The 53,241-nt window shown below is 64.0% G+C and carries 58 protein-coding genes and 1 pseudogene (1 of these 59 only partly in view); 33 read left to right on the forward strand and 26 right to left on the reverse strand.

The window, feature by feature from the left end:
• Positions 1 to 289: 289 nt before the first annotated feature.
• Positions 290 to 1,663 carry a tyrosine-type recombinase/integrase gene (locus tag SGRAN_RS00005; RefSeq protein WP_067179622.1) on the reverse strand — a complete coding sequence of 458 codons (1,374 nt, stop codon included), beginning with the start codon at positions 1,661 to 1,663 and terminating at the stop codon, positions 290 to 292.
• Between the two features lie 232 nt (positions 1,664 to 1,895).
• The gene (locus SGRAN_RS00010; protein WP_137893521.1) at positions 1,896 to 2,861 is read right to left on the reverse strand and encodes a tetratricopeptide repeat protein; all 966 of its coding nucleotides are present in this window, start codon (positions 2,859 to 2,861) and stop codon (positions 1,896 to 1,898) included.
• A 428-nt stretch (positions 2,862 to 3,289) separates the two neighbouring features.
• On the opposite strand from SGRAN_RS00010, the gene SGRAN_RS00015 reads away from it, so the two are divergent.
• The 4 genes from SGRAN_RS00015 to SGRAN_RS00025 all read left to right on the forward strand — a co-directional run bounded on the left by SGRAN_RS00015 (position 3,290) and on the right by SGRAN_RS00025 (position 7,079).
• Entirely contained in the window at positions 3,290 to 3,931 is a 642-nt protein-coding gene (locus tag SGRAN_RS00015; protein WP_148650759.1) for a hypothetical protein, read from the forward strand.
• Between the two features lie 568 nt (positions 3,932 to 4,499).
• Positions 4,500 to 4,643, forward strand: coding sequence for a benenodin family lasso peptide (locus tag SGRAN_RS22020; RefSeq protein ID WP_137893519.1), 144 nt, complete (start codon positions 4,500 to 4,502; stop codon positions 4,641 to 4,643).
• 64 nt (positions 4,644 to 4,707) lie between these two features.
• Entirely contained in the window at positions 4,708 to 5,349 is a 642-nt protein-coding gene (locus tag SGRAN_RS00020; protein WP_067179626.1) for a lasso peptide biosynthesis B2 protein, read from the forward strand.
• Positions 5,350 to 5,471: 122 nt separating this feature from the next.
• A complete protein-coding gene (locus SGRAN_RS00025) occupies positions 5,472 to 7,079 on the forward strand; it encodes an asparagine synthase-related protein (protein ID WP_067179629.1) in 1,608 nt (535 codons plus the stop codon).
• Here the strand turns inward: SGRAN_RS00025 and SGRAN_RS00030 are convergent.
• From SGRAN_RS00030 to SGRAN_RS00065, 9 genes and pseudogenes are all read right to left on the reverse strand, one after another.
• The gene (locus SGRAN_RS00030; RefSeq protein WP_082737018.1) at positions 7,069 to 9,255 is read right to left on the reverse strand and encodes a prolyl oligopeptidase family serine peptidase; all 2,187 of its coding nucleotides are present in this window, start codon (positions 9,253 to 9,255) and stop codon (positions 7,069 to 7,071) included. The genes SGRAN_RS00025 and SGRAN_RS00030 overlap by 11 nt on opposite strands.
• Positions 9,256 to 9,265: 10 nt before the next feature.
• The gene (locus SGRAN_RS00035) at positions 9,266 to 11,206 is read right to left on the reverse strand and encodes a TonB-dependent receptor plug domain-containing protein (protein WP_237233622.1); all 1,941 of its coding nucleotides are present in this window, start codon (positions 11,204 to 11,206) and stop codon (positions 9,266 to 9,268) included.
• A gap of 334 nt (positions 11,207 to 11,540) precedes the next feature.
• A pseudogene (locus SGRAN_RS22865) lies at positions 11,541 to 11,840 on the reverse strand (hypothetical protein); the annotation flags it as partial.
• Between the two features lie 53 nt (positions 11,841 to 11,893).
• Positions 11,894 to 12,907, reverse strand: a complete 1,014-nt coding sequence (locus tag SGRAN_RS00040; protein ID WP_067179635.1) for a FecR family protein — start codon at positions 12,905 to 12,907, stop codon at positions 11,894 to 11,896.
• Positions 12,904 to 13,698, reverse strand: a complete 795-nt coding sequence (locus SGRAN_RS23105; protein ID WP_082737020.1) for an RNA polymerase sigma factor — start codon at positions 13,696 to 13,698, stop codon at positions 12,904 to 12,906. Before SGRAN_RS23105 ends, SGRAN_RS00040 begins: the two co-directional genes overlap by 4 nt.
• Positions 13,699 to 13,763: 65 nt before the next feature.
• On the reverse strand, positions 13,764 to 14,360 hold the full coding sequence (locus SGRAN_RS00050) for a GntR family transcriptional regulator (RefSeq protein WP_053555755.1): 597 nt from the start codon (positions 14,358 to 14,360) through the stop codon (positions 13,764 to 13,766).
• Complete coding sequence (locus tag SGRAN_RS00055; protein ID WP_067179637.1) at positions 14,357 to 15,223, reverse strand: phytanoyl-CoA dioxygenase family protein; 867 nt, start codon at positions 15,221 to 15,223, stop codon at positions 14,357 to 14,359. Before SGRAN_RS00055 ends, SGRAN_RS00050 begins: the two co-directional genes overlap by 4 nt.
• A complete protein-coding gene (locus SGRAN_RS00060) occupies positions 15,220 to 15,846 on the reverse strand; it encodes an acyl-homoserine-lactone synthase (RefSeq protein ID WP_067186751.1) in 627 nt (208 codons plus the stop codon). Before SGRAN_RS00060 ends, SGRAN_RS00055 begins: the two co-directional genes overlap by 4 nt.
• 146 nt (positions 15,847 to 15,992) lie before the next feature.
• Entirely contained in the window at positions 15,993 to 16,409 is a 417-nt protein-coding gene (locus SGRAN_RS00065; protein ID WP_053555753.1) for a MerR family transcriptional regulator, read from the reverse strand.
• A 77-nt stretch (positions 16,410 to 16,486) separates the two neighbouring features.
• Between SGRAN_RS00065 and SGRAN_RS00070 the strand changes: the two genes are divergently transcribed.
• Positions 16,487 to 16,837 (forward strand): mercuric transporter MerT family protein, encoded by a 351-nt coding sequence (locus tag SGRAN_RS00070; protein WP_053555752.1) that lies wholly within the window; start codon positions 16,487 to 16,489, stop codon positions 16,835 to 16,837.
• Positions 16,830 to 17,054 carry a GDCCVxC domain-containing (seleno)protein gene (locus tag SGRAN_RS00075; RefSeq protein WP_053555751.1) on the forward strand — a complete coding sequence of 75 codons (225 nt, stop codon included), beginning with the start codon at positions 16,830 to 16,832 and terminating at the stop codon, positions 17,052 to 17,054. Before SGRAN_RS00070 ends, SGRAN_RS00075 begins: the two co-directional genes overlap by 8 nt.
• An 81-nt stretch (positions 17,055 to 17,135) precedes the next feature.
• On the opposite strand, the gene SGRAN_RS00080 is transcribed toward SGRAN_RS00075, so the two are convergent.
• Entirely contained in the window at positions 17,136 to 17,870 is a 735-nt protein-coding gene (locus SGRAN_RS00080) for a LuxR family transcriptional regulator (protein ID WP_053555750.1), read from the reverse strand.
• Positions 17,871 to 18,358: 488 nt separating this feature from the next.
• On the opposite strand from SGRAN_RS00080, the gene SGRAN_RS00085 reads away from it, so the two are divergent.
• The 6 genes from SGRAN_RS00085 (at position 18,359) to SGRAN_RS00105 (ending at position 25,012) form a co-directional block, all read left to right on the forward strand.
• A complete protein-coding gene (locus tag SGRAN_RS00085; RefSeq protein WP_067179640.1) occupies positions 18,359 to 18,781 on the forward strand; it encodes a DUF2958 domain-containing protein in 423 nt (140 codons plus the stop codon).
• Positions 18,782 to 18,882: 101 nt separating this feature from the next.
• Complete coding sequence (locus tag SGRAN_RS00090) at positions 18,883 to 20,937, forward strand: ParB/RepB/Spo0J family partition protein (protein WP_053555748.1); 2,055 nt, start codon at positions 18,883 to 18,885, stop codon at positions 20,935 to 20,937.
• Positions 20,938 to 21,152: 215 nt separating this feature from the next.
• Positions 21,153 to 22,751 carry a hypothetical protein gene (locus SGRAN_RS00095; RefSeq protein ID WP_053555747.1) on the forward strand — a complete coding sequence of 533 codons (1,599 nt, stop codon included), beginning with the start codon at positions 21,153 to 21,155 and terminating at the stop codon, positions 22,749 to 22,751.
• A 4-nt stretch (positions 22,752 to 22,755) separates the two neighbouring features.
• On the forward strand, positions 22,756 to 23,721 hold the full coding sequence (locus tag SGRAN_RS00100) for a M28 family peptidase (protein ID WP_053555746.1): 966 nt from the start codon (positions 22,756 to 22,758) through the stop codon (positions 23,719 to 23,721).
• Positions 23,721 to 23,963, forward strand: a complete 243-nt coding sequence (locus SGRAN_RS22030) for a hypothetical protein (protein ID WP_053555745.1) — start codon at positions 23,721 to 23,723, stop codon at positions 23,961 to 23,963. The genes SGRAN_RS00100 and SGRAN_RS22030 overlap by 1 nt, the downstream gene beginning before the upstream one ends.
• An 11-nt stretch (positions 23,964 to 23,974) precedes the next feature.
• Positions 23,975 to 25,012 carry a DUF7146 domain-containing protein gene (locus tag SGRAN_RS00105; RefSeq protein ID WP_067179643.1) on the forward strand — a complete coding sequence of 346 codons (1,038 nt, stop codon included), beginning with the start codon at positions 23,975 to 23,977 and terminating at the stop codon, positions 25,010 to 25,012.
• A gap of 49 nt (positions 25,013 to 25,061) precedes the next feature.
• On the opposite strand, the gene SGRAN_RS00110 is transcribed toward SGRAN_RS00105, so the two are convergent.
• A complete protein-coding gene (locus tag SGRAN_RS00110; protein WP_067179646.1) occupies positions 25,062 to 25,751 on the reverse strand; it encodes an RES family NAD+ phosphorylase in 690 nt (229 codons plus the stop codon).
• A 4-nt stretch (positions 25,752 to 25,755) separates the two neighbouring features.
• Positions 25,756 to 26,139 (reverse strand): antitoxin Xre-like helix-turn-helix domain-containing protein, encoded by a 384-nt coding sequence (locus SGRAN_RS00115; RefSeq protein WP_144423622.1) that lies wholly within the window; start codon positions 26,137 to 26,139, stop codon positions 25,756 to 25,758.
• A 392-nt stretch (positions 26,140 to 26,531) separates the two neighbouring features.
• Between SGRAN_RS00115 and SGRAN_RS00120 the strand changes: the two genes are divergently transcribed.
• Positions 26,532 to 27,473, forward strand: coding sequence for a DUF2493 domain-containing protein (locus tag SGRAN_RS00120; RefSeq protein WP_067179649.1), 942 nt, complete (start codon positions 26,532 to 26,534; stop codon positions 27,471 to 27,473).
• Positions 27,474 to 27,536: 63 nt separating this feature from the next.
• A complete protein-coding gene (locus SGRAN_RS00125) occupies positions 27,537 to 28,463 on the forward strand; it encodes a HEPN domain-containing protein (RefSeq protein WP_053555740.1) in 927 nt (308 codons plus the stop codon).
• Between the two features lie 9 nt (positions 28,464 to 28,472).
• On the opposite strand, the gene SGRAN_RS22450 is transcribed toward SGRAN_RS00125, so the two are convergent.
• Together SGRAN_RS22450 and SGRAN_RS00135 are read right to left on the reverse strand one after the other, a co-directional pair.
• Positions 28,473 to 28,640: a DUF6771 family protein gene (locus SGRAN_RS22450; protein ID WP_172709592.1), complete on the reverse strand. Its 168-nt coding sequence runs from the start codon at positions 28,638 to 28,640 to the stop codon at positions 28,473 to 28,475.
• Between the two features lie 416 nt (positions 28,641 to 29,056).
• On the reverse strand, positions 29,057 to 29,266 hold the full coding sequence (locus SGRAN_RS00135; RefSeq protein ID WP_067179656.1) for a heavy-metal-associated domain-containing protein: 210 nt from the start codon (positions 29,264 to 29,266) through the stop codon (positions 29,057 to 29,059).
• A 148-nt stretch (positions 29,267 to 29,414) separates the two neighbouring features.
• Here SGRAN_RS00135 and SGRAN_RS00140 point away from each other — a divergent pair, with 148 nt between their 5' ends.
• The 5 genes from SGRAN_RS00140 to SGRAN_RS00160 all read left to right on the forward strand — a co-directional run bounded on the left by SGRAN_RS00140 (position 29,415) and on the right by SGRAN_RS00160 (position 38,496).
• Positions 29,415 to 31,949 (forward strand): heavy metal translocating P-type ATPase, encoded by a 2,535-nt coding sequence (locus tag SGRAN_RS00140; RefSeq protein WP_067179659.1) that lies wholly within the window; start codon positions 29,415 to 29,417, stop codon positions 31,947 to 31,949.
• A complete protein-coding gene (cueR, locus tag SGRAN_RS00145; RefSeq protein WP_067179662.1) occupies positions 31,946 to 32,440 on the forward strand; it encodes a Cu(I)-responsive transcriptional regulator in 495 nt (164 codons plus the stop codon). Before SGRAN_RS00140 ends, cueR begins: the two co-directional genes overlap by 4 nt.
• Positions 32,441 to 32,711: 271 nt before the next feature.
• Positions 32,712 to 33,878: an efflux RND transporter periplasmic adaptor subunit gene (locus SGRAN_RS00150; RefSeq protein WP_053555735.1), complete on the forward strand. Its 1,167-nt coding sequence runs from the start codon at positions 32,712 to 32,714 to the stop codon at positions 33,876 to 33,878.
• Positions 33,875 to 37,054 carry an efflux RND transporter permease subunit gene (locus tag SGRAN_RS00155; protein WP_067179666.1) on the forward strand — a complete coding sequence of 1,060 codons (3,180 nt, stop codon included), beginning with the start codon at positions 33,875 to 33,877 and terminating at the stop codon, positions 37,052 to 37,054. Before SGRAN_RS00150 ends, SGRAN_RS00155 begins: the two co-directional genes overlap by 4 nt.
• Positions 37,051 to 38,496, forward strand: coding sequence for an efflux transporter outer membrane subunit (locus SGRAN_RS00160; RefSeq protein ID WP_053555734.1), 1,446 nt, complete (start codon positions 37,051 to 37,053; stop codon positions 38,494 to 38,496). Before SGRAN_RS00155 ends, SGRAN_RS00160 begins: the two co-directional genes overlap by 4 nt.
• A 134-nt stretch (positions 38,497 to 38,630) precedes the next feature.
• On the opposite strand, the gene SGRAN_RS00165 is transcribed toward SGRAN_RS00160, so the two are convergent.
• Genes SGRAN_RS00165 through SGRAN_RS00180 form a run of 4 tightly spaced genes read right to left on the reverse strand, consistent with a single transcriptional unit; the run spans position 38,631 to position 41,207 of the window.
• Entirely contained in the window at positions 38,631 to 39,017 is a 387-nt protein-coding gene (locus SGRAN_RS00165) for a DUF6527 family protein (protein ID WP_053555733.1), read from the reverse strand.
• Positions 39,014 to 40,390, reverse strand: coding sequence for a ThiF family adenylyltransferase (locus tag SGRAN_RS00170; protein ID WP_067179671.1), 1,377 nt, complete (start codon positions 40,388 to 40,390; stop codon positions 39,014 to 39,016). The genes SGRAN_RS00165 and SGRAN_RS00170 overlap by 4 nt, the downstream gene beginning before the upstream one ends.
• A gap of 14 nt (positions 40,391 to 40,404) precedes the next feature.
• Positions 40,405 to 40,788: an E2/UBC family protein gene (locus SGRAN_RS00175; protein WP_053555731.1), complete on the reverse strand. Its 384-nt coding sequence runs from the start codon at positions 40,786 to 40,788 to the stop codon at positions 40,405 to 40,407.
• Between the two features lie 5 nt (positions 40,789 to 40,793).
• Positions 40,794 to 41,207: a multiubiquitin domain-containing protein gene (locus tag SGRAN_RS00180; protein ID WP_053555730.1), complete on the reverse strand. Its 414-nt coding sequence runs from the start codon at positions 41,205 to 41,207 to the stop codon at positions 40,794 to 40,796.
• Between the two features lie 152 nt (positions 41,208 to 41,359).
• On the opposite strand from SGRAN_RS00180, the gene SGRAN_RS00185 reads away from it, so the two are divergent.
• The 6 genes from SGRAN_RS00185 to dcd are packed head-to-tail and all read left to right on the forward strand — an operon-like array spanning position 41,360 to position 45,341.
• Positions 41,360 to 41,722 (forward strand): helix-turn-helix domain-containing protein, encoded by a 363-nt coding sequence (locus SGRAN_RS00185; RefSeq protein WP_053555729.1) that lies wholly within the window; start codon positions 41,360 to 41,362, stop codon positions 41,720 to 41,722.
• Positions 41,722 to 42,645, forward strand: a complete 924-nt coding sequence (locus tag SGRAN_RS00190) for an ImmA/IrrE family metallo-endopeptidase (RefSeq protein ID WP_067179674.1) — start codon at positions 41,722 to 41,724, stop codon at positions 42,643 to 42,645. The genes SGRAN_RS00185 and SGRAN_RS00190 overlap by 1 nt, the downstream gene beginning before the upstream one ends.
• A 3-nt stretch (positions 42,646 to 42,648) precedes the next feature.
• Positions 42,649 to 42,999, forward strand: coding sequence for a hypothetical protein (locus SGRAN_RS00195; protein WP_053555727.1), 351 nt, complete (start codon positions 42,649 to 42,651; stop codon positions 42,997 to 42,999).
• Between the two features lie 42 nt (positions 43,000 to 43,041).
• Entirely contained in the window at positions 43,042 to 43,539 is a 498-nt protein-coding gene (locus tag SGRAN_RS00200; RefSeq protein WP_148650761.1) for a hypothetical protein, read from the forward strand.
• 31 nt (positions 43,540 to 43,570) lie between these two features.
• Positions 43,571 to 44,722 (forward strand): hypothetical protein, encoded by a 1,152-nt coding sequence (locus tag SGRAN_RS00205; protein ID WP_144423620.1) that lies wholly within the window; start codon positions 43,571 to 43,573, stop codon positions 44,720 to 44,722.
• On the forward strand, positions 44,715 to 45,341 hold the full coding sequence (gene dcd / locus SGRAN_RS00210) for a dCTP deaminase (RefSeq protein WP_053555724.1): 627 nt from the start codon (positions 44,715 to 44,717) through the stop codon (positions 45,339 to 45,341). The genes SGRAN_RS00205 and dcd overlap by 8 nt, the downstream gene beginning before the upstream one ends.
• Before the next feature lie 77 nt (positions 45,342 to 45,418).
• On the opposite strand, the gene SGRAN_RS00215 is transcribed toward dcd, so the two are convergent.
• A complete protein-coding gene (locus SGRAN_RS00215; RefSeq protein WP_067179677.1) occupies positions 45,419 to 45,733 on the reverse strand; it encodes a hypothetical protein in 315 nt (104 codons plus the stop codon).
• A gap of 109 nt (positions 45,734 to 45,842) precedes the next feature.
• Between SGRAN_RS00215 and SGRAN_RS00220 the strand changes: the two genes are divergently transcribed.
• On the forward strand, positions 45,843 to 46,487 hold the full coding sequence (locus SGRAN_RS00220; RefSeq protein ID WP_237234040.1) for an alpha/beta hydrolase: 645 nt from the start codon (positions 45,843 to 45,845) through the stop codon (positions 46,485 to 46,487).
• Between the two features lie 279 nt (positions 46,488 to 46,766).
• Complete coding sequence (locus SGRAN_RS00225) at positions 46,767 to 46,997, forward strand: hypothetical protein (RefSeq protein WP_210434185.1); 231 nt, start codon at positions 46,767 to 46,769, stop codon at positions 46,995 to 46,997.
• Between the two features lie 125 nt (positions 46,998 to 47,122).
• Here the strand turns inward: SGRAN_RS00225 and dmeF are convergent, their stop codons facing one another.
• From dmeF to SGRAN_RS00240, 3 genes are all read right to left on the reverse strand, one after another.
• Entirely contained in the window at positions 47,123 to 48,094 is a 972-nt protein-coding gene (gene dmeF, locus SGRAN_RS00230) for a CDF family Co(II)/Ni(II) efflux transporter DmeF (protein ID WP_067179682.1), read from the reverse strand.
• A 10-nt stretch (positions 48,095 to 48,104) separates the two neighbouring features.
• Complete coding sequence (locus SGRAN_RS21390; protein ID WP_082737021.1) at positions 48,105 to 48,377, reverse strand: metal/formaldehyde-sensitive transcriptional repressor; 273 nt, start codon at positions 48,375 to 48,377, stop codon at positions 48,105 to 48,107.
• A 119-nt stretch (positions 48,378 to 48,496) separates the two neighbouring features.
• On the reverse strand, positions 48,497 to 48,748 hold the full coding sequence (locus SGRAN_RS00240; protein ID WP_067179688.1) for a DUF7662 domain-containing protein: 252 nt from the start codon (positions 48,746 to 48,748) through the stop codon (positions 48,497 to 48,499).
• A gap of 347 nt (positions 48,749 to 49,095) precedes the next feature.
• Here SGRAN_RS00240 and SGRAN_RS00245 point away from each other — a divergent pair, with 347 nt between their 5' ends.
• The gene (locus tag SGRAN_RS00245; protein ID WP_067179691.1) at positions 49,096 to 49,416 is read left to right on the forward strand and encodes a DUF736 domain-containing protein; all 321 of its coding nucleotides are present in this window, start codon (positions 49,096 to 49,098) and stop codon (positions 49,414 to 49,416) included.
• 75 nt (positions 49,417 to 49,491) lie between these two features.
• On the opposite strand, the gene SGRAN_RS00250 is transcribed toward SGRAN_RS00245, so the two are convergent.
• A complete protein-coding gene (locus SGRAN_RS00250) occupies positions 49,492 to 50,766 on the reverse strand; it encodes a type II toxin-antitoxin system HipA family toxin (RefSeq protein ID WP_067179693.1) in 1,275 nt (424 codons plus the stop codon).
• Positions 50,756 to 51,106, reverse strand: a complete 351-nt coding sequence (locus SGRAN_RS00255; protein WP_058818151.1) for a helix-turn-helix domain-containing protein — start codon at positions 51,104 to 51,106, stop codon at positions 50,756 to 50,758. The genes SGRAN_RS00250 and SGRAN_RS00255 overlap by 11 nt, the downstream gene beginning before the upstream one ends.
• A 339-nt stretch (positions 51,107 to 51,445) precedes the next feature.
• Between SGRAN_RS00255 and SGRAN_RS22455 the strand changes: the two genes are divergently transcribed.
• The 5 genes from SGRAN_RS22455 to SGRAN_RS00275 form a co-directional block, all read left to right on the forward strand.
• Entirely contained in the window at positions 51,446 to 51,610 is a 165-nt protein-coding gene (locus SGRAN_RS22455) for a hypothetical protein (protein ID WP_172709593.1), read from the forward strand.
• Positions 51,611 to 51,733: 123 nt separating this feature from the next.
• On the forward strand, positions 51,734 to 52,174 hold the full coding sequence (locus tag SGRAN_RS00260) for a hypothetical protein (protein ID WP_148650762.1): 441 nt from the start codon (positions 51,734 to 51,736) through the stop codon (positions 52,172 to 52,174).
• Positions 52,175 to 52,495: 321 nt separating this feature from the next.
• The gene (locus SGRAN_RS00265) at positions 52,496 to 52,810 is read left to right on the forward strand and encodes a DUF736 domain-containing protein (RefSeq protein WP_058818212.1); all 315 of its coding nucleotides are present in this window, start codon (positions 52,496 to 52,498) and stop codon (positions 52,808 to 52,810) included.
• A gap of 113 nt (positions 52,811 to 52,923) precedes the next feature.
• Positions 52,924 to 53,229 (forward strand): transcriptional regulator domain-containing protein, encoded by a 306-nt coding sequence (locus SGRAN_RS22755; RefSeq protein WP_058818149.1) that lies wholly within the window; start codon positions 52,924 to 52,926, stop codon positions 53,227 to 53,229.
• A protein-coding gene (locus SGRAN_RS00275; protein ID WP_231728227.1) for a DUF2285 domain-containing protein crosses the window boundary here: on the forward strand, positions 53,201 to 53,241 show its start. 493 nt of this gene lie beyond the right edge of the window; the window shows 41 of its 534 coding nt (coding positions 1–41); its start codon is at positions 53,201 to 53,203; the stop codon falls past the right edge of the window. The genes SGRAN_RS22755 and SGRAN_RS00275 overlap by 29 nt, the downstream gene beginning before the upstream one ends.

Consider the following 53,241-nt stretch of genomic DNA (forward strand, 5'->3'; position numbering starts at 1 on the left):
TTTTAGTGTCCTGCCAGCGTGGTATTGACGGTGGCGTCACTACCCCTATATAAGGTCCATCGGCTTTGAGAACGCGGGCTCACGCCCCCCCTCATCGTCTAAGGATATTTAAGGCCCGCTGTAAGGCGGGCCTTTTCTTTTGTCGACAGAATGGGCGAGCCCCCTCCTGAACGACAATCCAAACCTAAGTTCGGATAAACGGGCTGTCCATCTCATCCAGATCCCGCCGCAGCGGTCCCCCAGCCACCATTAGGAGCCGAGAGAACCGGAAATTGCAGAATGGCCGGAATCATGCCGCCAGGCGTTCTTCGTTGGGTGCTACCGTTGGAGCACTATCAGGCCGGGGCGCAAGGAATCTTGCCAGCGCCGCCTTTCTGGAACTGCGATCAAGGGCGTAATGCGTGAACGACAGTTCCGCCCCTTCTATCAGCGCCTGAATGTATCCCGACACGGTATCCGCCGCCATGATCAGCGCGGAGTCGAGCGTATGGACATAGCGGCTGGTGATCGATCCTGACGCATGGCCGAGCAGCGCTGCGATCGTGATCTCCGTGAAGCCGAGATCGTTGGCCATGCTGGCGAAGCTGTGGCGAAGGACATGGGCCGTGACGTCCTCAAGTTCCGTACCCTTGAAGATCTTCTCCCAATGGCGGGGAAAGCTGCCAAACGCCTTGTCGTCGTTCCTCCCCGGAAACGCGTAGGGGCTTATGTCCTCGGCGCCGTCCGAGCGCCGTTCATCAAAATACTCCAGTACCGGAAGGCCGATTGGCCGGACAGACTGTCCTTCCTTGGTGTCGTCGAGGCGGAACGCGCTGCCGGCGCTGTCAATTTCGGACCATCGAATTTCGATGACCTCGCTGCGCCGACAACCCGTCAATGCGAGCATTCGGATGAGTTCGGTGGTCCGCGTATAACGATCGTCTAGGGCGGCGTTTTCCAGAATGCGGCCCAGCGCCCGATATTCATCCTCATTCAACCGGCGGGTCCGCACGGAGTCCTTGGGCTTGCGCACCCCATGCGCCGGATTGATTTCGATGATCCCCAGTTCGTCACGCGCATAGCTGAGTATTCCGCCCAGCAAGCCGACGGTGCGGTTCGCGACGCCGTGGCCACCACGAACGATGGACCTACCGCGCAGTTTTCCCGTCTTTTCGCTCTGGCGCGTCTTCCCCGCCATGATGTCCTTCATCATGGTGGTCACATCCGCTTTGGTCAGCCGAGTGACCAGCATCTTGCCGATCAGCGGAATGATATGTCGGTTGATACGGCCCAGGTCGGTGGACTTGGTGCTGGTCTTTTTCGGGCGGCCGCCCTTGCCGAGTATCCGACCCTGCTCAAGCTCCTTGATATATAGCTCGCAAAGCTCCTTCACCGCGATCGACTTGCGGGCGCTGTTGCGGTTCTCCAGCGGATCATTGCCCTTGGCGACTTCCGCCAACGCCTGGATCGCGAGCGTGCGAGCCTGTTCGGCGGTCACGGCGCCATGCCGACCGAGCTTCATGCGTCGGCGGACATTGTTGGCGTTTCGGTAATCGACGAAGTATGTTCGTGTGCCCGACGGCATAATGAAGGCGCCAAAGCCCTTCAACTCACTGCACCAGATGGTGTATTGGCTTTCGCGGGTAGGCGACTTGTCGACGACGGATTTCGTTAGCTTTGGCATATTCACCTCGCCAGAGGGGTCCAAAAAAACTCACCAAAAACTCACCAACAAATCGAAAAGGTTGGCGACGTTTAGAGTATCTTGTCGGACCCTCGTTGTCAAAAAAACCGATAAAACACAATGACTTATCGGGCTTTGGCGAAGGTTGGCGCAGCATAGAGTAGGGTAGTGGTTCTAGCTCCGAAGGCGGAGGCCAGAGGTTCGAATCCTCTCGGGTGCGCCATTTTCGATATTATGGCAGAGATTTTCGAAGCTTTTCGAGCTTTCGAGCAACGCCGATTCGGGCATCGATGCTCAACGCCTTCTCATAAGCGTCCACCGCCTCCTGGATCGCGCCTTCCTTTTCGTGCAGTTCGCCGAGGAGCCGCAAAGCATGCGCTTGCAGCGTGCGCTCAGAACCTTGCGCCGCGACATGCAAGCCGGCCAAAAGTGCCTCTCGCATCCCGCGATCCATTGGCTCTTCTGACGCGAGGACCATGCGAATGACATAAAGATCGCCAGCGCCGATGCGCTCGGTCTGCCAGCCCTTGCGGTCGAGCATAGCCCCGTCGAAGTCATAGCCGACACGGCCGCCGTTGTTTCGTAGCAAATAGACGTGGCGGCCGGTGGTATCGAACTCATAACCGTCCGCCCAACCCGTCTCGACCTCCCAGCGGGCGATTTCGTCGCCTAGTTCGAGATCGAAAAGAATGTAGCGGCAACTGTCGTCGCTCCCGGGGGCATTGGCGGTCTGGCAAATAGCGATGCGTCCATCGTCCGACAGGCCATTGCTTATCAGATTGGCGTTCAGTTCCTTTTCGACCAGCTTTGCGCCGTCGGCCCCGAAGGCTACGAACCGACCCTTGAGGCCATCGCCGAACAAGCGGTCGTGGATGATGAAGCTGCCATTGTTCGCGGTCTTTCCATCCGCGGGACGCTCGAGCCGTCCCGTTGCGACAATTTCATCGCCGTGAAGCAGGGACCAGGAACCATGGCCTTCGTGGCGGTATCCGCCGACCGTACCTTCACGATTTCGATCCGCCCAAACCAGGTGAAAATCTCCATTGGGGGACGCGGCATGATGACCGAAAAACCCGATCGACTCGATCCGAACGAGGTCGTGCCCGAACTTTTGCATGCGAAGACCTGTTGTCTTTGGGCGCGTGGGCAGCTCGCTTTGGGTTTCCGTTCTAAACAGCCGCCGCAGAAATCTCTTCATCCCATACTCTCCGTCTCTCGGCGCGTTGCGACTTCCGAGACGTGCAGGGGAGGCCCGCTCGACGCAAGAGGGCTCAAGCTCGCTGCCCGCCTTCTTGCCGATTGACTTGTCGTCAGCGCTACGCCAGATTTCTCGTAGGCCTTCAACAGGGGCCTGCCGCCTGCATTTGCGAAGCCACAATGGCACTGTTTTGATCACTGACCCATCGCATTTCGTGGCTTTGGGGGCGGTAGCAGGCGACGCCGGTCCGAAGCCCACGGAGACCTGCGATGATGTTTCAATATTCCACCCTCGCCGGGCTGAAATCGCTCGCCAAGCAAATCCAAGCGGAGCAATCGGTCCCTCGGCACGATGCGCTCGACCTCGCGGCATGTGCCGGCGGGTTCCAAGGCTATGTCGATGCGAAGCGGAAACTTCCTAGCCGATCCATGCTCCACAATGTCACGGTTCGTCAGAACTGGTGGGGCTATGAAACAAGAGAAATGGGCACGGCGCAAATCGATCTCAAATTGCGTGTGCCACTGACCGAGCTGGTGCGGCGTCACCATCTGACGGGCTATCTGGGCGCCTGCAAGGTCGAAGACTCGGTCTTTCTCGAACGGACGGGCCAGCAGCGCCACGCCAATGAAACCCAATGGTATATCGGCCGGATTGCCCGTGCGCTGCAGTTCATGGCCGCGACCGGTCTCAAACCCTCAAGCGCCCGCAGATGCTATCCGACGCAAGAGTATGACAGTCGTCCGCCCGTCGCGGATCATGATCATTGCTGGTTCGATCCCGACGCGCGAGTCCATATATTGTCAACGGAACCCTATCCCGGGCGGTCCGAACGAGGTGAACCCGGACAGATCGAATGGGAACGGCGGCATGGTTGGAGCACCATGTACGTCGACTGGGGCAGCATTTATGGAAACGGCACGGAGTTCATCCTTTGCTGCCCCGCAGCCTACGCCGCAGTGCTTTCGGCCAAGGTGAAGATTCTCGAATGCTCGCCGCCGGCCGTCGAGGATGAAGCGGTCGTGATCGAGACATTTGATCCCGCCGCGCGCAAGGTCGTCATCTTCGATTAGGCTTACCGGAAAGGAGCGGGGCTGTAGGCGCGCTCTTTCCCGCCGGCTTGGCGGCCGGCTCCTGAGGGCGCGGCACCTGATGTATCGGGCCCCGCCGCACTCTGAACCGGTGGCATTTCGAAATTGCGGGCGTTGAAAGCCGACATGCCCCGGCTTTCCGCCCGCACTCAATCGGACGAAATGGCCGCCTTGTTGCAGGGTGCGTTTCATTGGCCTGGCGCTCGCTGGACGCTCGCGGTTCGTCAGCCACGGTTCGGTGTCGATGTTGCGCGCGGAAAAATGCATCCAGATTTGGGGCCAGTTTCCGTTGCGACAATTCCGGTTTCGGTCAGAACATCTTTGCGCCTTCACAATACGGGCGTGTGACCGGGTTCCGTCACGCATGTCCAGGCGAAAGCTAAAGGTGACGGTATGCGCTCCCGACGCGCGTTTCCTTTGCGCGGTCACTCCTTTTCGAACTGGGAACCAGGTCGATTATAAACAGATAATAAAATGGAAGCTGACTTCATCGAGCCATAACTTCCCTCTTGCGACTCATTCGGTCGCGATTTTGGGAAGGAAGAAAGTGATGAAGAATCTGCAGAACAGCGACGAGCTGATCGAACTCGGCGCGATCAGCGTCGAAACCCGCGGCATCGAACCCGTGGGTCCGCGGGACGAGGACACGAACCAGCACTATCTGTTCGTCGGCGGCATCACGACCGACGACTGACAGCAAGCGGCGTGCCGCTTCCAGGCGGCACGCCGTATGCGCGTCTATCGATCTGGCAGTTCAAATGGCTCTCGCGCTTCGTTCCGGCCTCCATTATCGTCGATTTGACGCGGAGTATGTCTTCTTCGACCTCGCCGCGGATCGCTATTTCCTGCTCTCGGGCGTCGCCGCCAACCGCTTTGGCCGCTTTGTGTCGGGAAGGGCGAGCGCAGCCGATCATGAGCACCTCCTCGCCAGCGATATTCTTGCCGAAGGTTCCGGGAGGGCGATGCGAGATGGCTGCAATCCTGCAACTGTAACGGCGAGCCTGATCGACGCACCGCTCGCCGATGCGCCGCTCGGCACGGCGGTTGCAAGCGTCTGGGCACAGGCGCGTGCCCGCAGAGATCTGAGGCTCCGCAGCCTTGCGGACATCGTAGGCGCATTTGGCGACAAACGATTCAACCTCTCTTCGAGGGATGATAAGGTCTGCGGTGAGATCGCGGCGGCCTTTCTGCGAGTTCGCCGCTACGCACCGGCAATCGACCAGTGCCTCGCCCGCGGCATCGCCATGAAGCGAATGCTGATGCGGCGCGGCTGTGCGGTTTCACTCGTGTTTGGTGTGACCATGCCGTTCGCAGCGCATTGCTGGGTGCAGGCTGGCGAAACAGTGCTTACCGACCCGCTCGATATCGTTCTTCACTATCAGCCGATATTCGCCGTCTAATGGCCGGCGGCTTCCAAATTGAAATAGAGCGCCAGGTTGGAAGCGAGTTTTCCGCTCGAAGCGGCGCGATGCGACCTCCAACCTTTGCATATGCTGGCGTCCGCCTTTGGTCCGACGAGCCAATGATCCAGATCGATCCGCAAACCATCATCATCGGCCATCTTTTTTCGCGAGGCCCGCCAAGCAGGCGGATTGTCAGCCTGAGTCCCGGCGAAGGCCAGCGGCTAGCGGCCGACAAGGCCCGGTTACTGCTTGATGGCTACTGGGGCGGTTATTTGATGGTTCGCATCGATGAGGCGGGCGCTGTGAGGATCCTGCGAGATCCGTCCGGAGCACTCCCCTGCTATTTTCTGTGCGAGGCGGATCGTATCACTCTTGCGGGTGACATCGCGGACCTTGCGTCGCCCGCGCCTGGTCAGGTCGATTTCGAGGAGATCGCACGCGTCATTGCCAGCGGCGATGCGCGGGGGCGACGAACTTGCCTCAGGGGCATCGACGAACTCATTGCCGGGGAATGCATCGTCATTGATCGGAGCCATGTGTCGATCGAACCCTGGTGGACGCCATGGGATCATGTTGATCCGCCGCTCGAGATGGAGGTTGCCGACGCGGCGGTCCGGCTTCGCGAGACCATAACGGACTGCGTTGGAACTTGGGCAAGCTGCTTTTCGTCAATCCTGCTCGGAGCATCGGGTGGCCTCGACTCCTCGATCGTCGCTGCGGCCGCCGCGCCGAGGGCGGACCGCCTTACTTGCCTGACACTATTCGGACCTGATTTCGACGGCGACGAACGTCGCTACGCCGCCGCGCTCGCTGACTCATTGGGGCTCGATCTTCGCGAAGCGTCGCGGGAGATCGGGGACATTGATATCACCCGCGCCGCCGGCCCGCATCATCCTTGGCCGGTCGTCCCGCTGGGCGCGCAAACGAACGAGGCGATTCATCGTCGGCTGCAAAAGGAGCTTTCGATTGACGCGTATTTTACCGGAAATGGGGGCGACGGCGTCCTGTGCAGTATCCGCAGCGCGGTGCCTTTTCTCGATCGGTTTCTTGCGGAGGGGCCGAGATTGGCGCTGTCGGATACGCTTCGCGATATCTGCGTCCTGACTGGCGCCGACAAGATGACCGTTCTGCGCCATGCGTGGAGCCGGTATCGCCGCGCTGGCGGCCGACACGTCGTGCAATATAATGCCTCCGGCCTCTGCGCCGAATTCGTAGCGCGTATCGAGGCAAGCGGGGCCACACATCCCTGGCTCGCGGCGCCGGACGATGTCTTGCCGGGAAAAACGGTTCATGCTGCTTATCTGATGCGCACGCAGCAAGGCGTGGAACTCTACCCCCGCGCTGTTTCGCCCCCGCATATCGCGCCGCTGCTATCGCAGCCGATCGTTGAGCTTTGCCTGTCCATTCCGACCTGGATGTGGATATCCGGCGGTCTCAACCGAGCGGTCGCGCGCAAAGCGTTTGAGGGACGGCTTCCCGCCATTATAACGCGGCGGACCCAGAAGGGTGGTCCCGGGGGCTTCGACCTTGCAATTTATCGCCGGAACCGGGCTGCACTTCTCGAGCATCTTCGCGGCGGTCTCTTGGTAGACGCCGGCATCGTCGATACGACGCTGCTCGACGAACCCGAGGACCGCAGTTGGCGCGGCACCGAACGCATTCAACATATTCTGGCGCTCGGCGCCGCCGAGAGCTGGGCGCGTTGGTGGAGCGCACCTAGAATTTAGGCGGTGGGCCGCAGGTGTGTGGTGCTTCCTTCGCCATTCGGTCCCATTCCGCCAGCCGCTCCGGGAAGGGAGCGTCGCCGTCGCGGATGCCAAGCAGCCAATAATCGAACCAGGCCATATTCTCGCGCATCGCAAGGAGACGGTTCGACGGAATATGAAACAGATGGGTTTCATCCGATGCCGAGCTCGATCCGGGATAGTAGCTGAGCTGCGTCGGCACACGCTCGCTGCGCAACGCTTCGAATAGTTGGGCCTGCGACGGGGATGCCGAGGCTACTTGCTGCAACACGGGCGTACAGACTTTGGCGGCGTTCAATGATGGCGCAAAGCGGCGATATTGAACGATATGGTCGCTGAGCGGCGAGCCGCCATAAACTGGGTTATAGCTATCCCCCGACGATGCGTAGCCCGCGGGCTCCAGGAAGCCGCCGTCGCCGCTCGACGCCGCCCGAAACATCGTCGACTGGGTGACGGCGACATTGACCACCTGCGATCCGCGGCTGTAGCCGGCGAGGCCGACCCGGTTCGGATCGACAAGTCCTGCGGCGGCAAGCTCGTTCACCGCATCCTCGAAACTGTGAACGCCGTTGATCCAGATGAGGCGCTGCAATGTTTCGGGCCCGGGCGGCCCGCTCCCGCGAATCCAAGCCTTATAGGCCGCCAGCAACGCATCGGCCTGCTGCGGCCAGGGGTCGTTGATGAGCAGGACGACATAGCCGCGCTCCGCGAACAGCTGAACCGGATAATTCCACTGGTTTCCTTGGTCGAAGAAGCGGTCATCGGCGTCGCTGCCATGCGTCACGATGATCGCGGGGTAGCTTTGTCCCTTACGATAGGCGCGCGGAAAAATGACATAGCCTGTCGCCTTGTAACCATGCCGGTTGACCCAGGTGCGCGGCTGCACGGAAAGCGGAGCGATCTCCTCGTGCCGCGGCGATATCGCTGCGATGGGTGCGATCTTTCCATTGGCGAGATGAACCCGAACGAGCGCAGGCGGCCGCGTCATGCTTTCCTGGACGCAAAGCGCCAGAGTCAAATCATCGTCGAACCCACATCGCGTCAGGCTCCCTTGACCCGCGATCTCCCGAACACCGTGCTTGTCGAGCATAGCAAGGCCGTACCGCGGATTTCCGAAGCTTCGCGTCCCAAGGACGACATGTCGCCCATCCCGGCTGACCTTGATGCCCGCTGACCGAAGGTCGCCAATCGTGAAGCCAACTCGGCCGTAGCTATGGCGTGGTCCGCCGGGGAGCGTTTCGATCAATTCGGGCCGGTCCCCGTTTCCCGATGTGGCAAGTTCGCCGCCACGCGGGCCTTTGAGAAGCCAGAGGGTTTGGAGATCCTGCTCGTTCGCGAGGATGCGCATCTTTCCGGTTTGACGATCCCAGGCGCGAACTTCGAATTCGCCCCCGCCGGTGCCACCAGGCTTCTCGACCCGAAACTGAATCTCGTCGCCGTGCCAGAGGATATTGGCGCCGGCGTACATTGCCATGCGGTCGCTCGAGGGCCGCGTCATGACCTTGATGCTGTGCCCGTCAGGCCCGCGCAAATAGAATTCGACTTCGGCCTCGGTCGTCGATCGCCGCCGATTGCTCATCGCGCTGACTTCTTCATCGAACCGGACGCGCGGCGATGTCGGTCTCGCCTTGAGGAGTGAATACCAGAGCCATTGCCCATCAGGCGACCAGGCATAGGCCAATACGCCCACATGATGTGGAACGGTCCCACCGCCCACGGGCAGGGACAGGTCAGCGCGACCGACTGCTACGGTCGCCGGATTGACGATCAGGGGTGCGATCGATCCCGCGTTGTCGATCCGGTACAGTTGCAGCCCTCCGCCGATGTCGAGAAGACCGCTCCAATCGTTCGTTCCCGGAATGCGTTGGAATAATTTCGCGATGTTTGCGTGTCGCAGGTCACGCTGCGCTCCGCTGGCAATATCGACAAGCCGGATCACGGCCTGCGGTCTTCCAGCCTTCTCATCTGCAATTTCCGCAGCATAAATCGCGAGGCGCCCGTCGCGCGAAAGCGCGATCTCGTTCACTTCCGGAACTAGGAGAATATCCTCGAGTGTCCATGGACGCCCGATGCTCTCCCCTGCCGCTACAGCAGGGGAGAGCGCTGCGGCGGCAAGGGTCGTCGCAACGGACAAACCGGTTTTGAAGGCATACATCATGCCGCCCTCCTCACCAGTCACGGCTGATCGTCAGCCCGAAAAAGCGGCCGATCGCCGAATAGTTGGTGGAATCAAAGGGCGTGTCGCTGGGCGATGCTACCGCCGTCCTGTCAGGCTTTGCGTTGAAGATATTGAGCGCGTTTACGGATAGCTCGGCGAGGTCGCCGATCTTGATGCGGGCCGCGAGATCGACGGTGGCCACAGGCGAAACCTTTGCCGGCACCGCGCGCCGGCGGTCTGTTACCCCGCCGGTAAAATTCACGAAGGACGCGATCGTGAAGCGTTCGTCGCCGAAGGTCGCGCCTCCGCGTGCGCGAAAGTGCGGCGAATTGAAGATCGTGCCCGCGAGGTCGGTGACCGGAAGGCCGGGCAGCAATTGCTGCCGGCTGTCGAGCCAGGTCGCATTGACCGTGACGGTCAGCGCCCGCCCGCCGCCCACAGGCGCGCGGTAGCGAAGCGAGAGGTCGGCCCCCTCATAGCGTTGCGATGCGATATTGCGGTCGCGGCCATCGATGAGCGCGATGACGTTGGCGGGATTATAGGGCCCGCCGGTTGCGTTCCCGAGCGGGTCCGATGCACCGACGATCGCCGCGTCGAGCTGGGCTGCGGAAGGATTGAAGGTCACCAGGCTCGTGAAGAGGGGATTGGTCAATATCCCCAGCGGTGAACCGAAGGGCGGGGCGACACGGTCGCGATAATCGATCCGGAACAGGCTCGTCACGATCTGCAGCCGCGGCGAAGGCTGGAAGGTCGCGCTCAGCGTCATATTCTCCGAGCGCTCGGGGCCGACGTCGGGGTTCGGCCCGCCGATATAGAGATAGGTCGAGCCGGGCGGGAAAAGCGTGCCATATCCCGTCACTGGCAGCAGCACGGGCGTATAGCCGCTATATTGCTGATTGAGCGTCGGCATCTTGAAGGAGCGCCCCCATGAAACGCCGAGGCTGAGCTCCGGCGCCGGCGCATAAACAAAACCGAGCTTTGGCGTGACGATGCTGCCCGAGTCGGAGTAATCCTCCCAGCGGAGTGCGGCGGTAATCGACGCGCGATGCGCGAAAGCGAGGTCCTGCGCAGGGCCGGCGAGCGGCACGAAAAGTTCGCCGTAAGCGAAGCGGTTTTCGCGCGTTGGTGCGAAGTTGCGCCCCGCGACCAGTGCCACGATGCGGTTGCTTCGCCAGCCGCCGCCTGCCGCGAGCCTCACGTCACCCCCGGGAAGGGTGAACAGCGGACCCTCGATGCCCGCTTCGACACTGACGCTCCGATTGTCGAAGATCCGGATCGATCGAGCTTCGACGTCGTTGGTGAAGTTCTGGGTGACGCCATAGGTCTTGTCGGTGCCGTAAAAGCCGGTGAGCCGAGCAGTCCACGCACCGCCGATTTCGGCTTCCAGCGTCGGCGCCACGCCGAATGTCTCGAATTCATTGTCGACAACGAGACCCCGGGTCGTAATCGGCCGGTCGGCGAGCAGCCCGCGCACCGATTGCATGTCGCCGCGTTTGTAGATGACATCGGCTTTCAGCCGAAGGCTGGGCGTCAATTCCTGGTGCCCGCTCAATAGCAGGCTGTGCCGCTTCAGACTGGGATAAAGGGTCGAGGCGGGGTTGCTGGTCGCGGTGTAGCTGCGGTCGCGCGCGAGAATCGCGCTGTTGTCGAAATAGTCGTAAGTCGCCATGAATCCGCCGCCCGACCATTTGGCGCCGCCGAGCAGATTATATTGCTGCTGGAAATTGCCCCCATCGGTGGAGCCGCCAAGCCGGGCGCTCGTGGTGACGCCCTCATAGTCCTTGCGGAGGAGGATGTTGACGACTCCCGCGACGGCGTCGGCGCCATAGATTGCCGAAGCACCGTCGGCGACGATCTCGATCCGCTCGACCGCCGCAGTAGGTATCGCGCTGATATCGATCACGCTTTGCGTACCGCTGTAAGCAAACCGGTTGCCATTGAGCAGCGTCAATGTGGCGCTGGGCCCGATGCCCCTCAGGTTGAAGGTCGATGCCCCGTTGACGTTGACGTCCTATCCCCTGTGTGCCTTGCCCCGAACCGATACCGGGGTTCTGGCCGCCGCCGAAATTCTGCGGCAGGCTGCGCGCAACCTCGCCGAGATCGGCTTGACCGCCATTGCGGATATCTTCGCTCGTGACGCGGATCACCGGGGCTGCGGACGGGGCGCCGGAGATCCGGCTGCCGGTCACGACGATGTCTTCTTGCGCCGGACTGCTCTCGGACTGCGCTCGCCCCAAAATGATGACCGAACCACGCTCGAAGCGCGGGGTCAGCCCAGTTCCGCGCAGCAGGGTCTCGATTGCTTCGCGCGGGGTGATGTCGCCCTTGAGCGGTCGGGTCGTCCGGCCCGCGAGATCGGCACTTGATGCGTAAAGTTCGATCCCAGCTTGCTCGGCCACTTTTCGCAACGCATCGCCGAGATCCTGCGCTGGCAGATCGAAGCTCTGGCGATCCTGCAGCTGAGCCGCCGCGGCAACGGGATGCAGACAGGCTACACCCACCATCAGCGACAGGCAAAAACGAGATTTTCCGGACATCATTATACTCCCCCTGGGTTGTGACCGGATGCTTGGGCACACGGCCATTGGGGGAGCGATGACGCCGGGTCGGCGACCGCCTTAGGGGAATGATGAAATAATTATCGTTGGCGAAGGTGGATGCCGTCGGTGCGCTTGACGGTCTCCAGATCGAACAATTGGCCGAGCCGCTCGGCCACTCTCTCGGGCTGGCTGATCCTGAACCGGCCCGACGCTTCGAGCCCAGCGGTTCTTGCGTCGTCGACAATGATTGGCTTCACCGCGTAGCGGTTGGCTTCCGCAATGAGCTGATCGAGCCGGACCGAGCGATAGTCCGCCCAGCCAGACGGCCATTCGCGGCTGCCTTGCTGTGTCGGCGATGCGGCCGGTAGCTGCTCCTTGCCGCCGGGACCGTAGGTCACGGACCGTCCCGATGGCAGGACTTGGGCGCGCGGGTTGCCGGTTTCAGGGGCGCCGCCAAAGCGAATATCGGCTTCGCCGCGCAGCACCGTCACGCTGAGCGCGCCATTTTCCTCGAAACCGATATCGAATGCCGCATCCTCGGCCGTGACCACGCCGCCGCCCGCCTCGACGCGCAGTGGCTGTTCATTGTTGGTCACCGAAAGCCGGACGCGCCCTTTGGCAAGCCGGAGATGGCGCGTCGCTTGCGCAAATGAGACTTCGAGCCGGCTATCGGTATCGAGCACTGCGGTTGAACCATCGGCAAAGCGGAAGCTGCGGATTTCCCCGCGGCGGGTTACCAGCGGCTCGGCCGCGCGCGCCGTGAGCGCACCGTCTCCGAGCGGACCGGAGAGCGGAGCCCCGCCAGCGCCGAAAGCCAGAAATACCACCGCAGCGGCGGCGATCACGGCTCCCGCCGACAGCCAGCGTCGCGCGGCCGGGCGTCGGCCGCGGCGCTGTTCGGTTTGCGCAGTGCCGTGACGCGGCGAGGATTTCAGGATCGCCGAGGCGGCGAGCTTCTTCGTGATCCGTTCATAGGCCGCCTTGTGGTCTGGCGAGGCCGAAAGCCAGGCGTCGAACTCGCCGCGGTGCGCCTCGGGGTTCTCGCCGCGCATCTTCACGAGCCAGGCGTGCGCTACCGTGTCGACCGGATAATCGTCAGACGCCTCACTCATTGGCCGCCGTCCACCACCTTCGCGATAAAGCCGAGCGCCCTCATCATATGATATTCCACCGTCGCGATGCTGATGCCGAGGCATTCATGTATCTCACGATAGCTGAGTTCGTCGACCCGGTGCATCAGAAACACCCGGCGTGTCTTTGGCGGCATGGCGTCGACCGCCTCTTCATACAGCCGGAGAAGGTCGTCGGCTTCCATATTCCATTCCTGCTGCGGCGGGCTGGCGGCGTCGCTTTCCTCCTGAAAGGAAAAGAAGAGCGCGGGATTGCGCCGCTGCCTCCGGGCGCGGTCGATCAGCAGATTCTGCGCTATGCGGCGAAGGAAGCCGCCGGGATTGGCGAGGCTGTGGCGCTGCTCGCTGCCCGCCGCGCGCGCGAAAACTTCCTGCACGAGATCCGGCGCTTCTTCAGGCCCCGCCTTTCGGCGAAGAAAATGAAAGAGCCAAGGACCATGCGCCCGAAAAGCGTCATCGAGGTCGCAAGCCTCCGCCGGTGCCATGACTGGCCGGTCGTCGGGATGCGCGTGACAGGCCGACGACACCGAAAAGGGGTGGCGCTGCTGTGACAATTTCTTGGAGGAAAAGGAAGACAAGGGACACAGCCGACCGGCACGAGACAGCAGTCCGGCGCTTGCCGGGCTATCGATCTCCCAACGCTGTGCCGCCGTTGGGCCGCGCGAGGGCGACCTGGTCCGGATCGGCCGCCTGTCCGGCAAGGACGGGCGTTCATAATGGCTGGCGATATTATCGCACGGGCGTTGCCAGATCGATCCCGCACCCCGAATCATGTCAGCATGGCCGCGCAAAGACAAGGATTATGGGTGGAATCAGGCGCTGAGCGCCGGGTCCGGCTCTATGACGCGCCTCCGAGTAGCCGGGCGTAGCTGGCCGCTTCGCCGGCGCGGCGTTCGTGATAGCGGAACAGAAGGTTGCGCGTCTCATGCGGCGGGCCGCTTGTCAGCGCGGCCGCGAGCGCATCCAGTTCGGCGACTGTTTCGCCGACAAGCTGTTCGTCGAGGTGCCGCGCCAGATGGAGGCGGTCGCCGAGCGCGGTGATGCTCGCGACCAGTTCGCCATTGCCCGACCGCGCTGCCATTTCGATGAACAGCCCGGCGGTTCGGTCGGGATAGTCGCCATCCCGCGGATCCGGCGCCGCGCGCCCGCGCGGGGTCGTCGCAAGCGCCGCGAGCAGCAGGATGAGGTGGAGTTCGAGCATGTCGCGATATTCGGTCTCGGAAAGGCTATGCGCGTGAAATCCGTCGCCATGGGTGAAATCGACCATGCGCTCGCCCGCCAGGCGGTAGAGGCAGTCGCGCACCGGCGTCACGCTGACGCCGAGCTGATCGGCGATCTTCGCCGATTCCAAGCGGCTGCCGGGCGTCCAGCCGCCCGCCATCAACCGGCGCTTGATCGCTTCATAAGTCGGCTCGACGACATGCGCGGGACTCATGCGCTGTTCCGCTCGGCCGCCGCAAAGCCTGCGAGCATCTCCATCTGGTCGGGACGCAGCCCATCGACGGCGCCGACATGTTCCGGGACTTCGCCTCCGAGCAGGATCGAAGGACATTGGCCTTCATAATTGCCGAGATTGGGACGGTGCTGGCGATAGCCCGCGAGCGCGGCGAGCTCGGGCGGGAACCCGCGTGCGACCTCGGGCGGATAGGCGAGCCACAAATTCTCATAGGGTTTGAGCCAGCCGAGACTGTAGCCGATCACGACGCCGCGCCGCACCTGGTCGGTGATATTGGCGCCGGCGCCATGTGCGGTCGAGCCCAGAAAACAGATCGCGGCGCCCGGGTCGCACGCCGCGACGATCGGCTCGCCGGGATCCGTCTTTGCCATGCCGTCCGCGCCATGACTGTGCGGATAGATGTGCGTCGCGCCATTGTCGGCGGTGAAGGGGGTGAGCGGCCAGATGATGTTGACCAGATACTCATGCGCGCCTTTTTCTCCCGCCCACATGTCATGGTCGCGGTGCGGAAACTGCCGGATCTCGCCCGGATGGATTTCGATCGCCTGCGCGACATTGAGCTGGATGCTCTCGCAGGCATCGCCGAGAATGGATTCGACCGCCGCGAGAATTGTGGGTTCGAGCGCCAATGCCTGCGCCCAGGCCGAGCGCTTCATCAGCGCGCCGAATCTTTTGGTGCGATGACCGTAGAAATCCCCGCGCCCGAACGGTGTCGCGGCGAAGACCGGATCGAGATCGGCGTCGAGCGCCGCAATCGCATCCGGGGGAATCAGGTCGGGGACGATGCAATATCCTGTCCGGCGCAGTTCGCGGGCAAGATCATCGGACGCAAGACCGGTCATGCTTCCGCCTCCCCATCGTCGTCGGCGAGGCGGAGCGAGAGCGGCGCATAGACGCCGCCGCGCTTGAGGTCGTCCAGCACATGCGCGTCGATATGGATGTGCAATGCCATCAATCTCCCGCCCGGATCCGCGGCCTTCGGCACGAGCGCCTCGCATCTCCAGCCGAACTCCCGTACCTGATCGAACCAGCACAGGTCGGCGACGCCGGTATAATCGGTGATGCCTTCGCGCAGCGCATGCTCTGCAAGGGCGGTCACCAGCTGGTCGCGCGCGGCGCGGCGCGATGCTGCGTCCTGGTCGCGGTCGAGGCAGAAGCGGCTGATCTCGCAGACGGTTGGACCGCGCGGCACCTCGCCCGCGCACAGATGGGCATAATGCTCACCGAGAAGATGCGCGCCCTCGGTCGGGAGCAGCCGCGCCGATGCGCGGTGACGGCCATCGGCATCGAGAAGAATGAGGTAGCGCGCCGCCGGCGTGTCGAACTCGTCGAGCTCATATTGGCCGGCGAGCACCGGCAGGTCCCATTTGAGCAGGTCGATGAAGACGCTCTTGCGCGCGGCGAACATGGCGCGCAGCGCCGCGTTCCCGGGCGCGGCGGGCGCCCGCGGGGTCGTGTCGATCATGATGATTCCTCGGCTGTTGGTGCCGGGAATCAAATCATTTTCCGTGGACTGCGCGTATCCCCAGATATGAGGATGATCCGCGCGATTCCAGAAGCTCTTGATAGTTGAGCCTGTCGCTCGTCGTCACGCGGGTGTCATCCGGACGATCAGCCGTGCGGTGTACCGGCCCGAAGCGTCTGGAGCAGCGGACAGGCGGGATCGTCGCCGGCCTCGCAAGCCCGTACCGAAGCGGCGAGCACACGCTCCATCCGCTTGAGATCGGCGATCTTCGCGCGCACATCCGCAAGGTGCGACGAGGCGACGTCGCGCACCTCGGCGCAGGCAGCCTGGCCTCCAGTCGCGAGTTGGAGCAGCGCCCGCACCTCGTCGAGGGTGAAACCGAGCTCTCGGGCCCGGCGCACGAAGCCGAGGCGCCCTACATCCTCCTCGCCATAGTTGCGGTAGCGACCGCGCCGGAGCGGAACGTCGAGGACGCCGATCCGCTCATAATAGCGGATCGTTTCGATGTTGCAGCCTGTGCGGCGCGAGAGTTCGCCGATCTGCATCGCTCTGGTTGCGGCCATCGCAAAAATACCTCTTGAGTCTGTAGCTGCTACAGATGCTACGGCGTCCCCTCACACCGCACAAGGAACCGATCCCAATGCAGAATCGCCCCAAGGGTATCGACGCCGGCGCGTTCACCTTAGCCGGCATCGCCGCGGCTTTCGGCGTTGCATCCTGTTGCGCGCTGCCCTTCCTGCTGGCCTCTGCGGGGATCGGAGCCGCATGGCTCGGCGGCATCGCGATGGTCGCCATGCCCTATCGCACGCCGCTTCTTCTGATCGGGGCGGCATGCCTCATTCTCGGCGCCTTCCTGCTGTTCCGCCAGCAGCGCGCGGCCGCGCGCTGTGGCCCCGGCGGTGCCTGCACGCCCCGCTGGGTGCGCATCCTGACGCTTGCCGGCCTCCTGCTTGGCGCGGCGCTGCTGTGGGCGGGCTACCATTATGTCTGATGCCGGCCCCGACCTTCGTTCGACGATCACCTGTCCGCAGTGCGGCCATCGCGAGACGGAAACGATGCCGACCGACGCCTGTCAGTTCTTCTATGACTGCAAGGGCTGCGGTGCCGTGCTGAGGCCCGAGCCCGGCGACTGCTGCGTGTTCTGCTCCTATGGAACCACGCCCTGCCCTCCGATCCAGATCGGAGGCAAGGGCGCGTGCTGCGACTGAGCGGCACGCCCTTGCCTCGGCTGTCATTCCGGGCGTGCCTGCCTCCTTGCTGAATTTCCGGACAAGTCGTCGTTGACGCGGTCAGCGCGCGTGCCACCAGTCATAGACGTCCCCGAATCCGATGAGGCCATCGAACAGCGCGCAGAGGGTCAGCATCTGGCCGCAATGCACGTCATAGCGGTCGCGCGCGGTCTTGAGATGCTGGACGACCGTCACTTCGCCGATCCCGAGAATGACCGCCACTTCGGCCGCGGTCTTGCCGCGTGCGGTCCATAATACGCACTCGCGCTGCCGTTCGCTCAGCGTCGCTTTGCTTTTTAGCGGCACGGCGCCGACGAGCTGGCGTGCCGAGACGATCGCGAGCGCGCCGATGATTTCGGCAATGCGGAGCATATCGTCCTGAAGCTCGCTTTGCGGGCGCAGGACGAAAGAGCAGGCGCCGCTGGCCTCGCCAGGGAGGTGGCGCGGCACCGTATAGCCGTCGGCGAGACCATATTCGCGGCCGACATGGAGCATTTGCCGGTCGCTGCGGGTCAGCGGGATGTAGCTTTCGATCTCGTCCCAGCGGAAGCCGGTCATCGACCGTTCGCCGGCGCGGCGCACCGGATCGGCACCGCCAAGATCGAAACCGACATAGACCTTGGCCCAGGCATCGGGGTAATTGTGAACCAGCAGGGATGCCGGCTCGGCATTGCCGCGCCGGTCATAGGCGAGCGCGAAATGGTCGAAGCCGAGGCGCATCGATGCGCGCGCGAGGGCTTCGAAGAGCCCGTCCTCATTCGTCGCCGTGGAAATTTCGAGGGCGAGTTCCTCCATCAAACAAAAATGCTTCACTGTGACCGTCCGGTCGCCGGCACGTTCCCAACCCGTCGATCCCGCGAGCCGCTCCCTGGGTCGCCGGTCCCGGTTCCTCTCCGGCACGGACGACAGATGGGACATTATGCGACTGGTCCCGGCCCTCGGCGAGGCGGGCTTTTGCCCTGGCCCCTGCTGCGCGACGGCGATCGCCTCCCGGTCCTAATCGATTGGCCGGAAACGGGAAAGGCGCGGGCCCCGGAAAATTGGCCCCAGATCTGCATCTATATTCCGGTCGTCGGGCGCTGCCGCGCGGCGCCGGAAATAGAGCGAGAGGAAGGCATGAAATCTTGCGAGCGGATCGAAGGAGGCGGGAGTGGCCCTGCCTCCGGTCCGCTGCGGAGACCTTGCATGACATATCATTCCTTCTTCCCGCACTGGGCGTTCGCGCGGCCCGGCGTCCGCCCGACCGGCGTGTACGCCCCAACCCTGGCGCGGAGGGCGGCGGCATGAAACTCCTGACCCCCGATCTCGCGGCGCGCCTGCGCGCCAACGACGCCGCCCGGCGTGCCGCCGTCGCGCGCGGCGGGCGCGAGCCCGATCCGGCGCCCGTCGTGCGCTTCTTCAACCCGGTCGGGTCGGCGACCTGGCTCGCGACCGAGATGGACGAGGACGGCATATTGTTCGGCCTTGCCGACCTTGGCTTCGGATGCCCCGAGCTCGGCAGCTTCGCGCTGGCCGAACTCGAAGCGGTCCGGCTGCCGTTCGGCCTTGGTATCGAGCGTGATCTCGGCTTCACGCCGCATCATCCGCTCTCGGTCTATGCCGCGGCGGCTCGCAGCGCGGGCTCGATCCTGCTCGGCGAGCGGCGTTTGCGCGAAGCGGCAGCGCGGATGAGCGGGCGTGGCTGCCGGATTTCCGGGTGCGGATAGGTCCGCCTGCGGCGGCCCCAAAGGGAGAGGAGGGCCGGGTTTTCGTGACGGGCTTGAAAGCCGGGAGAGTGTCTCGCGGCGGCCCGTCATGGAGAATGGCCATGGCCAGAACTGCCGCCAAAATCACCCTCAGCCCGTCGCGCGACATCCCGCTCGACCGGCTGGTCCTGTCGCAGTCCAATGTCCGGCGTGTGAAGGCCGGCGTGTCGATCGACGCGCTGGCCGACGACATCGACCGGCGCGGGCTGCTCCAGAGCCTCAACGTCCGGCCGCTGCTGGGTGCCGACGGCCAGGAAACCGGCCGGTATGAGATACCGGCCGGCGGGCGCCGCCACCGCGCGCTGGAACTGTTGGTGAAGCGCAAAAGGCTCGCGAAGGATGCGCCGATCCCCTGCGTCGTGCGCGCTGCCGACAATGATATCCTCGCCGAGGAGGACAGTCTCGCCGAAAACAGCTTTCGCGAGCAGCTTCATCCGCTCGACGAGTTTCGTGCGATGCTGGCGATGGTCGAGAAGGACACCGGCATCGAGGAAATCGCCGCGCACTTCCACACCACGCCGGCCGCGGTGCGCCAGCGGCTCAAGCTCGCGGGTGTCTCGCCGAAGCTTCACACCCTCTACGCCGACGATGCGATGACGCTCGACCAGCTGATGGCGTTCACCGTGTCGGACGACCATGCGCGCCAGGAAGAGCTGTGGGACCAGCTCGAACACAGCTTCAACAAATCGGCGGCCTATATTCGGCAGAAGCTGACCGAGAACAGCGTGCGCGCCGCCGACAAACGGACATGCTTCGTCGGTCTGGGCGCCTATGTCGAAGCCGGTGGCGGCGTCGTGCGCGACCTGTTCGAAGCCGACGGCGGCGGCTGGCTCACCGATCCGGCGCTTCTCGATCGGCTGGTCGACGAGAAGCTGAAGGCGGAAGGCGAGCGCGTCCTTGCCGAGGGCTGGAAATGGGTGACGACCTCGATCGACCTGCCGTGGGACGCCACGCGCGGCCTCCGCGAAATCGACCGCGAGGTGACCCCGATGAGCGAGGACGAGCTGGCGCGCGTCGCCACGCTCGAGGCCGAAGCCGAGGAACTCGAGGGTGAATGGGCCGATGCCCCGGAGGTTCCGGCCGAGGTCCACGCGCGTCTCGATGCAGTCGAGACCGAGCTCGGTACGCTCGCGGACCGGCCGGAGCTGTTCGACCCGGCCGAAATGGCGATCGCCGGTGCCTTCGTCTCGATCGATCGCGATGGTTCGGTGCGGGTCGAGCGTGGATTCGTGAAGCCCGAGGACGAGCCGAAGGCGGAAGCGTCCGAAGACGAAGCGCATTCGGCCGCGGACGGCGATGCCCGGTCCGCCGGCCCGGACGCGGGCGGCGAAGCCGCGGTGTCGGCGGACGCCGGGGAGGACGAGGAGGTGGAGACACTCCGGCCCCTTCCCGATCGGCTCGTGTCGGATCTGACGGCGTGGCGCACGCTCGCGCTTCAGGACGCCTTCGCGCAGGATCCGGCGACCGCCTTCGCTTCGGTTCTCCATGCCCTGGTGCTCGGCTGCTTCTATTCGAGCAGCAGGGAAAGCTGCGTTCAGGTGTCGCCGAACCGCGTCTATTTCACGAACGCGCCGACCAATCTTCGCGATTGCGGTCCGGCACAGGCGATCGATGCGCGCGCGGCCGAATGGAAAGAGCGGCTCCCGCAGTCGGACAAAGAGGTGTGGGACTATTTGCTCACGCTCGATGGCGAGGAGCAGACGAAGCTGTTCGCGCATTGCGCGTCGCTCTGCGTCAACGCGCAGGCCGAGATCGTGCCCAAATATGACAATGGCCGGATTTCGGCGCACGGCGTCGAGCGCCGGATCGCGCACAGCCATATCCTGGCGCGCGCTGTGGGGCTCGATGTTCATGGCGCGGGCTGGCGGCCGACCGCCGATGATTATTTCCGCAGCGTCACCAAGCCGCGGATCCTTGCCGATGTCGCCGAGGCGCGCGGCGAGGCCTTCGCCAGGATGATCGACCATTTGAAGAAGGCCGACATGGCGCGCGAGGCCGAGCGGCTGGTCGAGGAGACGCGCTGGCTTCCGGCGCCGATGCGCACGCCGGGGCTCGATGACGAGCCCGACGACGCGGCCGAGGCCGGTGACATCGAGCTTCCCGTCGCGGCCGAGTGATACGGCTGGCGGGGCCATGAACCCCGCCGGACCTTTCGATACGGCGCAGCGGCGTTTGGAAAGTCGCCCTTGGGCGGCTTGAAGCGACCCGAGACCGACCATCGCCCCCAGCCAGGGCGCTGATGCCGGACCCTCGCCGACCCTGCGCCATTTCCCAACAATCCAGCCCGCGCCTCCGCTCCGGGGGACGCGCGCGGCTGCGTGGAGTCATGTCCATGGCACAGTTCCAAATCTTGTGTCCGCACTCGGAAGCCGAGTGGCGGCCGATCACGATCGAATTCATTTTCGCGCCCAACGGCGACCAGCAATATCTCTGGCCCTCCTTCGAGGAAGCCGAAGCAGCGCGGAAGCAACTGCTCCTCCGCGCGCCCGATGTGCAGCTTCGTATCGCGCTTGCCGGCGCCGATATCGGCGATGTCGACTGGCCGGTCCGCGAGAAGCTGCGCTTCGCCGACGGCAGCTATGCGCCGACGCCCTGGCACGACGAGCCCTGGTACCGGGAAAAGCACGACGAGCATTTCTGCCATGTCTCGACCGAGCAGGCCGGCAAGATCGCCTTCACCGAAAATGCCGCCAAGGGCCAGATCGACCGCCAGCTCGTGATGTCACCCGGCCGCTACCTCCATCGCTTCTTCTCGGCTCATCTCGACAACAATGCGATCGAGGGCTGGTGCGCCCGGCTCTCGGTGCAGCTCGAGGAAGATGCGCTCAAGATCACCCAGGATGCCGATGAGATCGAAGATGTCTATGTCGGCGGTCCCGGTAGCTGCATGGCGCATGACGCAAGCGAGTTCGACAGCTTCTGTCACCCGACGCGCGTCTATGCCGGTCCCGATACGGCCATCGCCTATATCGGACCTCGTGACGATGCCCGGGCGCGCAGCGTGGTGTGGCCCGAGCGCAAGATCTACACCAGCCTCTATGGCGATGTGTCGCGCCTCAGGTTGCTTCTCGAAAATGCCGGCTACGCCAAGGGCGGGCTGAACGGCGCGCGCATCCGGCGGATCGTCGACGGCGACAGCTTCGTCGTTCCCTATATCGATGCGGGCGATGACCTCGCTGACGATGGCGAATATCTCATCATCGGACGCGGCAGCATCCCGTCCGAGAACACCAATGGGCTCGGAAATCGATGCTGGTACTGCCCGCGGTGCGACCGCGAAACGACCGCGCACGACGAGGTCTATTACCGCGACGGCTCATCGGAAGAGTGGTGCTACAGCTGCTTCACCGATCACTCCGTCTTCTGTGATCACAACGGGCGCTCGTACAGCGACGCCGAAACCTTCATCACGGTTCTCGCCGATGGCGACGAGCATGATGTTCTCGAAGACGATGTGGAAGCATTTGGCGCGGTCTATCTCGACGATCGCGGCGAATGGTGGATCGAAAGCTGCTGCCGCCGGTGCGACGCCTCCGGCCAATGGTTCCACGCCGACGATCTCACCGAATATCATGGCGAATGGCTCTGCGCCGATCATCTTCCCGAGCCCTTCGACGATGACGACCCGTCGCTCGCCAACGCCCATGTCCTCGCCCATGACTGGTTTCGATATGAAATGGCCGCGATCGCGATCGAGGTCGCCAAATGGCAGGCGGCCGGGGAGCGTGCCCGCGACGAGCGGCTGAGGCGCGAGCGGGAGGAAGCGGAGCGCCTTCGCCTCGAAACCTTGCGTCGCCAGCCTTTCGAACCCTGCAATTGTGGGCGCGCGCACCGCAATTCTCTCGAAGCACCGGGGCTAGCCGATAGCCTCGTCCCTGCCGCTGCAGGCGCCTCAGCCCCTGCCGCTACCCCCTCGCATACAGGAGCCTGATCCCATGAACTATGAACTGACGGGCCGGGCCGGCCTGCTCGAAATCCTGTCCTGGGCGCGGCCCCATGACAGCGCCACCGAACGCGCCTTCTGCCGCGAATATCTCGACCGGATTCCCGGCATGCGTTCCGATGCCTTCGGCAACCGGATGATCACCATTGGGGGTCGTCCCCGCACCCTGTGGAGCTGCCATGTCGACACGGTCGCAGCGGTGGGCGGAGCGCAGGCGGTGGGCATCGACGCGCATGGCGTCGCGCATCTCTGCGACGGCAAGGCTGGCATGTCGCTCGGCGCCGACGACGGCGCGGGGCTGTGGATCATGCTCGGCATGATCGCGGCCGCGTGTCCTGGCCTCTACCTCTTCCATCGCGGCGAGGAGCAGGGCTGTCTCGGGTCGCGCTGGATCGAGCGCCATACGCCCGAACTGCTCGCGAATATCGATGCGGCGATCGCCTTCGACCGCGCCGGGCTCGGCGATGTCATCACCCATCAAAGCTATGGCCGGACCTGCTCCGACGCCTTTGCGACGAGCCTCGCGTCGGCACTCAACCAGCAGAACGCGGGCTTCCGTTACGCGCCCGACGACACGGGGGTCTATACCGACACCAATGAATATGCGGGCATCATCCCCGAATGCACCAACCTGTCGGTCGGCTATGAACGCCAGCACGGACCGCGTGAGACGCTCGATGTCGTTCATTGCGAGAAGCTGCTCGCCGCGATGCTCGAGCTCGATGCGTCGCGGCTGGTGATCGAACGCGATCCTGCCGTCCGGGAGGACGATGATCGCTGGTGGTTCGACCGGGGTCGCGGTCGCTGCGACAGTTTCGCCGAAGCGGTTGCCGATCATCCGGACCTTGCGGCCTGGATGCTTGAGCAATGCGGCGTCTCCTACGATGATTTCCAGATGGCGCTGTGGGCCGAGGAGATGGACGAGGATGGAGGTTATCGTCCGCTGATGGCGTCCTGATGCCTAACCTGCGGCCCCTGCCGCCGACGGGCAAATCGTGCGCCCTATCGACGCGCGCCCACCGAATTGCGCCATTTCGATGGTATCGCCGTCGCCTGATCGGGGCGATGGGCTTGATTTTGGTCATCGGCGCACAGAAATTGAAGCTCTACGTGCCGGCAGGGGCTGCTGGCGCCGATGTGTTCGCGCGGCTCGTCGATCGGTTTCCGATTGAGCGGGTCTCGGATCGCAAGGCCGCCTGAAGGAGCCCCGCATGGAAAGCCCAGCCCGTGAACTTGCGCGCCGTCTCGGTGAGAATGCCGAGGCGGTGTGCCGCCACTATCTCTCGAACGGTCGCCGCGAAGGCCATTATTGGCTGGTCGGCGATGTGCATAATGCACCGGGGCGAAGTCTCTACGTCCGCCTCAGCGGCAGCGAGAGCAAGCCGCGCGCCGGAAAATGGACCGATGCGGCGACCGGCGATCATGGCGATCTGCTCGACATCATCGCCGCGAGCTGCGCGCATATGAGCCTCGGCGACACGCTTGCCGAGGCGCGGCGCTTCCTGAGCCTGCCTCCGCCTGATCCGGTGAAGCGCAACCCGCGTCCGCGGCGGGCGAGCCCGGGAAGCAGGGAGGCGGCCGCGCGGCTTTGGGCGGCATCCAATCCCATCGCCGGGACGCTGGTGCGAACCTACCTCGCGGACCGCGCGCTTCGGCGTGGCGGGGATTTGCCGGCGCTGCGATATCATCCGCATTGTTATTATCGCCGGTCCGACGAGGATGCCCCTTCGGTCAAGCCGGCATTCCCGGCGATGATCGCGGCGGTGACCGATTTGGGCGGCTCGCTCACCGGCGTCCATCGCACCTGGCTCGATCCGGCACGGCCGGCCAAGGCGCCGATGGCCTATCCGCGCCGCGCGATGGGACATCTCCTGGGGCATGGCGTGCGCTTCGGGCTGGCGGGAGACGTCATGGCCTTCGGCGAGGGCATCGAGACCATGTTGTCACTGCGCGAGGTCGCTCCAGCATTGCCGCTCGTGGCCGGTCTCTCCGCCGCCCATCTTGCGGCACTTCTGTTTCCGGCAGGCCTGCGGCGGCTCTATGTCGCGCGCGAGGATGATCCCGCCGGGCGCGCCGCCTGGGCGGCGCTGAACGAACGCGCCTTGCCGCTCGGCATCGCGGTCCACCCGCTCGAGCCGCAGCGTGACGATCTCAACACCGATCTTCGCCGCTTCGGCTCGGCGCGGCTGGCGGAAAACTTGCGGCCGCAGTTGACGCCGGTCGACGCGGCGAGATTTCTTGGACGATGATCGCTGACGAAATGGGTTCGGCTCGGGGCTAGGACGCGATCGCGCTCTTTCAGCTATCGAGGCTCTTCTTTTCATAGATGGTCGTGATGGCCGTGCCGTCCCACATATAGCAGAGATGCCGTTCCTGCCGGCAATTGGACAGGAGGCGCGGCCGGAAGGCAGCGGCGCATTCGCCGCCGGGATGGCGGACGCTCTGATAGAGGATGCCGTCCGAGCCCGCATCGCGCAGTTCGGCCCCGAGCCCTTGGGCATGGATATAGCTGTCGGGATCGTAGAGATGCGCGTGGCTGTCCGCGAGACCGCGAATGTCGTGGAGACCGGCCTCGAGGTCGATGGCATAGACGCGCATGTCGATCTCCTGGGCGGGCTCGTCGGTCGCGGCGAGAAATCTGGCGCGGTGGTGCCGCGTTTCCGCGATCGCGGTGTCCAGCGTCAGGCCCGCATAAAAGACGCCGAAGCTGCCGTCGGTAAAACGGCTGCCCTCGGGATTGAGATGGGTGAAGGCCGCCATGATCGGTGTCGTGCCGGGACCCGAAACACGGTCCTCGGGCGGCACGAGCGCGAGCACGCCGACTTCGTCGCGGAGGCGATCGTTGGTCATCGCCTCGATCTGGAAGACCGCCTCGAGATCGTCCGGATCGGCGACCTTCTCGAACAGGCCGATCGGCGGGAAGCGGCTGGGGATGATGCGGTAGCAGGGCGTCCAGCTCGTCGCCGCCACCGGAATGTCGAGCGGCATGGGCTTAGCCGCGCTGCCCGTCGATATATTGCCGCACGACATAAAGGTCCGAGACATTGCCGGACACCATCCGGTCGAGGGCGGACTTGCCAGCGAAGCTCTTCGCCTTGTTCGGCTTGCGGACCCATTCGTCCGCGGTCTGCGGCACGAGGATCTGCAAGCCCTTGTAGATGCCCATGACATAGGAAATCCGCTCGAGCGCATCCTTCGAAAGCGCCGCGACCTCGCCGCGTTTCCAATTATGCAGCGTCGAACGGCTGTCGAGCCCCAGGACCGCCATCTGCTCGCTTTCGCTGAGCTTCCACGCCTCGGCGATGTTGAAAAAGGTGCGCAGCGCCGGGCCGGTAAGATCCTTCCGGTCGATCGTCTTTGCCAATGCCGTTGCCATGTCGGGCTCCTTCATGGTCCATATGTTCCTTTATTGAACAAAAGTCAATATTTCATCCGAAAAGATACACTGGCTCGCGCCCTTGACCGGGGCCACCATCCTCCGGGCGAACAGGTTGGTCTTCGCCCCATCCCGGCAGAGCCCGCGCCTCCGGCCTTCGCTGGAGGGCGACTGCGGCAGCGCGCGCGGGCCTCGCAATGGCCTGGCGTGCGGCTATTTTCCGCCGGGGCTCTGCCCCTTTGCATCGCGAGGCAAAATAGCCTTCGCCCGCCATCCTTCGCTGCGCTTCGGCCGCCCGGGCTCCGCCCGTGCGGTGCGGACCCGCACCCGCCGCCGCGGAGGCGTCGCCGCGAAGGCCGCGAGAGGCGCGGCCACCAGATGCGAGAGACGCCATGACCGACCTGTCCGACCTTCCCGAACGCGGCGAGCCGCATGAACCCGGCGCCAGCGCTTATCTTTTTCAGGAAATGCAGCTTTACGGTCACCGTCCCTATGAGGACGAGCCCGATGGCAGGCCGCTTCCCGACTACCGCCTCGCCGGCGGCGCCGTAGCCGACATCTTCGACGCGATGGCCGGCTGCCTCGTCGACACGCGCATCGAGCCGGATCTTGAAGACCTGCTCTGGAACATCGTCAATATCTTTCACCGTGCCGGCGAGCGGATCGAACGCGATCTCGATCGCAACGAGCAAGCGCAGCGCGAGCAGCAGCGCGAGCAGGACGGCAGCGAAATCCGCTCGGTCGAACTCGAGCGCAAGATCGCCGAAGGCATCACGCTGATCGAGCGCCGCGACACCATGGAGTTCTTCCGCGAATGCGCCGCCGAGCAGTTCCGCCTTCATGTCCGCAAAGCCTGGATGCCGCGCACCGGATCGCGCGCGCAGCATAAGACGCTGACTGCGTCGATGATCGACAGCCGCGATTTCCTCGACAAGCGGCTCCGCGAAAAGGCCGCGGCGCTGATCCCCGAAGGCACGCGCGTCGCCTTCAGCGGCGGTCCCGCCTGCAATGATCATCAGCATATCTGGGCCGCGCTCGATCGTATCCATGCCCGCCACCCCGACATGGTGCTGATGCATGGCGCAACGCCCACCGGGGCCGAGCGCGCCGCCGCCTGCTGGGCGGATACCCGCCGCGTGCCGCAGGTCGCTTTCCGGCCCGACTGGAACCGCCACAAGAAGGCGGCCCCGTTCAAGCGCAACGACCGGATGATCGACGCGATGCCCGCCGGGCTGGTCGTCTTCTCGGGCACCGGCATCCAAGACAATCTCGTCGACAAGGCGCGGGCGTTCGGCATCCCCGTCTGGGATTTTCGCGTGCCGCCCGCAAGTTGACGGCAAATTTGACTGCAACAGCGCTTGCCATCGGGCGAGCGGAATTACAGGGTGAGAATAGCCATGCGAACCGATCTCGATCATCTACCGCCGAACAAGCAGCGCGAGCTCGAGCGCGTGAAGGCGATCATCTTCGAAGAATTCGAGGATGCGATCGCGCTGGCGACGATGAGCTGGAAGAAGAAGGGCCGGATCGACAAGCTGATCCTCTACGGCAGCTATGCCCGCGGCGGCTGGGTCGACGAGCCGCATACCGCCAAGGGCTATCGGTCGGATTTCGACCTCCTCATCATCGTCAACGACAAGCGCCTGACCGAGCGGGTCGATTTCTGGCTGAAGCTCGAGGACCGGCTCATCCGCGAGCTTGCGATCGACAAAACGCTGCACACGCCGGTGAACTTCATCGTTCATACGCTGCAGGAGGTGAATGACGGGCTCGCGCATGGGCGCTATTTCTTCATGGACGTCGCGAAGGACGGAATCGCGCTCTACGCATATGACGACAAGGAATTGCACAAGCCGAAGCCGAAGACGCCCGAGCAGGCGCTGGCGATGGCAAAGGAATATTTCGAAGAGTGGATTCCGGGCGCGGCGGAGTTTTTAGAAGGATACAGGTTTTACGTCGGCCGACGGAGTTACAAAAAAGCAGCGTTTTTGCTGCACCAAGCCACCGAGAGCCTCTATCATGGGGCTCTGCTAGTCTGCACTTTCTACACGCCTTACGTTCACAATCTTGGTTTCTTACGAACGCAGGCCGAGCGTATCGATATGCGGCTGGTGAACGTCTGGCCGCGCGAGACCCGCGCCGATCGTGCGCGCTTCGAGAAGCTCAAGGAAGCCTATGTTAAGGCGCGCTACTCGAAGCATTACCGCATCACCGAGGAGGAGCTTCTTTGGCTCGGCGGCTGCGTCGAGGAACTGGGGCGCGCAGTCCACGCGATTTGCTCGGAGCGCATCGCCGAGCTTGAGGAGCAGTGCCGCCCGGCGTGATCGCCGGGGCTAGTCAGGGGTGCTTTCCGCCTTTCGCAGCGCGTCGGCGATCATAGCGGCGAGCGATTCCTCGGCCTGAATGCGGGCGACATGATCTTTCGATTCCAGGGCGCGGCGGACCCATTGCGGAGCCCGTTCGACGGCGCGCAGGACGATGCTGGTCAGTTCATCGGTCATCCCGGCGCTATATCGAAGCGCGCCCGACACGCAATCGCCAACGGTTAGGTGCGGCGATCGTGTCCTGTCTTAATCCTTGCCTAGGAACCGCTTGAAGCGCTCGCGGCCTTCGACCGTCTGCACCGCGACGTCCGCGTTCGTGCATTCGTCGCCGCGCGTCGAGCCGGCCCGGCAGTCGGCGACCACCTTTCGCGCCTCGTCGATATTCGCCTCGAAATATTAGGTGCTGCGCGGCTCGCTTTGGCCGCAGGCGGCCAGGCTGAGCCCGAGCAACAGGATAGCGGAATGTCGCAAATTCATTCTCCAGCCAGAAAATGGAAAGGAGAATATAGCCGCCGAGACCTTGGACGAAAGGCGAACTGGAACCAGATCTGGTTCTATTTCCTCGGGTTGATCAGTTTCTTGGCGTGCCCTTCCTATGCCGTCTGCGCTTCATAGCCGGCTTCGCGGATCGCCGCGATGAGCGCCGCGCTGTCCGCGCTGTCCGCGCCGGTCTCGACGCTCACCCGCCTTTCGGAAATGTCGGTTTCGACCTTGGCCGCGGTATCGATGCCCTGGATCGCTTTGGTGATCGAGCGCGCGCAGCCGCCGCATGTCATCCCGGGGATATTGAAACGGATCGTCATAGTATCTCCAAACTTCGATTGAAGTCCGAAGATGGGGCTTGCCATCGTGACAAGGTCAAGTCCGGGCGCGCCCTTTTTTCTCCCCTTGACCTTCCCATCGTTGGAAGCCGCACAATCCGGTCAAATGAGCAAATCCGGAGAAGCTGTCATGTCCGATATTATCGAATTGCCGCGGAAAAGCGGCGGCCCTGTTGCCGAGCCGGAACGGCTGAATCTCGCCGTCGCGGGCATGACCTGTGCCTCATGTGTCGGCCATGTCGAAAAAGCGATCGCCAAACTGCCGGGCGTGAGCGGGGTCAGCGTCAATCTGGCAACCGAGCGCGCCGATGTGACCTTCACAGGTGCATCGGACCCGCATTCCGTCGTGCAGGCGATCGAGCGCGCTGGTTACGCGGTGCCCGAGGCCGATGTGGAAATCGGCGTCGCGGGCATGACCTGCGCCTCATGCGTCGGTCACGTCGAAATGGCGCTGTCCAAGGTGCCGGGAGTCATCACCGCCACCGTCAATCTGGCAACCGAAAAGGCCAGCATCCGCTACCGCAGCAGCATCGCGTCTCTGGACGATCTGGAAGCCGCGATCAGCGGTGCCGGTTATGAACCGCGCCGGATCGAAGGCGACGGCGCGTCAACCGATCAGGACGCTTCGGCGCGCGAGCAGGAACTTGATAGCCTGCGCCGTTCGCTGTTTCTCGCCGCGACGCTGGCGTTGCCGGTGTTCGTGTTGGAGATGGGCTCGCACCTCATCCCCGCCGTCCATGATTTCGTCATGGGTACGATCGGGATGCAGGCGAGCTGGCTGATCCAGTTCGTCCTCACCACACTGGTGCTCTTCGGGCCCGGGCTGCGCTTTTTCCAGAAGGGCATTCCCGCGATCCTGCGCGGCACCCCTGATATGAACTCGCTCGTCACGCTGGGGACAAGCGCCGCTTGGGGCTATTCGCTCGTCGCGACCTTTGCCCCCGGCGTCCTGCCGCCCGGCACCGCCAACGTCTATTATGAAGCCGCGGCGGTGATCGTCGCGCTGATCCTGCTCGGTCGCTACCTCGAGGCCAAGGCGAAGGGGCGGACGTCGGAGGCGATCAAGCGGCTGGTCGGGCTTCAGGCGAAAACCGCGCGCGTCGTGCGCGATGGCACGGCGCTGGAAGTCGCGCTCGCCGACGTCCGAACCGGCGACATCGTCCAGGTCCGTCCGGGCGAGCGCGTGCCGGTCGATGGCGAGGTCGTTGATGGCAGTTCCTGGGTCGACGAGTCGATGATCACCGGCGAGCCGGTCCCCGTGGCCAAGACCGCAGGCGCGGCCGTCGTCGGCGGTACGATCAACAAGACCGGCGCCTTCACCTTCCGCGCGACCAAGGTCGGCGCCGACACCGTTCTGGCCCAGATCATCCGCATGGTCGAGCAGGCGCAAGGGTCGAAGCTGCCGATCCAGGCAATGGTCGACAAGGTCACCGCCTGGTTCGTCCCCGCGGTGATGGGGATCGCAGGACTGACCTTCATGATCTGGCTTTTCTTCGGCCCCGATCCGGCGTTGACCTTTGCGTTGGTGAATGCGGTCGCGGTGCTGATCATCGCCTGCCCGTGCGCGATGGGTCTCGCGACCCCGACGTCGATCATGGTCGGAACTGGGCGCGCTGCCGAGCTAGGCGTGTTGTTCCGCAAGGGTGAAGCGCTCCAGACGCTACGCGACGTGACGGTCGTGGCGCTCGACAAGACCGGCACGCTGACCAAGGGCCGCCCCGAGCTGACCGACCTTGAACCGGCCGCAGGCTTCGGGAGTGAGGAAGTATTGGCGCTGGTCGCCAGCGTCGAAAGTCAGTCCGAGCATCCGATTGCCGAAGCCATCGTGGCAGCCGCGGCCGCGCGGGGGCTTGACGTGTCATCGCCCGCGACGTTCGAAGCCATTCCCGGTTACGGCGTATCGGCGAAGGTCGGCGGCCGTGAGGTCCAGGTCGGTGCCGACCGCTTCATGATCAGGTTGGGGCACGATGTCTCAGCCTTTGCCGCCAAGGCCAGTGAACTCGGGGCGATGGGCCGGTCGCCGCTCTATGCCGCGATCGACGGCAAGCTCGCGGCGGTGATCGCGGTCGCCGATCCGGTCAAGGAGACGACGCCGGAAGCGATCCGCGCGCTGCATGATCTCGGGCTCAAGGTCGCGATAATCACTGGTGACAATCAGGCGACCGCAGATGCTGTGGCGCGCACGCTCGGGATCGATGAAGTCGTCGGCGAAGTGCTTCCCGACGGAAAGGTCGATGCGATCAACCGGCTTCGTGCGGGCGGCCGCAAGGTGGCGTTCGTCGGCGACGGCATCAATGATGCCCCCGCGCTCGCCGAGGCCGACGTCGGCCTTGCGATCGGCACGGGCACCGATGTCGCGATCGAGTCCGCCGACGTGGTGCTGATGTCGGGCGACCTGCGCGGCGTGGTGAATGCGATCGCGCTGTCGAAGGCGACGATCCGGAACATCCAGCAGAATCTGTTCTGGGCGTTCGGCTATAATGCGGCGCTGATCCCTGTGGCAGCGGGCGCGCTCTATCCGTTGAACGGCACGTTGCTGTCGCCGGTGTTCGCCGCCGGCGCGATGGCGTTGTCGAGCGTCTTCGTGCTAAGCAACGCACTCAGGTTGAAGACCTTCCGGCCGGTGATCGCCGCCAACAAGGGAAAAGAAGGAGAGGCGGCATGAACATCGGCCGCGCCGCGAAAATATCGGGCGTCTCTCCAAAGATGATCCGTTATTACGAGCAGACGGGTCTCATCCCCAAGGTTGCGCGTCAGGACTCGGGCTACCGCGACTATGACGACGCCGACGTGCACCGCCTGCGCTTCATCCGGCGCGCGCGTGATCTTGGCTTTACCGTGGAGCAGATCGGCGAGCTGCTGGGCCTCTGGTCCGACCGAAGCCGCGCCAGCGCCGACGTCAAGGCTTTCGCGCTCGAACATATCGAGCGGCTCAAGGAAAAAATGGCCGAGATCGAAGCCATGGTGCGGACGCTTGAGACGCTTGCCAATCATTGCCACGGTGACGACAGGCCCGATTGCCCGATCATCGAGGGGCTGGCGGAAGAGGGGGATGCGATGCCGCGCCTCCAACCGCGCGAACCCCGGCGCTTCGGCAGGTCCGGCGGACAATCCGCCCGGCGCCATGCCGCGGGTTCGTCGAACCGCACGCACTAGCCCTGGCCTCGGGATCATTTGGCCCTTCCGTATGCGGAGGAGCTTTTCCTGATTCTTCGCGGGACATAGCCTTGGCCAACGCGGTCGCCGCACGCCGGATTACTGTTGCAGCAGAGCTCCGCCTACCAACAGGCGCGGTGTCTTCTACGGGTTCATGCGCATTCGACGCCGACGAAGAAAATCTCTTGACCCTCCAACGATGGAAAACCGCACCCCCGAAATATGAGCTCGCCATCCATCCGGATCGGCGAGCACGGATTCGGAGGTTGAGATGCGAAAATCGAGGGTCGCCGCGGCGCTGGGCGCGATATTGGCGACGGGGCTCGTGGTGCTTTGGGTGCGCGGGCCGGAAGGCGGCGAGCAGGCCGCTGCGCCGGGGCCGCCGATGGTTCTGGCGGCATCAGTCGTCGTGCAGGACCATGTGCCGCGCTCCACCTATAACGGACGCCTGACTGCGGTCGAGACGGTCGAACTCAAACCGCGCGTCTCGGGCTATATTGCCGACGTCAGCGTTCCCGAGGGGCAGATTGTCCGGCGCGGGCAGATTCTTTTTCGCCTCGATAATGCGCCCTTCGCGGCGCGGCACGCCGCAGCCCGCGCGGCGACGCGTGAAGCCGAGGCGCGGCTGGGACTCGCGCAGGCCGAGGATGTGCGCGCCCGACGGCTCGTCGCCGAAGGTGTCGCCGGGCGCGAGCGTTCGGACGTGACGACCGCGACCTTGCGTGAACGTGAAGCGCAGGTTGCGTCGGCGCGTGCGGCCGAACGGCTCGCGGCGCTCGACCTTCGCTATGCCGGCGTCGAAGCGCCCATCGCGGGCCGGGTCGGCCAGATTCTCGTCACCCGCGGCAATCTGGTTGCCGGCGGCGAGACGGCGACGCCGCTCACCACCATCGTCTCGGTCGATCCGCTCCACGTCGAATTCGACGTCGACGAGGCGACCTATCTTCGCTCGCTCGCCGACCGCCGCGGTCAGGGCGCCGAGGCCAAGGTCGGCGTCCGCCTCGAAGACGGCAGCACCCGAATGGCGCGGCTGGACTTCATCGGCAACCGTCTCGACCGTGCGACGGGGACGATCCGCGCGCGCGCGGTCCTGCCCAATCCGGGTGGCCGTCTGGCGCCCGGCCTGTTCGCCGAAGTCGATGTCGCGACCGACAAGGCCCGGTCCGCGATCCTCGTCAGCGACATCGCGATCGGTGTCGAACAGGGGCGGCGCTTTGTCCTCGTGCTGGGCGCAAAGAATATGACCGAATATCGGCCCGTGACGCTCGGCCCCATCGTCGATGGCCTGCGCGTCGTCGAGACGGGCTTGCGGCCCGGCGACCGCGTCGTCGTCAAGGGGCTGGCTGGCCCCGGCATGGCGGTCAAACCCAGGATCGTCTCGATGCCGCGCGGCAATGGCATGCAGAAAACCAGCGTCCAGCGGGAGCCGGCACGATGAACTTCCCCCGCTTCTTCATCGACCGGCCGATCTTCGCGATCGTGCTGTCGGTGCTCCTGCTGATTGCCGGGCTGCTCGCGCTCCTCCGGCTACCGCTCAGCGAATATCCGGCGGTCGCGCCGCCGACGGTGACCGTTGCCGCGGCCTATCCGGGCGCCTCGCCCGAGGTTATCGCCGAAACCGTCGCCAGTCCGATCGAACAGGCGGTCAACGGCGTCGAGGGCATGCTCTATATGTCGAGCCAGGCCGCCACCGACGGCCGGATGACGCTCACGGTCACCTTCGCGCAAGGGATCGATCCCGACATCGCGCAGGTTCAGGTCCAGAACCGCGTATCGCGCGCACTGCCACGACTGCCCGAGACGGTGCAGCGGCTCGGCGTCACCACACAGAAGGTTGCACCCGACGCGCTGATGGTGGTGCATCTTCTGTCGCCATCGAAGCGCTATGACCCGCTCTTCATCTCCAACTATGCGCTGCTTCAGGTCCGCGACGAAATCGCGCGCATCCCCGGCATCGCCGACGTGGTCGTGTGGGGTGCCGGTGAATATTCGATGCGCGTCTGGCTCGACCCGGCGCGGATCGCTTCGCGCGGGTTGACCGCGAGCGATATCGTCGCCGCGATCCGCGCGCAGAATGTCGAAGTCGCCGCGGGCAGCGTCGGGCGGCAGCCGAACCCCGCCGCCGCGCAACAGGTCGCGCTCGACGTGAAGGGCCGCCTTGCGACCGAGGAAGAATTTGCTGCGATTGTCGTCAAGACTGGTGCCGACGGCCAGCTCACCCGGCTCGGTGAGGTCGCCCGGATCGAAATGGGCGCCAATGATTATGCGCTGCGTTCGCTGCTCGACGGCGAACCCGCGATCGCGCTGCAGATATTGCAAAGCCCCGGCGCCAACGCGCTCGACACCGCGGCCGAGGTCCGGGCGACGATGGACCGCCTCTCGGGCGAGTTTCCCGACGGGCTGGTTCATCGCATCGCTTATGATCCGACGATCTTTGTCAAGGCTTCGATCGAAAGCGTGATCGTCACGCTGATCGAGGCGACCCTGCTCGTCGTCCTCGTTGTGATCCTCTTCCTCCAGACCTGGCGCGCGTCGATCATTCCGCTTGTCGCGGTGCCCGTCTCGTTGGTCGGGACATTGGCGGTCATGTATGTGTTCGGTTTTTCGCTGAACACGCTATCGCTGTTCGGGCTGGTGCTCTCGATCGGCATCGTCGTCGATGACGCGATTGTCGTTGTCGAGAATGTCGAGCGTCATATCGGGCTTGGCGAATCTCCGCGCGAGGCCGCGCGTAAAGCGATGGCGGAGGTCACCGGCCCGATCATCGCGATCACCTCGGTTCTCGCCGCGGTCTTCATTCCCACAGCCTTTCTGGGCGGGTTGCAGGGCGAATTTTATCGCCAGTTCGCGCTCACCGTCGCGATCTCGACCATCTTGTCGGCGGTGAACTCGCTGACGCTGTCGCCCGCACTCGCCGCGATACTGCTCAAGCGTCATGATGCGCCGCGCGACAGCCTCCAACGTGCGATCGACAAGGGCTTTGGTTGGCTGTTCCGGCCGTTCAATCGCGCCTTCGATCGCGGCTCGCTCGCCTATGTCGGTGGCGTGCAGCGCGTCATCCGGCGGGGTGCGGTCGCGGGACTGACCTATGCCGGGTTGCTCGGCCTGACCTGGTTCGCCTTTGACAAGCTGCCCGCCGGTTTCGTGCCCGCGCAGGACAAATATTATCTCGTCGGCATCGTGCAGTTGCCGAACGGCGCGTCGCTCGATCGTACCCAGGCGGTGGCCGAACAGGTCTCGAAGATCGCACTGGCCGAGTCCGGCGTCGAAAGCGTCGTCGCTTTTCCGGGCCTGTCGATCAACGGCTTCGTCAACGTGCCCAACGCCGCCGTCATGTTCGTGATGCTCGATCCTTTTTCCGAGCGCACGTCGCCGGACATGGCGGCCGGCGCAATCGCCGGGCGGCTGCAGGGCAAATATGCGGCAGTCCCCGACGGCTTCGTCGGCATATTCCCGCCGCCGCCGGTTCCCGGCCTCGGCGCCACCGGCGGGTTCAAGATGCAGATCGAGGATCGTTCCGGCGCGGGCTACGAGGCGCTAGCGGCAGCCAACGCCAAGGTGATGGCTGCCGCCGCCAAGGAACCCGCGCTCGCCGGGCTGATGACCAGCTATAATGTTGCCTCGCCCGAACTTTCGGTCGATGTCGACCGGACCAAGGCCGCGGCCCAAGGCGTCGCGATGACCGATGTGTTCGAGACGATGCAGGTCTATCTCGGCTCGCTCTACGTCAACGACTTCAACCGCTTCGGCCGAACCTATCAGGTCTATGCACAGGCCGAAGCCGACGCGCGGGCCCAGCCCGATGCAGTCGGGCGGCTTCAGCTCCGCAACGCGCAGGGCGATATGGTCCCGCTCGCGACGCTGGTCTCCACCTCTCCGGGCGCCGGACCGGACCGCATCATCCACTATAACGGCTTTCCATCGGCCGATATTAGCGGCGGCCCCGCGCCGGGCTTCAGCTCGGGGCAGGCGGTTGCAGCAATGGAACGGATCGCGCGCGCCGAACTGCCAGAGGGCATGACATTCGAGTGGACCGACCTCACTTATCAGGAAAAGACCGCGGGCAACGCCGCCCTCTACGTCTTCCCGATCGCGGTGCTGCTCGCCTTCCTGATCCTCGCGGCGCAATATAACAGCTGGACGCTGCCGCTTGCGGTCCTGCTCATCGTGCCCATGTGTCTGCTCAGCGCGCTTGTCGGGGTCTGGCTGACCGGCGGCGACATCAACATCTTCACGCAGATCGCCTTTGTGGTGCTGGTGGGGCTGGCCGCGAAAAATGCGATCCTGATCGTCGAGTTTGCGCGCGCGCAGGAACATGAAGGTCTCGATCCGCTCGCCGCGGCGCTCGAGGCCTGCCGATTGAGGCTGCGTCCGATCCTGATGACGTCGATCGCCTTCATTGTCGGCGCGGTTCCGCTGGCGATCGCCACGGGGGCGGGCGCTGAAATGCGGCAGGCCATGGGCATTGCGGTGTTCGCCGGCATGCTCGGGGTGACACTCTTCGGCCTCTTCCTGACTCCGCTCTTCTACGTCGTGATCCGCAAGGTCGTTCTGCGGCGCGCGGCGCGGCGCTCTTCAAACCCGGACACCAAGCCGCAGGAATTGACCCCATGACATTGATCGCCAAACTTTCGCCCGCCGTTCTTCTTGGCCTTGCCGGGTGCGCCACCGCTGGCTCCAATTATGTTCCGCCGTCGATCGAGGCACCCGGCGCCTATGCCGCACAGCCGGTGGGCATAGGCGGCACGTCTGCCGAGGCCGCCTGGTGGCACCAGTTTGGCGATCCGGCGCTCGATAGTTTGATCGCCGAGGCGCTCGCCGCGAACCTCGACGCGCGGCTCGCCGTCGCGCGGCTCGACGAGGCGCGCGCACTCGCCGGCGTATCGCGTGCGGGACGGCTTCCCGGCGGCGGTGTCGATGCCTCCTATCAGCGTCGCCGTCTGGCCGATGCTGAGCGTCCGGGCGGTCAGCCGCGTGAAGGGGATGCATTGCGCCTCGGGGCAGAAGCTAGCTGGGAGGTCGACCTGTTCGGTCGTGTCCGCCGCGGGGTCGAAGCCGCCGAGGCCGAGGTCGGCGGCGCCGAAGCGCTGCTACGCGCCGCCCGCGCAGCGGTCACCGCCGATGTCGCCGGCCATTATTTCGAATTGCGCGGAAGCGAGGCCGCGCTTGCCATCGCGCACCGCCAGATCGAAACCCAGCGACGCTCGCTCGACGTCACGCGCAAGCTGGAACGCGCTGGCGCTGGCGCACGCTTTGACGTCGTTCGCGCAGAGGCCGCGCTGTCCGCGGTCGAGGCGACGCTGCCCGGGATCGAACAACGCATCGGCACTGCGCGCCACGCCCTTGCCGTGCTACTCGGCCAGACGCCGCAAAACTTTGTCGGTCCCGCCGTTGCAACAACCAGCCTGCCGCATATTGCGCAGATCGGCGTCGGTGCCCCCGCCGATCTGTTGCGGCGGCGGCCGGATATCGCCGCCGCCGAGCGCACACTCGCCGCCGCCACCGCACGGCGTGGCGTCGCCGAGGCCGACCTGTTTCCGACGGTACGCCTGTCCGGCTTCATTGGGCTCCTCGCTGGCGGGTTTGAATCGCTGTTCACGGGCGGTGCGGTCGCTTTTGCTGGCGGCCCCAGCCTCGATTGGGGTGTGTTCGACATGCCGCGTCTGCGCGCGCAAGTCCGCGTCGCCGATGCTCGCACCGATGCGGCGCTGATCGATTACCACCGGACCGTCCTGATCGCCCTTCGCGATGTCGAGGACGCGCTGACGGCCTATGGTGCAATCCGGACCGGTCTTGCGATGCGCGACCAGCAGGTCGGCGCCAGCCGCGAGGCGGCGCGGATGGCGGCGGTTCGCTTTCGCGAGGGTGAAGGCCAATATCTGGACGTTCTCGATGCCGAACGCAGCCTCTACGAAGCCGAAGCCACGCTCGTCGCGGCGCGCACAGACCATCTCCTGTCTGTGGTCGAAATCCACCGCGCTCTCGGCGGGGGCTGGGAGGTTTGTGAAGGGGTGGGCAGTCCAAATTGTACCGGAGGGCGTACATTCGGCCATTAAATATTATAATAGGTAAATATTATAATAGGAATGCGGCCGGTTTGCACCTGATCCAGCTCGTAGCAAGCCGCGAAGTCGCTGCCCAAAACCTGCCGTTCGAGCATTTCGAAGCCCCGTCAGCAACGCGCCCGTTTTTAGTCGAACGCCCGGTAGGATCCCGGCGCACACCAGCGAACTTGCCCGGCGGTTACGAAGAAGTGGCTCGCACACCCAGTCGTTCGCCACACCGACGGGCGAAGCGACACGCGTCCTTTTCCGTCAGTCTCCAGCGTCCAACGCGGAAAGCGCTTGCCGAGAAAACGAAGGTGCAGCGTTTCGCCGCAGCCGCAAGGGCAGGCGAGGTAACCGAAGGCCGGACCATCGGCGCCGCGGCGGACATAGAGGATGTTGCGCGCGAGCCGGGACGGCACGTCGCCGACCTCCCGTTTCACGATCGCGGGGCGGCGCCAGCCGCCGATCTTCCAGCGGACCGCGCCGAATGCTGCGAGGAGCCGGCAGAGCAGTTTGCGTCCGGGTATCACGACGGGCGGCCGAGGCGGGGCAGCAGCAGCGGCGGGTTGGTCGTTCCCCGCCCGACGTGGCTGGCGAGATTGGCGTCGGGTTCGCCGTCGGGGCGCAGGATGATGCGGCCGTGCGACATCGAGATGCGCTGGATGGCGAAATCGCCGTTCGGACGAGTGCGGAACGGATGGAGGCGGGCGAGCAGCTCGTTCACGGCCATAGATGCGACCATGGTGTTGATGCTGATCACCGCGGGGCGATCGACGACGATGCCGCGCACATAGCCGCGGCGGACCTGATCCTCGTAGAAATCGGGATCGGTGCGGCGCAGCACATCGGCGTGCAGTTCGGCCTCCGAATAGACGCCGCGCGAGCGCAGGCTCGAGCCGCCCGGCTGAATATAGTGCACAACCCCCGACACCGCGTTCACCCCGCCGCTGCCATCGGCATCGATGCGCACGCCGAGATCGAAATAGGGCAGCGTATAGAAGGTCGCGATGCGGTTCAGCGTGTCGCGGCCCTCGATCGAATCCATGCAGCCGAACAGGACATCGCACGTCGCGAGGCGGGCGATCGCCTCGGGGCTGTCGGCGAATCCTTCGACGATTTCCACTTTCGTGCCGAGGCCGATGCGGTCGATATGGTTCTTCATCATCCGCGCCTTGTTGACCTCGGCGGCCGCGTGACGGCGGGTCGCGCCGTAGATGCGGTTGAGATTCTTGGCCTCGACATGGTCGGGCTCGATCAGCACGACCCGGCGGACGCCGAGACGGACGAGCATCTCGACCGTCGGGCTGCCGCTGCCGGACACGCCGACGACCCCGACGCTCAGCGAGCCGAGGCTTTCGGTCGTGTGATCGCCGAACATCTGCCGGTGACGAACGTCGAAGTCGGCGCGCGTCAGGCTCGGGCGGCCCGGCCAGATGAGGATATCGTCGCCGACGACCGACACGCGGTCGAGCATGCCGCGCGGTCCGCCGATGCCGACGCGGCGGCCGAAGATTGACCCATCGGGCAGCATGATCGCGCTCACATGTTCGCCGACAACCTTGAGGCCCACGGCGTTGAAGAGGTCGAGGTCCGAGGCATCGTCCTGCGAGGAGAACTGCCGGTAACCGCCCGGATGCGAGTGGATCTTGAGGATCGCCAGATTGTTTGCTCGCGCCTCGGCGAGCAGCGCCTTGAGGCGGCACGTCGGCCAGGTGATGCGGTCCGGCGCCCGCAGGCATTCGTCCGACGGGATTTCAACAATCCGGTGAACGACGAAGACGCTGCGGCCCTCGATCATGGAGCGGCCGCACAGACCGACGGCGATCGCTTCGAGGCCGGTGCCGTCGAAGAGGTGGCTTGCGAGCGTCGCGTGCTGCGACTGGTTCAGGCGCAAGATGTGCATGACCCTTATCCTTCCTAACGCTTCTTGAATTCGTTCTTCAGCCAGGCGCGAACGCGGCGGAGGTGGGTGCAGAGCGAGTCGACCCCCTGCCGCCACGGGTAGTGACGCGACCATTGCTGGAACGAGCGGTTGTCGATCGAAAGCGCGCTGAGGTTGTTGATGACCTTGCCGTCGGCGCGGCTCAGCGGCGGGCTGAAATAGACCATGTCGATCATGCCGGCGGGATAAGCATCGAGACGGATCGCGACGTCCGCCTGCGCGACGTTATAGCCTTCGGGGATGGGGTGCTGCCGGAGGAGCAGCCACCGCGCCCCGCCCTGGGCGATGGTTTCCCAAGGACATCCGAGTGTTTCGAGCACCCGGATGTCGTCAGGACCGAGGTTGAACTCCCGGCGCATTGCGATCAGCCCTCGGTCTCGTCGAGCGGGAAGGTCTCGAAGACCTCGATGCCGCACTCGCCGAGGTCGACCTTTTCGTCGACGCCGATCGAGACATAGTGGCCGCCGTGGAGACGCTTCTCGAGTTCGTACTTCTCGATCGGCGTCTTGCCGCCCGCGACGAGGATTTCGCGGCCGGTGACGAAGCGGCGATCGAACACGTGGTAGATGTGGTCGATCTTCACCTTGTAGCGGTGCGCGTGCGGCGGCGGCTGGTTGGCGCGGCCGCATTCCTCGACATCGACGATATCGACGATGACGATGTCGTGACCCTTCTCGTGCTTGATCTCGACGTCGACATCCGCGCCGGTGCGGTTGTTGATGATCACGATCTCGGGATCGTCGTCCTTGCGATCGCGGGGGTGGTTGTGGGTATCCATAAACAGATCCTTCTACTCAGCTGGCCAACAGCGGCGGCTGTGGTGCTAAATTGGCGAAGCAGTGCTAAGTTGTCAAGGGGGCTAAGATGTGCTTGACAAATTTAGCACCTGCGCCTAGTTTCGTGGTCCCCAAAAACTAGGATGGGTGATTTATGACCGATGAAAGGACAATCGATGAGGAGGGAACTGATCTCGGGGGGTTTCTGAAGAAAGTGCGCCAATCGCGCGGCCTCTCGCTCCGGGAAGTCGAGCGCTTGACGGACGGCACCGTCTCGAACGGCTATCTCAGCCAGTTGGAGAATGGGAATATCGACAAGCCGTCGGCGATGATGCTGCACCGGCTTTCGAATGCCTATAAGCTCGATTATCACGAAATCATGAAGCGGGCAGGGTTCCTGACCGAGGCGGAAGAACCGCTCAACAGAATGGCCACGTCCGTACTGGGTGAATTGACCTCCGACGAGGAAGACCAGCTTCTGGCTTTCCTCGGCTTTCTGCGACGTCAGAAGAAATAATGCTGGCAGACGACTGTAGCGTTTCGTACGAACAGCTCGTCGCCATCCGGGCCGCCGCCGACCGCGCCTTGCGGGACGGCGGCGCTCTCGGCATCTTTCCCACGCCCGTCGACGACATCATGGCCGCAGCCCGGATCGAAATGGTCCCGCTGGCGATCGACGAGGGCTATCTCGCGAAACTTCGCCGCAAGGCGGAAAATGCCGGCAAGGCGCTGCTCACTGCGCTGTCGAAAGCATGGGGTGTTTTCGACCCACGGTCGCGAATCGCCTTTATCGACCCCGAAACGCCGGACGCCAAGCTTCCCTTCCTGAAACTCCACGAGGGCGGCCACGCCCTGCTCGAATGGCAGAGCATCTTCGGCCTGTTCGAAGATTGCCGGATGACGCTCGATCCGTTCATCAAGGCGCAGTTCGAACGCGAGGCCAATGTCTTCGCCTCCGAAGTCCTGTTCCAGATGGACATCTTCGCCGAGGAAGCAGGCGACCTGACGTTCGGCATGGCGGCGCCGCTGCAGCTTGCGAAGCGTTATGGCGCCTCGGTCTATGCCACGGCCCGGCGATATGTGATGGCGAGCGACCGCGTCTGCGCGGTCCTGATCTTCAATCCGCCGATCGAGGAAGCCTTCGGGCAATCGGTCAGCAGCCTGCGTCGCGTCGTCGCGTCGCCGTCGTTCGAAGCGCGCTTTCCCGCGATGGCCTGGCCGCGGGAAATCCGCTCGCGGGAAGCCTTCGCCCGGCTGATCCCCGATCGCCGGATGACACGCCCGCGGACGGTGAGCTTTCTCGACGCCAATGGCGAACGTCAGGAATTCATCGCGGAATCCTTTCGAAGCCGCCACCAGACGCTCGTGCTTCTGCACTCCGTTGCCACGCTTCAGCGCCGGGTCTATCTCCCGGCCCAGCACAGCCTCTCGCTCTTCTAGGCCATGGCACAGATTCTCGGCTATCTTTCGGACGATGAGGCGAGCGCGTTCCAGCAATATGCCGCTGAACTTCGGCTCGATGTTACGGCGCTTGCCAATCTGTTGATTGTCCGGGAACTCAGACGCGAGCGGCTTGCCGCGCTTCGACCGCTCCACGACCGCGACCTTGGCGGCCAAGGAAAGAAGAAAATCGTCGCGCATCAGTCCGATCCCGAAACCAAGGCAGCGTTCAAGGCGCATGCGATCGCGCGTGATCTGAAACCAAGCCGCGCCGCGGCAATAATATTCCGCGCGGAACTTGCCGAACGCTGGCTAGCCGTCAGTATGGATCTAAGTCAATTTGACTCAGTTTGAGTCATTTACTATGCTGTAAGAACGGTCGTGCGAGATCAGAGCATGGTAGGCCGACCAACTGGAGAAAGGGGCTCCTCGGTCATGCAGCAAAGCCTTGTATCCTTTTCGAAATATAGTCTCTCCAATCTGGCCCTGCGATCGATCGTCGAGCTTGAGCGGATGAATGCCGGGCTGGACAGCAACCCCGACGTCTTCACCAACCTCGCGACCGCACTCCGACAGAATTCGGAGCCGAGCGCCTGCACCCTCCAGTTCCGCTTCGTCGAACCCGGCTATTATGAGTCGTTCGAGCGACTGTACCGCATGGCCTCGAGCGCACCCGACGGCGAAGTCGAGAATATCCAGGAATATATGAAGACGGTCAGCCAGCAGCTGAGCGCGGTCGCCCAAGGCCAAGTCGATGCAGCCGCATCGCTCCTGCCGGTCTGCATAGCGCTGCATCAAGAGCTGATCCAGGAACTGGCGGGAGAAGATGGCTTTGACATCCACGAGCGGTCTCCCCTCAGCGAAGACACTTCGGCTGGCATCCGCCCGTCGTAGACTGAGGGCCTTCATCGATCAGATCGCGGAGTTGGGTACATCCGATTTCGCCCATTTGGACGGCAAGGATGCCCTAACTTTCATCAAGGGATATTCGCTCGAGCTTCGCGAAGTGCTGGAGCGGTTGACGCCTGAAGCGAGCGAGGCTAGCGTCAACGAGGCATGTGCGCAAACCAGCCTCATGGTATCGCGATACACCGATATCCTCGGCTTCATTTTGCGCTCTACGAACGTGCGCAACGCGTTCGAGATGCACTTTCCGCTCAAGCGCCTCGTCGAAACGGCGGTCAGCCCTGACGCACGCTTGATCATGTCATCCGAATGGAAGTTCGTCCCCTTCACTTACCCTATGACCCTCGACTGGCTGCCCGGCTTCGCGCTCGTCGGTGGTCCGGCACCGGAATCGGACAATGTCCTGATCGTTCCTCTCGCTGGCCATGAGATCGGTCACTCGGCGTGGCGGAGCAAGCAGCTCAAGGACCAGCTCATGGCGGATCTAGTGGCTGCGATCGCCCAGACGCTCGACGATATGCCTGCCGAAACAAGTTTAGTTTCCAACGAGCTCGGCGTTGACGGCGTCGCGCTCGCGAAGCTGCGCGACGCGGTGCTGCGGTCAGCTATCAAGCAGCTCGAAGAAATCTTCTGCGACCTATTCGGCCTGTTCATTTTCGGCCGGTCCTTTCTCTACGCCTATGAATACTTTCTCGCACCGGGATGGGGCATGCGTTCCGCTTATTATCCGTCGAGTCTCGATCGGGTGCGCTATCTCATCGAGGCGGCGGAAAAGCTAGGGATCGCTCCGGAAGCCGATCTTTTCGAGGCTTGGGGGGACTCGATCCCGCTGAAGTTCGCCGACGGTGCGGTGATCAGGCTTGCCGATGCGGCGGTTGCAAAAATCTATCCGGCCCTGCGCGCGATCACGTTCAATATTCTGGCAGATCACGGCATCACTCCGCCGACGGCCGATGCAACCGATCGCGTGCTGGCATCGCTGCGACAGCATGTTCCGGATGGCGAGGGTGCAACCTTGCCTGAAATCGTGACCGCGGGCTGGCTCCTGCTGCGCGAGCGTGGCGGTCTGTCGCTCGATCAGGACATTGCCGAATACAAGATCCTGAACGAGCTGATGCTCAAGTCGGTCGAAGTGTCCGAATTCAAGCTGAGGGTCGAAGCCCATGCTTAGCGCTGCCGAGATCGTCGGGGCTCTTGAACATCAGACCAAAGAGGAGCGGCTGACCGTCGTGCCCTGGCCTGAGCGCGACGAGCTCCTTCGCAAGGGTGAAACCTCGATTGATTTGCGCCTCGGCCGGTGGTTTCGTTCGTTCAAGCAAACCCGCACGCCGTCAGTCTCACTCGTCGGCCGCATTCCGCGCGACTCTGACGAACCATCGGAAACGTCGCGAACCAAGCAACATTTTGTGCCCTTCGGGTCGAACTATGTTCTGCACCCCGGACGTTTCGTGCTGGGAGTGACGCTCGAATGGCTGCGCTTGCCTGCGAGCCTGTCGGGCTATGTCACCGGAAAATCCTCGCTGGGCCGCCACGGTCTGGTGATCGAAACGGCGGCTGGCATCCATCCGCAGTTTTCCGGTTGCCTGACCCTCGAGCTTGCCAATGTCGGCGAGGTCCCTTTGGAAATCTATCCCGGCATGCCGATCTGCCAGATATTCCTGCACCGCACTCAGGCGGGTGAAGAGCGCGAGCCTGACCGCTTCTCCGGCCGCAGGAAGCCGATGCTGTCCCCGCCGAAAGCGGATGAGACCTTCATGCGGCTCGTCGACTCCCGGCCCGACGGGGCCTAGGGTGGGCGAGTATGCGTTGGTGTGCGTTGGGTTCAATTCGTTAGTTAGCGTCCGCTATTCAAGCTTTACTCCGAGAATCAGACTGTCTCCAACCGGCCGCAAGTGATGGCGCCGCTACGCTCCGCTCCGCTCGGCGGCGCGTTGGGTTGTCCCTCCATCGCGGCATCGATCATGGCGCGATAAATCCCGCCGATGTCATCGCCCATGCCCTCGGCCGCTCTACGGGTGCCAGCGCCGATCATAGCGGGGTCTGGTTCGCGCACCGCCATGATTGCAGCCCAAGCCTCGGGTAGATAATCCTGCCAAAGCGGCTTGCCGTCCATCGTCGCGTCGGGTGGGTTGGCATCCAGCTCGCAAAGCGCACGGGCGACTCGTTCCAGGCCAGTCTTCATTCCGGGACAATATCATAAAAGCTCGCTTTCGGGTGGCGTGGTTGCCGGGTTGGCTGCCCATGCCCAAATAGCTTTGGGCAGACATGAAAGAGGCAGAGCTTTGAAGATCGTGAATGGAGCAAGTTTGCAGCCCCGGTCGGGGGGCGCCCCGAAGAAGCTCGTCCTGCTGCTGCACGGCTTCGGGTCGAGCGGGACGGACATGATCTCGCTGGCGCCGCAGTGGCAAGAGGCTCTGCCCGACACCTTGTTTCTTGCCCCGCACGCGCCGCAGCGCTGCGGCACGATGGGGGCGGGCTATCAATGGTGGGGGCTTTCCGGCTTCGCGCCGTCCGTCCTCGCTGCGGGCGGCGCCTCGGCCGCACCGGCGATCGACGCCTTCATCGACCGCAAGCTCGCGCAATATGGCCTGAGCGAGGCCGACCTCGCCATCGTCGGCTTCAGCCAAGGGACGATGATGGCACTGCATGTCGCGCTGCGGCGACCGCGGGCGGTGGCTGCCGTCGTGGGCTATTCCGGCATGTTGGCAGGGACGCTCGGGTTGAGCCACGGAGAACTCCCAAAGCCGCCCGTTCTATTGGTGCATGGCACAGCCGATCCCGTGGTTCCGATCGCCGCGCTGCACATGTCGGAGAGCGAGCTCAAGCGTCTCGGCGTCGACGTCACGACGCACGTCTCCTACGGCGTGGCGCATACCGTCGATCCCGTCGGACTTCGCCTCGGCCGCGATTTCGTGGCGGAGGCCTTCGCTCGCTAGTCCGCTTTTCGCGGTCCGAGACTCAAACCGGGCCGTCTCAGTTCGGCCAACGCTACCTTTAGGGGGCGTCCGGATGAGGTAGTCTTCGATGAGCTTAATGCAGGCGACGCTTTCCAGCCGGGCTATAGCTCGCGTTCGGCCATGCGTCGGAAAGGTAACTCGGGAAAGCGGCGAGGGAGAACAAGGAGAGAACAGCGAGAGCCGCTGCGATTCCGGCGGCGACCTATTCGTCGGCGCCATTGCCGCATGGGGAACGAGCAGATTGGGGCCGTTGTCGCCATGATGATGGTGGCCGCCCGAGGCGGGGTCGCCCGGTTCCTCGTCGCCATCGGGCGCATCGTCATGATGAACGGCATGATGATCGACACTGTCATGAATGACATCGACGGAGACGTCGGCGGCGTCCTTATCATCGTGCGCCATCATGAAGGACGGCGCATGCTGAAGTTAATTCGCTGCCTTGGCAGGAATCGTGGCCGCATAGAGCGCCATGAGCAAAGCGCAGAGTGACAGGATAAAACGGTCCGGCAGAGAGGAACGCGGCTTCGGCATGCGTCCGCGTGTAACTGCGCGCCCCAGAGTTGACAAGCGAAGCGCCAGGGATCGCGCTTCCTTCGACTGTCCTGCCGACGACCTCATGCGCTTTGCCGGGATTCATGCACCCCGATCGTGAGATGGGCGATCCCGCGGATATGGATCAGTTCGCGCCGCAGAGCGGCTGAATCGATCGCGCCCTCGACTTCAACGATCGACGCATAGGCCTCCGGCCCCACACGCCATACATGAAGGTCCGTCAGACAAACATCTCCGAATTTTCCCACCCGGTAGCGGATCGCCTTATCCATTCGCTCATTGGTTCGATCGAGCAGAACGGCGGCCGTGTCGCGCATCAAGGACCAGGACCAGCGAGCGATCACGACAGCGCCGACGATCCCCATCGCAGGGTCCATCCAATGGAGACCAAGATAGCGCCCTGCGAGAAGGGCCGCGATCGCGAGAACCGACGTCAGTGCGTCGGCAAGGACATGCATATAGGCCGAGCGGAGATTATTATCGTGGCCGTGACTGTGGTGATGATCGGGATGATGATCGCCCTCAGCGTGCGCATGTTCGTGATGATGGTGGTGGTGGTGATGATGATGATCGGAACCTCCCATCAGCAGCAGCGCGCTCACGATGTTGACCAGGAGGCCCAGTACCGCAACCAGCGCGGCATTGCCGAAATCGACGCGCACCGGGTCGATCAATCGGGTGACGGATTCGCTCGCGATACCGAGCGCGAAAATGCCGAGGATCAGCGCCGATGCGAAGCCGGTCAGGTCGCCAACCTTGCCGGTGCCGAAACTGAATTTGGGATTATTGCGGTGTTTTTTGGCATAGCTATAGGCGGCCGCCGCAAGGCCGAGAGCACCGGCATGGGTCGCCATGTGGAAGCCATCGGCGAGAAGGGCCATCGAGCCGGTGACGTAACCGGCAATGATTTCGGCGATCATCATCACGGCCGTAAGGCCGACTACCCAGAGCGTTCGCTGGGCGTTTCGATCATGGGCTGCGCCCAAAAAGACGTGATCATGTGCCGGATATTCGGCGTTTGTCGAAGCAGTCATACGGTCTCGCCTATTTGGAATATCGACGGATGACGGCAAGCAGGTCGTCTGCGCCAGCCGCTCGCTCCTCGTGGGAAAGCCCATCCGCAGCAACGTGTGCGGTGAGGTGCTGGGCGATGATTTCGTCCAGCAGCCCATTCACCGCGCCGCGAACAGCGGCGACGCGATGAAGAACCGTCGCGCATGGCGCGTCGGATACCAGCGCCTTCTCGACAGAGGTCACTTGTCCGGCGATGCGCCTGACTCTCGCGACAAGCTCGGTATTATCTTTCAGATGGCCCATAGCATAGCGGGGTAGGGTATAATTGCACCGAGGACAAGATGTCAGTTTGGATGGGCTGAGACAAAGGCCAGAACCTGGCCGGATGTGGTATCGTTCGAGGTCAGGCTCCGGACTGAGCCTTATCGCCGCTGGAAATAGACACGCTCCGCCGCCATGTCGGCGATCGCATCGAAGCCCGCTTCGCGCCAAGCCCGTCGGTGGGGAGGCTCGGCCTGCTCGGTCATGCACCACCATTGCGGGTCGGCCGCAGCGCGCGGCAACAAGCCGCGGACGATGCTCTCGATCTGGGCAAAGCTCAGTTCGACACCAGGGGCGTCGTTGCGGACTTTCCACCTTCGCAAAAAGGCCCCAAGCGCATCATATTTGCCCATGGCGGCATCCCCAATCCCGGCAACAATGGGTCAGGACAAGCTCTGACCCCTTAAACGCGCCTGCCGCTTTCAAGGCGCTACCGACCTGGCAGCGGATCGTCGTCGCGGAAAGACAGGTGGCGCGCGGTGCCACAAGTGCCTTTGTCCAATAGCCGATGAATGACGGCGGCAGCAAGTCTCCCCGGTCGATCGTCCACCCCTCTAGGGCGCTTTTCTGTGGGCCTCGGATCGCCTCCGGCCGTCAACCCCATTCGGGGTTCCCCGTCACGATGTTCCGGTGACGGCGGCTCCCGGCCCCTCGTGCAAGCGCCATCGGGATGGTCCCGATCAATCCAGGAGACTTTATCATGGCCACCATCGCAAATCTCACCGTCAAGGCGGACGGCAGCTTCGAAGGCTCGCTCGCCACCCTCAACGTCACCGCGCCGATCGCGATCGTCCCGAATGGTCGCAAAGCCAAGGACAGCGAACCCGATTACCGCATCGTCAGCCGCAAGAACGGCTTCGAGCTCGGTGCCGGCTGGAAACGCTTCTCGCAGAACACCGGCGCCGAATATGTGTCGGTATCGCTTTCGGCACCCGAGTTCGGCACCATCTACGGCAATATCGCCAATGCGCCGGGCGACGATCCGATGAAGAAGGTCATCATCTGGAACCCGCCGTCGTGATAGCCCGTACCGGCCCCGCTTTCGAGCGGGGCCGGTCGGCTTTGCACCGGCGCATCTTGTGCGCAGGGATCTCAGTCAGTTCGGCGCGGCTGCAAAACCCTCGAAGGCGAACGGGTTGAGGAACTGCCGCCGCCACAGGAACGCGCGCTCGGCGCCGCCGAGCGCTGCTTCGTCGCACACCGCATCCCAATGGGCCTCGATCGCGGCCTGCTGACCCGCGATGATGGCGCGCGCGCGCGCATCGTCGAGGTGAAAGACGGGTGCGGCCTCGAGACACAGCGACAATTGGCTGAACCGCCGGTTGCCGAGGATGAGCATCGCCTGCGTCGCCTCGCCGCCGGTGCGGCCTTGCGGGCAGATGTCATAGGCGGGCGTAAGCTCCAGCGTCCCGCCGTCCCAGAAGGCGGCATGGTTGCGCGCATGATCGTCGGTGTTTCCGCACAGAATGTTGAATATGATGCGCGCGTAAAGTTCGGCGAGCGTCGCTGCGGGATCGACGAACCGGTGACGTATCACGGTCGCGAGATCCTCATAGCTCGCATAGCGCGCCTCGGTCTCGTCGAGGGCAAGGAGGGTGAGCGCCGACACCACGCCGCGCCGGGTCCAATCGTCCTCCTTGGGTGCGCGGTCGAAGCGCTCGACGAGCAACACATCCTTGCCGAGCGCGCGCGCAAGCTTGACCGGCGCGACATTGAGGCCCGCGCGCGCGGCGAGGCGCATCGCGACATATTCGGCTTTCACGACATTATAGATATCGGCTGCCGCCGAAAATTTGGCGATATATTTTCGTGCGCCATCGTCGATCAGCGCCTTGGGGCGCGCGCCGCCAAGCGATGTGCCATGTTGCAGCGCCTGGTCGAGTTCGGGCGTGAGCGGCACGCCTTGCTCGACGCGCTCGGCCGACTCCATCAGTTCGGCGAGCGTCGCATTCTGCCGCTGGCGCGGTACATAATCGGTGGCCGACGCCTGGAAATCGAGCATGCCGATGCGGTCGGAGCCGGATTCGAGGAGATAGGTCAACTCGTCCAGCTCGGCTGGAGCCAGCTCGCCTTCGTCGCGCCCGCCGATCCGGTTGATGATGACGCGCCGGCCCCACGCGTCGGGCGATCCATCGCGGATCGCGCTTGGCAACTGCATCTTGCTCGCTGCCTCGATCAGGCCGGCGCGCAGCGGCAATTCGGGCTCGTAGATCGCGATGGCATCTCCGCGGGCCAGATAGCTTTGGCCATAGTTGAAGGTGAGGCGGCCATCGCGGTCGTGCGCGAGCCTGCCCGCGATGACTGGCTCGGTTGCCCCGGGCAGCCATATCCAGACGAAGGCTTCGCCGGCAGACGCGACGTCAGAAGTCATCCTTCACCTCGGATCGCGGCTTGTGAACGGCCTTGGGAAGCAGGCGCAACTTCGTTTCCTGCTCGGCGAGATGTCCAGCGAGACGGTCCCGGTCGCTGTCGAACAGCGCGACCCCGACGATCGCTGCCGCCTCGAAGACGAGGCCGATGGCGCAGCGCGGGTCACCCTGCTCGATACGGCGCATCATGTCGCGCGACACGCCGCTGCGCGTCGCGAGGTCTTCAACGCTCAGCCGCCGTTCGATCCGCCGGGCGCGAATGAGCCCGCCCAGCAGGCGCACAGCCTCGCGGGTGTAGCGCGAATAGCTGCGTGGGATCTTTTTTGTCGTCTCGTCGGCCATCGACCATCCTTTCGGTTTCCTTGGTCGTAATCGTCGCAAAAGTCAAGTTTTGCCTTACATGTAAGCCATAATCCATATTATGACGTTCTTGTAAGTCATTTATCAATTTCCAGCATGGGTTCGCAGGTGTGGGATGGCCCCGCCGCGGGTGCGGGCCATCCCGCTCGAATGCCGCTGATCCCTGGGTGCGAAGCCAGGCCTCCTTCAATCAACCCGTAAAGGGTCCGCTACGCTCCGCGTGCGGCCGCAGCTTCGCTCGCGGTGATTGCGGCCTGTCCCCGACCGGCGGGGCGACTGTCGAGCGGGAATGGCCCGCTCCCAACGACAGGAGCTTGACCCATGCCGCTTTCCACTGCCCAATCGCTCGGCTGGAACCTTGCCCGCACGATGATGACCATCATCGTCCTCATCGAAACCGTCAAAGGCTATTCGGTGATGCCGCTCGACGAGTTCGACGGCGATCCCGACATGATCGTGTGCGAATATGACCCCTTCGGCCGCTGATCGCATCCATCCCGGTCCGGGGCAGCGCCGCTCGCGGCTCTGTCCTGGCTCGATTGCTGTGGGGACAGGCGGGCATATCACGCCGTCGACGTCGCGGTCGGCGCGCCCGGCGGGGCGACGCCCATGACGCTGATGATCATCCTCGGCGGTATCGCCGCACTCTATCTGACCGGGCTGCTGTTCCGGCTGGCGTTCTTGGCCTTGCCCGTCTGCCTCGGCCTTTGCGCCTTCCTCCTCCTTCGCGATCAAGGCAATGGATGGGCCGCAGCACTTGCGATGGGACTGCTTACCGGCATCGGGTTCCATCTGGCGGGGCGGTGGCTGTTCGCTCGAACCACCTCGGCAAGTATCCGGCTCCTGATCGGATTGCTTTTCATGGGCCCGGCGGGTGCTGCGGGCTTGGGAGCGGGAACGGCGCTGGCGGACCTTCTCGGTATCGACGGCGGTTGGCGAACTTGTCTCGCGATTCTTGTCGGGGTTGCGGCGGCCTGCGCGAGTTGGCGGTCGCTGGCGGCGGACCGGTCGTCGATGGGCGCGATGCGAGATGAGCCGACCGTTCGATAGCGCAATATCCGGACCCGCCGGTGTTTCTTCGTCGCGGAGGGCCTGGCCATTCTGCGCTTCCCGGTTGCTGGCCGCACCAGCACGGCCTCTCGGAATGCGCCATCTGTCAGCAAGCCGCTGCGCTGGTCCGGAACGCCGCAACGGCCCTGACCGACTTTCTTCCCCCGGCGTGCCGCCGTTCCTCGCGAGACAAGAAAGACGGACCACGGCCGTCCTCCGCTGCGCTGCGGGCCTGACGGCTGCGGCACCGGCCCCTTGCTGACCACCGATGCGCATCGAGGCCGCGCTGGTGCGGCCCGAGCCAAGGAAAGGACAAGCATCATGGCCAGGATCGGCACGTTCAAGAAGGTTTCCGGCGAGTATCGGGGACAGATCGTCACTCTCTCGGTGCAAGCGAAATTGGTTCGCATCGTTCCGGAAGACAATCCGAGCGGCAACGCCCCCAGCCACCGCGTCTTCATCGGCGAGGCCGAAGTCGGCGCCGCCTGGGAAAAGAAGTCGCAGGACAAGCGCCCCTATCTGTCGGTCAAGCTCGACGATCCGACATTTGCCGCCCCCATCTTCGCCCAGCTCTTCGCCGGCGAAGGCGAGGAACATGATCTGGTCTGGAACCGCCAGGCCCGCCGCGGCGATTGAGCCCCCCTATCCCGCCCGGCAGCAGCCGGGCGGGATACCCATTTCTGGGGATCGGCCTTCCGCGATGTTGGAATAGGCCGATATCCTCCGATCGCGATGCTGCCGTCATCCCAATGGAGGTGACGGTGGCAGGCACGGCCGGATTACAGGTGACGCAGCGGGCGCTGCTCGATTTTCCGGGCTTCGCGCAGGAATTTCTGCGCCGCAACCCTGCTTATGTCCGCGACTATGACTGCGTTATGACCGGCGGGCGCCGCGGCGATATTGCCGCGCGGGAGGCGATGGCCCGGCGTTGGGGTCTTTGCTTTCCCATGTCCGCCGTTCCGCTCGGCGCGCGAAAGTCCTGCGCTCTGGTCGGCGGCGATCTGCGGTTACACCAACATCCTCGACGTGGCGCCGCCGGGATGCCCGGCGGCTGACGCCTTTGCGGT

The organism is Sphingopyxis granuli (genome assembly GCF_001559015.1).
GTDB lineage: Bacteria > Pseudomonadota > Alphaproteobacteria > Sphingomonadales > Sphingomonadaceae > Sphingopyxis > Sphingopyxis granuli.

What these genes read in the sequence shown, in the direction of transcription:
- SGRAN_RS00005 (WP_067179622.1), bottom strand. Translation starts at nt 1,663, where the DNA reads ATGCCAAAGCTAACGAAATCCGTCGTCGACAAGTCGCCTACCCGCGAA.
- SGRAN_RS00010 (WP_137893521.1), bottom strand. Translation starts at nt 2,861, where the DNA reads ATGAAGAGATTTCTGCGGCGGCTGTTTAGAACGGAAACCCAAAGCGAG.
- SGRAN_RS00015 (WP_148650759.1), top strand. Translation starts at nt 3,290, where the DNA reads ATGCTCCACAATGTCACGGTTCGTCAGAACTGGTGGGGCTATGAAACA.
- SGRAN_RS22020 (WP_137893519.1), top strand. Translation starts at nt 4,500, where the DNA reads ATGAAGAATCTGCAGAACAGCGACGAGCTGATCGAACTCGGCGCGATC.
- SGRAN_RS00020 (WP_067179626.1), top strand. Translation starts at nt 4,708, where the DNA reads ATGGCTCTCGCGCTTCGTTCCGGCCTCCATTATCGTCGATTTGACGCG.
- SGRAN_RS00025 (WP_067179629.1), top strand. Translation starts at nt 5,472, where the DNA reads ATGATCCAGATCGATCCGCAAACCATCATCATCGGCCATCTTTTTTCG.
- SGRAN_RS00030 (WP_082737018.1), bottom strand. Translation starts at nt 9,255, where the DNA reads ATGATGTATGCCTTCAAAACCGGTTTGTCCGTTGCGACGACCCTTGCC.
- SGRAN_RS00040 (WP_067179635.1), bottom strand. Translation starts at nt 12,907, where the DNA reads ATGAGTGAGGCGTCTGACGATTATCCGGTCGACACGGTAGCGCACGCC.
- SGRAN_RS23105 (WP_082737020.1), bottom strand. Translation starts at nt 13,698, where the DNA reads ATGATTCGGGGTGCGGGATCGATCTGGCAACGCCCGTGCGATAATATC.
- SGRAN_RS00050 (WP_053555755.1), bottom strand. Translation starts at nt 14,360, where the DNA reads ATGAGTCCCGCGCATGTCGTCGAGCCGACTTATGAAGCGATCAAGCGC.
- SGRAN_RS00055 (WP_067179637.1), bottom strand. Translation starts at nt 15,223, where the DNA reads ATGACCGGTCTTGCGTCCGATGATCTTGCCCGCGAACTGCGCCGGACA.
- SGRAN_RS00060 (WP_067186751.1), bottom strand. Translation starts at nt 15,846, where the DNA reads ATGATCGACACGACCCCGCGGGCGCCCGCCGCGCCCGGGAACGCGGCG.
- SGRAN_RS00065 (WP_053555753.1), bottom strand. Translation starts at nt 16,409, where the DNA reads ATGGCCGCAACCAGAGCGATGCAGATCGGCGAACTCTCGCGCCGCACA.
- SGRAN_RS00070 (WP_053555752.1), top strand. Translation starts at nt 16,487, where the DNA reads ATGCAGAATCGCCCCAAGGGTATCGACGCCGGCGCGTTCACCTTAGCC.
- SGRAN_RS00075 (WP_053555751.1), top strand. Translation starts at nt 16,830, where the DNA reads ATGTCTGATGCCGGCCCCGACCTTCGTTCGACGATCACCTGTCCGCAG.
- SGRAN_RS00080 (WP_053555750.1), bottom strand. Translation starts at nt 17,870, where the DNA reads ATGGAGGAACTCGCCCTCGAAATTTCCACGGCGACGAATGAGGACGGG.
- SGRAN_RS00085 (WP_067179640.1), top strand. Translation starts at nt 18,359, where the DNA reads ATGAAACTCCTGACCCCCGATCTCGCGGCGCGCCTGCGCGCCAACGAC.
- SGRAN_RS00090 (WP_053555748.1), top strand. Translation starts at nt 18,883, where the DNA reads ATGGCCAGAACTGCCGCCAAAATCACCCTCAGCCCGTCGCGCGACATC.
- SGRAN_RS00095 (WP_053555747.1), top strand. Translation starts at nt 21,153, where the DNA reads ATGGCACAGTTCCAAATCTTGTGTCCGCACTCGGAAGCCGAGTGGCGG.
- SGRAN_RS00100 (WP_053555746.1), top strand. Translation starts at nt 22,756, where the DNA reads ATGAACTATGAACTGACGGGCCGGGCCGGCCTGCTCGAAATCCTGTCC.
- SGRAN_RS22030 (WP_053555745.1), top strand. Translation starts at nt 23,721, where the DNA reads ATGCCTAACCTGCGGCCCCTGCCGCCGACGGGCAAATCGTGCGCCCTA.
- SGRAN_RS00105 (WP_067179643.1), top strand. Translation starts at nt 23,975, where the DNA reads ATGGAAAGCCCAGCCCGTGAACTTGCGCGCCGTCTCGGTGAGAATGCC.
- SGRAN_RS00110 (WP_067179646.1), bottom strand. Translation starts at nt 25,751, where the DNA reads ATGCCGCTCGACATTCCGGTGGCGGCGACGAGCTGGACGCCCTGCTAC.
- SGRAN_RS00115 (WP_144423622.1), bottom strand. Translation starts at nt 26,139, where the DNA reads ATGGCAACGGCATTGGCAAAGACGATCGACCGGAAGGATCTTACCGGC.
- SGRAN_RS00120 (WP_067179649.1), top strand. Translation starts at nt 26,532, where the DNA reads ATGACCGACCTGTCCGACCTTCCCGAACGCGGCGAGCCGCATGAACCC.
- SGRAN_RS00125 (WP_053555740.1), top strand. Translation starts at nt 27,537, where the DNA reads ATGCGAACCGATCTCGATCATCTACCGCCGAACAAGCAGCGCGAGCTC.
- SGRAN_RS22450 (WP_172709592.1), bottom strand. Translation starts at nt 28,640, where the DNA reads ATGACCGATGAACTGACCAGCATCGTCCTGCGCGCCGTCGAACGGGCT.
- SGRAN_RS00135 (WP_067179656.1), bottom strand. Translation starts at nt 29,266, where the DNA reads ATGACGATCCGTTTCAATATCCCCGGGATGACATGCGGCGGCTGCGCG.
- SGRAN_RS00140 (WP_067179659.1), top strand. Translation starts at nt 29,415, where the DNA reads ATGTCCGATATTATCGAATTGCCGCGGAAAAGCGGCGGCCCTGTTGCC.
- cueR (WP_067179662.1), top strand. Translation starts at nt 31,946, where the DNA reads ATGAACATCGGCCGCGCCGCGAAAATATCGGGCGTCTCTCCAAAGATG.
- SGRAN_RS00150 (WP_053555735.1), top strand. Translation starts at nt 32,712, where the DNA reads ATGCGAAAATCGAGGGTCGCCGCGGCGCTGGGCGCGATATTGGCGACG.
- SGRAN_RS00155 (WP_067179666.1), top strand. Translation starts at nt 33,875, where the DNA reads ATGAACTTCCCCCGCTTCTTCATCGACCGGCCGATCTTCGCGATCGTG.
- SGRAN_RS00160 (WP_053555734.1), top strand. Translation starts at nt 37,051, where the DNA reads ATGACATTGATCGCCAAACTTTCGCCCGCCGTTCTTCTTGGCCTTGCC.
- SGRAN_RS00170 (WP_067179671.1), bottom strand. Translation starts at nt 40,390, where the DNA reads ATGCACATCTTGCGCCTGAACCAGTCGCAGCACGCGACGCTCGCAAGC.
- SGRAN_RS00175 (WP_053555731.1), bottom strand. Translation starts at nt 40,788, where the DNA reads ATGCGCCGGGAGTTCAACCTCGGTCCTGACGACATCCGGGTGCTCGAA.
- SGRAN_RS00180 (WP_053555730.1), bottom strand. Translation starts at nt 41,207, where the DNA reads ATGGATACCCACAACCACCCCCGCGATCGCAAGGACGACGATCCCGAG.
- SGRAN_RS00185 (WP_053555729.1), top strand. Translation starts at nt 41,360, where the DNA reads ATGACCGATGAAAGGACAATCGATGAGGAGGGAACTGATCTCGGGGGG.
- SGRAN_RS00190 (WP_067179674.1), top strand. Translation starts at nt 41,722, where the DNA reads ATGCTGGCAGACGACTGTAGCGTTTCGTACGAACAGCTCGTCGCCATC.
- SGRAN_RS00195 (WP_053555727.1), top strand. Translation starts at nt 42,649, where the DNA reads ATGGCACAGATTCTCGGCTATCTTTCGGACGATGAGGCGAGCGCGTTC.
- SGRAN_RS00200 (WP_148650761.1), top strand. Translation starts at nt 43,042, where the DNA reads ATGGTAGGCCGACCAACTGGAGAAAGGGGCTCCTCGGTCATGCAGCAA.
- dcd (WP_053555724.1), top strand. Translation starts at nt 44,715, where the DNA reads ATGCTTAGCGCTGCCGAGATCGTCGGGGCTCTTGAACATCAGACCAAA.
- SGRAN_RS00215 (WP_067179677.1), bottom strand. Translation starts at nt 45,733, where the DNA reads ATGAAGACTGGCCTGGAACGAGTCGCCCGTGCGCTTTGCGAGCTGGAT.
- SGRAN_RS00225 (WP_210434185.1), top strand. Translation starts at nt 46,767, where the DNA reads ATGATGATGGTGGCCGCCCGAGGCGGGGTCGCCCGGTTCCTCGTCGCC.
- dmeF (WP_067179682.1), bottom strand. Translation starts at nt 48,094, where the DNA reads ATGACTGCTTCGACAAACGCCGAATATCCGGCACATGATCACGTCTTT.
- SGRAN_RS21390 (WP_082737021.1), bottom strand. Translation starts at nt 48,377, where the DNA reads ATGGGCCATCTGAAAGATAATACCGAGCTTGTCGCGAGAGTCAGGCGC.
- SGRAN_RS00240 (WP_067179688.1), bottom strand. Translation starts at nt 48,748, where the DNA reads ATGGGCAAATATGATGCGCTTGGGGCCTTTTTGCGAAGGTGGAAAGTC.
- SGRAN_RS00245 (WP_067179691.1), top strand. Translation starts at nt 49,096, where the DNA reads ATGGCCACCATCGCAAATCTCACCGTCAAGGCGGACGGCAGCTTCGAA.
- SGRAN_RS00250 (WP_067179693.1), bottom strand. Translation starts at nt 50,766, where the DNA reads ATGACTTCTGACGTCGCGTCTGCCGGCGAAGCCTTCGTCTGGATATGG.
- SGRAN_RS00255 (WP_058818151.1), bottom strand. Translation starts at nt 51,106, where the DNA reads ATGGCCGACGAGACGACAAAAAAGATCCCACGCAGCTATTCGCGCTAC.
- SGRAN_RS22455 (WP_172709593.1), top strand. Translation starts at nt 51,446, where the DNA reads ATGCCGCTTTCCACTGCCCAATCGCTCGGCTGGAACCTTGCCCGCACG.
- SGRAN_RS00260 (WP_148650762.1), top strand. Translation starts at nt 51,734, where the DNA reads ATGACGCTGATGATCATCCTCGGCGGTATCGCCGCACTCTATCTGACC.
- SGRAN_RS00265 (WP_058818212.1), top strand. Translation starts at nt 52,496, where the DNA reads ATGGCCAGGATCGGCACGTTCAAGAAGGTTTCCGGCGAGTATCGGGGA.
- SGRAN_RS22755 (WP_058818149.1), top strand. Translation starts at nt 52,924, where the DNA reads ATGGAGGTGACGGTGGCAGGCACGGCCGGATTACAGGTGACGCAGCGG.